At 58.6% G+C, this 57,671-nt stretch carries 44 protein-coding genes, 1 tRNA gene and 1 pseudogene (2 of these 46 cut by a window edge); 40 read left to right on the forward strand and 6 right to left on the reverse strand.

Features of this window, described 5'->3' with window-relative positions:
* From argS to clpB, 3 genes are all read left to right on the forward strand, one after another.
* On the forward strand, positions 1-1,278 hold the 3' portion of the coding sequence (gene argS, locus CLV65_RS03610) for an arginine--tRNA ligase (protein WP_094690642.1). The gene continues 495 nt to the left of window position 1, outside the view; only the last 1,278 of its 1,773 coding nucleotides appear in the window; its start codon lies beyond the left edge, outside the window; its stop codon occupies positions 1,276-1,278.
* A 142-nt stretch (positions 1,279-1,420) separates the two neighbouring features.
* A complete protein-coding gene (locus CLV65_RS03615; protein ID WP_094690663.1) occupies positions 1,421-2,923 on the forward strand; it encodes a diaminopimelate decarboxylase family protein in 1,503 nt (500 codons plus the stop codon).
* 684 nt (positions 2,924-3,607) lie between these two features.
* Positions 3,608-6,289, forward strand: a complete 2,682-nt coding sequence (gene clpB, locus CLV65_RS03620) for an ATP-dependent chaperone ClpB (protein ID WP_094690641.1) — start codon at positions 3,608-3,610, stop codon at positions 6,287-6,289.
* 275 nt (positions 6,290-6,564) lie between these two features.
* Here the strand turns inward: clpB and CLV65_RS03625 are convergent, their stop codons facing one another.
* Both CLV65_RS03625 and CLV65_RS03630 read right to left on the reverse strand, forming a co-directional pair.
* Positions 6,565-7,008, reverse strand: coding sequence for a helix-turn-helix domain-containing protein (locus CLV65_RS03625; protein ID WP_244902346.1), 444 nt, complete (start codon positions 7,006-7,008; stop codon positions 6,565-6,567).
* 303 nt (positions 7,009-7,311) lie between these two features.
* Complete coding sequence (locus CLV65_RS03630; RefSeq protein WP_094690640.1) at positions 7,312-9,957, reverse strand: HAD-IC family P-type ATPase; 2,646 nt, start codon at positions 9,955-9,957, stop codon at positions 7,312-7,314.
* A 359-nt stretch (positions 9,958-10,316) separates the two neighbouring features.
* Here CLV65_RS03630 and CLV65_RS03635 point away from each other — a divergent pair, with 359 nt between their 5' ends.
* The 11 genes and pseudogenes from CLV65_RS03635 to CLV65_RS03685 all read left to right on the forward strand — a co-directional run bounded on the left by CLV65_RS03635 (position 10,317) and on the right by CLV65_RS03685 (position 21,024).
* Complete coding sequence (locus CLV65_RS03635; protein WP_094690639.1) at positions 10,317-11,663, forward strand: DNA recombination protein RmuC; 1,347 nt, start codon at positions 10,317-10,319, stop codon at positions 11,661-11,663.
* A gap of 55 nt (positions 11,664-11,718) precedes the next feature.
* Positions 11,719-12,354, forward strand: a pseudogene (locus tag CLV65_RS03640) (type I phosphoribosyltransferase); the annotation flags it as partial.
* A 105-nt stretch (positions 12,355-12,459) separates the two neighbouring features.
* Entirely contained in the window at positions 12,460-13,167 is a 708-nt protein-coding gene (locus tag CLV65_RS03645; protein WP_094690638.1) for a TrmH family RNA methyltransferase, read from the forward strand.
* A 213-nt stretch (positions 13,168-13,380) separates the two neighbouring features.
* Positions 13,381-13,674, forward strand: a complete 294-nt coding sequence (gatC, locus tag CLV65_RS03650) for an Asp-tRNA(Asn)/Glu-tRNA(Gln) amidotransferase subunit GatC (RefSeq protein WP_094690637.1) — start codon at positions 13,381-13,383, stop codon at positions 13,672-13,674.
* Between the two features lie 16 nt (positions 13,675-13,690).
* On the forward strand, positions 13,691-15,235 hold the full coding sequence (gatA, locus tag CLV65_RS03655; RefSeq protein WP_094690661.1) for an Asp-tRNA(Asn)/Glu-tRNA(Gln) amidotransferase subunit GatA: 1,545 nt from the start codon (positions 13,691-13,693) through the stop codon (positions 15,233-15,235).
* A 21-nt stretch (positions 15,236-15,256) separates the two neighbouring features.
* Positions 15,257-16,756 carry an Asp-tRNA(Asn)/Glu-tRNA(Gln) amidotransferase subunit GatB gene (gene gatB, locus CLV65_RS03660; protein WP_094690636.1) on the forward strand — a complete coding sequence of 500 codons (1,500 nt, stop codon included), beginning with the start codon at positions 15,257-15,259 and terminating at the stop codon, positions 16,754-16,756.
* A 310-nt stretch (positions 16,757-17,066) separates the two neighbouring features.
* Positions 17,067-18,251: a GNAT family N-acetyltransferase gene (locus tag CLV65_RS03665; RefSeq protein WP_094690635.1), complete on the forward strand. Its 1,185-nt coding sequence runs from the start codon at positions 17,067-17,069 to the stop codon at positions 18,249-18,251.
* Positions 18,248-18,565: a DUF2469 domain-containing protein gene (locus tag CLV65_RS03670; RefSeq protein ID WP_094690634.1), complete on the forward strand. Its 318-nt coding sequence runs from the start codon at positions 18,248-18,250 to the stop codon at positions 18,563-18,565. Before CLV65_RS03665 ends, CLV65_RS03670 begins: the two co-directional genes overlap by 4 nt.
* Before the next feature lie 244 nt (positions 18,566-18,809).
* Positions 18,810-19,172, forward strand: a complete 363-nt coding sequence (gene rplS, locus CLV65_RS03675) for a 50S ribosomal protein L19 (RefSeq protein WP_094690660.1) — start codon at positions 18,810-18,812, stop codon at positions 19,170-19,172.
* A 202-nt stretch (positions 19,173-19,374) separates the two neighbouring features.
* Entirely contained in the window at positions 19,375-20,118 is a 744-nt protein-coding gene (gene lepB, locus CLV65_RS03680) for a signal peptidase I (protein ID WP_244569082.1), read from the forward strand.
* Between the two features lie 63 nt (positions 20,119-20,181).
* Entirely contained in the window at positions 20,182-21,024 is an 843-nt protein-coding gene (locus CLV65_RS03685) for a ribonuclease HII (protein ID WP_244569081.1), read from the forward strand.
* Between the two features lie 134 nt (positions 21,025-21,158).
* Here CLV65_RS03685 and CLV65_RS03690 read toward each other — a convergent pair.
* Positions 21,159-21,232 (reverse strand) — tRNA-Gly (locus CLV65_RS03690).
* A gap of 251 nt (positions 21,233-21,483) precedes the next feature.
* Between CLV65_RS03690 and CLV65_RS03695 the strand changes: the two genes are divergently transcribed.
* From CLV65_RS03695 to CLV65_RS03810, 24 genes are all read left to right on the forward strand, one after another.
* Positions 21,484-22,257: a hypothetical protein gene (locus CLV65_RS03695; protein ID WP_094690633.1), complete on the forward strand. Its 774-nt coding sequence runs from the start codon at positions 21,484-21,486 to the stop codon at positions 22,255-22,257.
* Between the two features lie 238 nt (positions 22,258-22,495).
* Positions 22,496-23,155 carry a hypothetical protein gene (locus CLV65_RS03700; protein ID WP_144441838.1) on the forward strand — a complete coding sequence of 220 codons (660 nt, stop codon included), beginning with the start codon at positions 22,496-22,498 and terminating at the stop codon, positions 23,153-23,155.
* A 241-nt stretch (positions 23,156-23,396) separates the two neighbouring features.
* Positions 23,397-23,846, forward strand: a complete 450-nt coding sequence (gene mscL / locus CLV65_RS03705; protein WP_094690631.1) for a large conductance mechanosensitive channel protein MscL — start codon at positions 23,397-23,399, stop codon at positions 23,844-23,846.
* Positions 23,847-23,976: 130 nt separating this feature from the next.
* Positions 23,977-24,246: a 30S ribosomal protein S15 gene (gene rpsO / locus CLV65_RS03710; RefSeq protein WP_094690630.1), complete on the forward strand. Its 270-nt coding sequence runs from the start codon at positions 23,977-23,979 to the stop codon at positions 24,244-24,246.
* 204 nt (positions 24,247-24,450) lie between these two features.
* Positions 24,451-27,171 carry a polyribonucleotide nucleotidyltransferase gene (locus tag CLV65_RS03715; protein WP_094690629.1) on the forward strand — a complete coding sequence of 907 codons (2,721 nt, stop codon included), beginning with the start codon at positions 24,451-24,453 and terminating at the stop codon, positions 27,169-27,171.
* A 202-nt stretch (positions 27,172-27,373) separates the two neighbouring features.
* Positions 27,374-27,925 carry a DUF2726 domain-containing protein gene (locus CLV65_RS03720; RefSeq protein ID WP_157847212.1) on the forward strand — a complete coding sequence of 184 codons (552 nt, stop codon included), beginning with the start codon at positions 27,374-27,376 and terminating at the stop codon, positions 27,923-27,925.
* Positions 27,926-27,927: 2 nt separating this feature from the next.
* Complete coding sequence (locus CLV65_RS03725; protein WP_094690627.1) at positions 27,928-29,106, forward strand: glycosyltransferase family protein; 1,179 nt, start codon at positions 27,928-27,930, stop codon at positions 29,104-29,106.
* 58 nt (positions 29,107-29,164) lie between these two features.
* Positions 29,165-30,031: an aldo/keto reductase gene (locus CLV65_RS03730; protein ID WP_094690626.1), complete on the forward strand. Its 867-nt coding sequence runs from the start codon at positions 29,165-29,167 to the stop codon at positions 30,029-30,031.
* On the forward strand, positions 30,006-30,914 hold the full coding sequence (locus CLV65_RS03735; RefSeq protein ID WP_094690625.1) for a purine nucleoside phosphorylase YfiH/LACC1 family protein: 909 nt from the start codon (positions 30,006-30,008) through the stop codon (positions 30,912-30,914). The genes CLV65_RS03730 and CLV65_RS03735 overlap by 26 nt, the downstream gene beginning before the upstream one ends.
* A 10-nt stretch (positions 30,915-30,924) precedes the next feature.
* Positions 30,925-31,737, forward strand: coding sequence for an IspD/TarI family cytidylyltransferase (locus CLV65_RS03740; protein ID WP_244569087.1), 813 nt, complete (start codon positions 30,925-30,927; stop codon positions 31,735-31,737).
* Positions 31,738-31,823: 86 nt separating this feature from the next.
* Positions 31,824-32,483 (forward strand): pyroglutamyl-peptidase I, encoded by a 660-nt coding sequence (locus tag CLV65_RS03745; protein WP_094690623.1) that lies wholly within the window; start codon positions 31,824-31,826, stop codon positions 32,481-32,483.
* Between the two features lie 254 nt (positions 32,484-32,737).
* Positions 32,738-36,733, forward strand: coding sequence for a starch-binding protein (locus CLV65_RS03750; protein ID WP_094690622.1), 3,996 nt, complete (start codon positions 32,738-32,740; stop codon positions 36,731-36,733).
* A gap of 25 nt (positions 36,734-36,758) precedes the next feature.
* Entirely contained in the window at positions 36,759-37,436 is a 678-nt protein-coding gene (locus tag CLV65_RS03755; protein WP_144441837.1) for a hypothetical protein, read from the forward strand.
* Positions 37,437-37,522: 86 nt separating this feature from the next.
* Complete coding sequence (locus tag CLV65_RS03760; RefSeq protein ID WP_094690620.1) at positions 37,523-38,569, forward strand: hypothetical protein; 1,047 nt, start codon at positions 37,523-37,525, stop codon at positions 38,567-38,569.
* A gap of 209 nt (positions 38,570-38,778) precedes the next feature.
* Positions 38,779-40,161: a DivIVA domain-containing protein gene (locus CLV65_RS03765; protein ID WP_144441836.1), complete on the forward strand. Its 1,383-nt coding sequence runs from the start codon at positions 38,779-38,781 to the stop codon at positions 40,159-40,161.
* A gap of 29 nt (positions 40,162-40,190) precedes the next feature.
* Positions 40,191-41,576 (forward strand): C1 family peptidase, encoded by a 1,386-nt coding sequence (locus CLV65_RS03770; RefSeq protein WP_094690657.1) that lies wholly within the window; start codon positions 40,191-40,193, stop codon positions 41,574-41,576.
* Positions 41,577-41,921: 345 nt separating this feature from the next.
* Positions 41,922-43,097 carry a 3-deoxy-7-phosphoheptulonate synthase gene (locus tag CLV65_RS03775; RefSeq protein WP_094690618.1) on the forward strand — a complete coding sequence of 392 codons (1,176 nt, stop codon included), beginning with the start codon at positions 41,922-41,924 and terminating at the stop codon, positions 43,095-43,097.
* Positions 43,090-44,535, forward strand: a complete 1,446-nt coding sequence (locus CLV65_RS03780; RefSeq protein ID WP_094690617.1) for a 3-deoxy-7-phosphoheptulonate synthase — start codon at positions 43,090-43,092, stop codon at positions 44,533-44,535. The genes CLV65_RS03775 and CLV65_RS03780 overlap by 8 nt, the downstream gene beginning before the upstream one ends.
* A gap of 164 nt (positions 44,536-44,699) precedes the next feature.
* Positions 44,700-45,389 (forward strand): 5'-methylthioadenosine/S-adenosylhomocysteine nucleosidase, encoded by a 690-nt coding sequence (mtnN, locus tag CLV65_RS03785; protein WP_094690616.1) that lies wholly within the window; start codon positions 44,700-44,702, stop codon positions 45,387-45,389.
* A 407-nt stretch (positions 45,390-45,796) separates the two neighbouring features.
* The gene (rplJ, locus tag CLV65_RS03790; RefSeq protein ID WP_094690615.1) at positions 45,797-46,318 is read left to right on the forward strand and encodes a 50S ribosomal protein L10; all 522 of its coding nucleotides are present in this window, start codon (positions 45,797-45,799) and stop codon (positions 46,316-46,318) included.
* Between the two features lie 139 nt (positions 46,319-46,457).
* On the forward strand, positions 46,458-46,841 hold the full coding sequence (rplL, locus tag CLV65_RS03795) for a 50S ribosomal protein L7/L12 (RefSeq protein WP_094690614.1): 384 nt from the start codon (positions 46,458-46,460) through the stop codon (positions 46,839-46,841).
* Between the two features lie 424 nt (positions 46,842-47,265).
* Positions 47,266-49,377, forward strand: coding sequence for an FHA domain-containing protein (locus CLV65_RS03800; protein ID WP_094690613.1), 2,112 nt, complete (start codon positions 47,266-47,268; stop codon positions 49,375-49,377).
* Between the two features lies 1 nt (position 49,378).
* Complete coding sequence (locus CLV65_RS03805) at positions 49,379-53,179, forward strand: helicase (RefSeq protein ID WP_483407199.1); 3,801 nt, start codon at positions 49,379-49,381, stop codon at positions 53,177-53,179.
* Positions 53,176-53,400, forward strand: a complete 225-nt coding sequence (locus CLV65_RS03810) for a hypothetical protein (protein ID WP_094690612.1) — start codon at positions 53,176-53,178, stop codon at positions 53,398-53,400. Before CLV65_RS03805 ends, CLV65_RS03810 begins: the two co-directional genes overlap by 4 nt.
* Positions 53,401-53,450: 50 nt before the next feature.
* On the opposite strand, the gene CLV65_RS03815 is transcribed toward CLV65_RS03810, so the two are convergent.
* From CLV65_RS03815 to CLV65_RS03825, 3 genes are all read right to left on the reverse strand, one after another.
* On the reverse strand, positions 53,451-54,302 hold the full coding sequence (locus CLV65_RS03815; protein WP_094690611.1) for a CpaB family protein: 852 nt from the start codon (positions 54,300-54,302) through the stop codon (positions 53,451-53,453).
* A 447-nt stretch (positions 54,303-54,749) separates the two neighbouring features.
* Positions 54,750-54,935: an FmdB family zinc ribbon protein gene (locus CLV65_RS03820; protein WP_094690655.1), complete on the reverse strand. Its 186-nt coding sequence runs from the start codon at positions 54,933-54,935 to the stop codon at positions 54,750-54,752.
* Positions 54,936-55,095: 160 nt separating this feature from the next.
* Entirely contained in the window at positions 55,096-55,929 is an 834-nt protein-coding gene (locus CLV65_RS03825) for a 5-formyltetrahydrofolate cyclo-ligase (protein ID WP_094690610.1), read from the reverse strand.
* Between the two features lie 185 nt (positions 55,930-56,114).
* Between CLV65_RS03825 and CLV65_RS03830 the strand changes: the two genes are divergently transcribed.
* Together CLV65_RS03830 and CLV65_RS03835 are read left to right on the forward strand one after the other, a co-directional pair.
* Positions 56,115-56,786, forward strand: a complete 672-nt coding sequence (locus CLV65_RS03830) for a GNAT family N-acetyltransferase (RefSeq protein ID WP_094690609.1) — start codon at positions 56,115-56,117, stop codon at positions 56,784-56,786.
* Between the two features lie 208 nt (positions 56,787-56,994).
* On the forward strand, positions 56,995-57,671 hold the 5' portion of the coding sequence (locus CLV65_RS03835) for a hypothetical protein (protein WP_144441835.1). The gene runs 385 nt beyond the window's last position; 677 of the gene's 1,062 nt are visible here — the first part of the coding sequence; its start codon is at positions 56,995-56,997; the stop codon falls past the right edge of the window.

A 57,671-nucleotide genomic window follows, 5' to 3' on the forward strand; every position in this document is an offset into this window, starting at 1 on the left:
CGCGAATACTACTTCAACGACCACGGCACGCAGATTGACCGTTTCGCCAAGTCCCTCGTCGCTGCCGCTCACAAAGAGCCGACCCCTGAAGATGGCTACAAGGGCGCCTACATCGACGAGATTGCACAGCGCGTCATCGACGAAGCGAAGGCTGAGGGAGTGGACGTGCTCGCGCTTCCCCGCGTCACCGGCGAGGACGGTGCGGAGGGCGATTCGCAGCAGCGTGAGGAATTCCGCCGTCGTGCAGTGCCGATGATGTTCGCCGAAATCCAGCAGTCGATGAAGGACTTCCGCGTCAACTTCGACGTGTGGTTCCATGAGAACAGCTTGTACAACAACGGTTCCGTGGACCGCGCCATCGAACTGCTGCGCGGCAAAGGCGACATTTACGAGAAGGACGGCGCCACCTGGTTCGCCTCCACGAAGTACGGTGATGACAAGGACCGTGTCATCATCAAATCCGATGGCAACTACGCGTATTTCGCTGCTGACATCGCCTACTACTACGACAAGCGTCACCGCGCCACCGACCCGGCGGACGTCGCGATTTACATGCTCGGAGCCGACCACCACGGTTACATCGGCCGCATGATGGCCATGTGCGCGGCATTCGGCGACAAGCCCGGCGTCAACATGCAGATTCTCATCGGTCAGCTCGTCAACGTCGTCAAGGACGGCAAGCCCGTGCGCATGTCTAAGCGCGCCGGCAACGTCGTCACCATCGATGACCTCGTGGAAGCCATCGGCGTGGACGCATCGCGTTACTCGCTGGCGCGCACGAGCTACGACCAGTCCGTCGACATCGACCTGGATCTGCTCGCCAGCCATTCCAACGACAACCCCGTCTACTACGTGCAATATGCGCACGCGCGTTCCAAGAACGTCGACCGCAATGCCGCTGCGGCGGGCATCACTCGCGATGGCGCCGACATGTCGCTGCTGAGCACCGAAGCGGATGGCGAAGTGCTGGCGCAGCTGGCGCTGTATCCGTCGATGCTGGAGCAGGCGGGCGACGAACGCACCCCGCACCGCGTGGCTCACTACCTGGAGGAGCTTGCCGGACGTTACCATAAGTGGTATGCGGCAGAGCGCGTGGTGCCGATGGAACTGACCGATGCCGAGGCGCGCGGCGATGCCAAGGACGTGGAAGCCCTACGCATCGCAAAAGACCCGGAGCCGGCCCGCGCCGCAGCGCGTCTGGCGCTCAACGACGCTGTGCAGCAGGTCATCGCCAATGGTCTGGATCTGCTGGGGGTGTCGGCGCCCGACGCCATGTGACTGACGGTCGGTGCCGCGCCGGATGGCATGGCACCGGTGGCAGTGCTTGGGGCGCCAGGCACTGCCTGATTCGAGAAGGAAGACGTGAATCATGAATGCAACGAATCCTCCCAGCGGGGCGGGCGTGGCAGGCGCCACGAAAATGAGCGCGGTATGGCCTGCCGCCACGCGACGCGATGCCCAAGGCAACATCTCGTTCCACGGTTATGACGCGCTCGATCTCGTGCAGCGCTACGGCAGCCCGCTGTATGTGATGGACACGGATGAGGTGCGCCGCCGCGCCAAGTATTTCGTGGAGGCGGCGCGCAATGCGTTCCCCAACACGACCACCCACGTGAGTTTCGCGGCAAAGGCCTTCATCAGCAAGGAAATCTGCCGCATTGTCGCCGAAGAAGGCATGACGATCGACACGTGCACCTTGGGCGAGATGCGCATTGCGCTCGCCGCCGGAGTGCCCGGACGTCGCCTTGTGCTGCACGGCAACAACAAGACGGATGAGGAAATTGCGCTCGCCATCGACAACGATTTCGCCAAGATCGTGCTGGATTCCCCGGACGAGGCGGCGCGTGTCGAACGCATCGCCCGTGCTCACGACAAGCGCGCCAAGGTGATGCTGCGCGTGACCGTGGGCGTGCATGCCGGCGGTCACGAATACATCTCTACTGCCCATGAGGACCAGAAGTTCGGCGTGCCGCTGCTGGCCCCCGGTGCTTCGGCATCCGTGCTCACCGGAGAATACGATCGCCCCGATGAGGTGGAGCACGCTTCGGAGGCGGAGCCTGACGATGCACCGCGCATCAACTCGTTGTATGCCATTCCGCCCAGCAAGAAGGACCGCAACCCCAAGCTCGAGGCGGCACTCAACGCATTGGCGGATGGCCCGGCGATCGCCGCTCTCAAGGACATCCGCAAGCGTGATGATTACCTGGAGCTCGTGGGCGTGCACTCGCACATCGGTTCGCAGATCCATGACGCGGATGCTTTCATCGAAGCGGTGGGACGCGTGCTGTTGCTGCGCAAGACTTTCTATGCGACGGACGGCTACGTGCTGCCTGAAATCGACCTTGGCGGCGGCTACTCCGTGCCGTATCTTGATTCCGATTCGTCGATGGATGTGGCGGCCACGCTCAGGCGCATCGCCAAGGCGTTCACCGCGGAGATCATGAAGGGGCTGCCTGCCCCTGTCGTGAGCTTCGAGCCGGGCCGTTTTATTGTGGGGCCTGCGGGCGTGACGCTGTATCGCGTGGGCACGGTCAAGCCGGTGGTGTTGTCCGACGGCACCACGCGCACTTATGTCTCGGTGGACGGCGGTATGTCCGATAACATTCGCCCGGCGCTGTATGGCGCCGATTATGAGGTGGAGCTTGCCAATCGTGTGGGTTCTGGCACCAAGATGCTGGCGCGCGTGGTCGGCAAGCACTGCGAATCCGGCGATATCGTGGTCAAGGATTGCCACCTGCCCGCCGACATCAAGCGTGGTGACATCCTCGCTGTGCCGGTGACCGGTGCGTATGGCCGCACGATGGCGAGCAACTACAACCAGGCGCTTCGCCCAGCCGTTGTAGCGGTGAGCCATGATGGCTCGCACGTGATGATTCGACGCGAGACGATTGACGACCTGCTGGGGCTTGATGTGTCGCAGTGAGTTGTGACGCGGTGGGTTGTGTCACGGTGGTTGTGACATAGTGCGTTGTGCCATAGTGGGGCATGACACGGTGGGTCGTGACTCCAGACTCTAGTGCAGGGCCGGCGTTGTGTGGTGGTTGCCGATAGTGGCAACCGGCGCGCAACGCCGCTTTTGTTTTGGGTGTTGGTGAAGTTGGCGTGTTGGTGAAGTTGGCGCGTTGGTGAGGTCTGGGTGGGCGTGGTCTGGGTGTGGGGTTTGCGGTACGCGGGATGGAGCCGGAGTGTGGGTGCGTGAAATGCGGGTGCGGGTGCGTGAAGTGTGGGGTGACGGGTCGCCGACCTCATGACCGACAGCCGATGCCGCGAGCGTGGGGTGTGGGTGCGTGAAGTGCGGGGTGGCGGTATGTGGAATGGAGCTGGTGTATGTGGTGTGGAGTATGGGCTGTGGCGGGGTCATGCCGACAGCGTAATTCTCTGATTTTCAAAAGTTGAGTCTTTACAACTCAAGTTTTGGTTGTATGATTGTTTCAGAACTTCTGAGGGACGGGTTCTGGACGAGCGGCGCTGGCTTGCTGCACAATCGCAACATTCTCAGGCGTGGCAATCGGAACACACATCCTCAGACCATGACAACAACCGAACACAGAACTTCGTAGGCCGTTGGCTTTCAGGCACGGCCTACTAGGTAAAGGAAAGAAGAGATATGAGCATCCAGTTCACTTCGATGGCGCAGGAGGCCATCAGCGACGCTGTGCAGAGCGCCGCGGCAGCGGGCAATCCGCAAATCGAAACACTGCACTTGGCCGACGCATTGCTTCGTCAGGAGAACGGTACGGGGCGTGCCCTCGTCAAAGACGCCGGCGGCGATCCTCAGGCGGTGGGAGCCGATGTGCGCCGTGCGCTCGTGGACCTGCCGTCTGCCACTGGCAGCACCACAACACAGCCTGAACCCAGCCGTCAATTGCAGGCGACACTCGTCAAGGCGCAGGAAGAAATGCAGCGTCTGGGCGACACGTATGTGTCCGGTGAAACGCTGATGATCGCCCTTGCGCAAGACGGCGGTCATATGCAAGACATCCTGACGCGTCACAACCTGACGGCGGATACGCTGCGCAAGGCCATTCCGAAGATGCGCGGTGGCGACAAGAAAGTCACGACCGACAGTGGCGACGGTAACTACAAGGCGCTTGAGAAATACTCCACTGACCTGACGCAGCGCGCGAAGGAAGGCAAGCTCGATCCGGTCATTGGCCGCGACAACGAGATTCGTCGTGTCATTCAGATCTTGTCTCGCCGCACGAAGAACAACCCTGTGCTGATCGGCGAGCCTGGCGTGGGCAAGACCGCAGTCGTCGAAGGCTTGGCGCAGCGTATCGTAGCCGGCGATGTGCCGTCCACATTGCGCGACAAGAAGCTCATTTCGCTTGACTTGGGCTCGATGGTCGCTGGATCCAAGTACCGCGGCGATTTCGAGGAACGCCTGAAGTCCGTGCTTGACGAAATCAAGAATTCGAACGGTCAGGTCATCACGTTCATCGATGAGATTCATACGATCGTGGGTGCTGGCTCCGCCGAAGGCTCGATGGATGCCGGCAACATGATCAAGCCGATGCTTGCGCGCGGCGAACTGCATCTGATCGGTGCCACCACGTTGGACGAATACCGCGAAAACATCGAAAAGGATCCCGCCCTTGAGCGTCGTTTCCAGCAGGTGTTCGTGGGCGAGCCGAGTGTGGAGGATACCGTTGCGATTCTGCGTGGCATCGCGCCCAAGTATGAGGCACACCATAAGGTCACGATTTCGGATGACGCGCTGGTGGCGGCCGCGAAGCTGTCAAACCGCTACATCACCGGACGTCAGCTGCCCGACAAGGCCATTGATTTGGTCGATGAAGCCGCTGCACGTCTGCGCATGGAGCTTGATTCCTCGCCTGAGGAAATCGATGAGCTCAGCCGTCGCGTCGACCGTCTGAAGATGGAGAAGGCATATCTTCTCGGCAATCCGAAGGATAACAAGGCAGCCGGCAAAGCGGAAGCGCAGCTGGATGACAAGTCCCGCGAACGTCTCGCCGACCTCAACAAGGACATCGCCGACCTGAGCGAAAAGCTCGCCGGACTCAACGCCCGTTGGAACAGTGAAAAGGCTGGCCGCAACAAGGTGGGCGACTTGCGCAAGAAGCTCGATGAGCTGATGACGCAAGCCGATCTCGCTGAACGCTCCGGTGACTACGCCAAGTCGTCGCAGATCCGCTACGGTGAGATTCCCAACGTGCAAAAGCAGATTGCCGCAGCGGAGAAGGCTGAGAAGGACTCGAAGGACGCTAGTGCAGCTGGTGCCGATGGTACCGCGGCAAGTGAGCCGATGGTTCCTGATCGCGTGGATGCCGACTCCGTGGCGCAGATTGTCTCGGAGTGGACGGGAATCCCCGTGGGCCGCTTGATGCAGGGCGAGAACGAGAAGCTGCTGCACATGGAGGACTATCTGGGCAAGCGTGTGATCGGGCAGAAGAAGGCGATCGCAGCGGTGTCGGATGCAGTGCGCCGTTCGCGTGCGGGCATCTCCGACCCGAACCGTCCGACAGGCTCGTTCATGTTCCTGGGACCCACCGGCGTGGGCAAGACCGAGCTGGCCAAGGCGCTCGCGGACTTCTTGTTTGATGATGAGAAGGCCATGGTGCGCATCGACATGAGCGAATACATGGAGAAGGAGAGCGTCTCGCGTCTTATCGGTGCAGCGCCCGGTTACATCGGTTACGAGGAGGGCGGCCAACTCACGGAGGCCGTTCGCCGTCGCCCGTACTCCGTCGTGCTGTTCGATGAGGTCGAGAAGGCGCATCCTGAGGTGTTTGACATCCTCTTGCAGGTGCTTGATGATGGACGCTTGACCGATGGCCAGGGTAGGACCGTGGACTTCAAGAACACGATTCTCATCATGACGTCGAACTTGGGTTCGCAGTTCCTGACCAACGAGTCGCTCAACGACGATGAGAAGCATACGGCTGTTATGGACGCGGTGCGCGCTCACTTCAAGCCTGAGTTCCTCAACCGTCTTGACGAGATCATCATGTTTGATCCGCTGACTCGTGACGAGCTCGGTGGCATTGTGGATCTGCAAATCGCACAGGTTGCGGACCGCTTGAAGGACCGCCGTGTGAAGCTCGATGTGACCGATGCCGCACGCGAATGGCTCGCCGACATGGGTTATGATCCCGCCTACGGTGCTCGTCCGCTCCGCCGCCTGGTGCAGACGGAGGTCGGCGATCAGCTTGCGCGCATGATCCTTTCTGGCAGTGTGCATGACGGCGATACCGTGGTGGTGGACCAAACCGGTGGCCAGCATCTGGAGCTCACTGACAAGACCAGCGAGCATCCTCAGACAGCCTGAGGTCTCCTGCCTGAGGATTGCTGAGATCTCAGCAGATCTCTAGGCGTGCGCTCGCTGGACGTTGTGGCATATGACATACGCGATATGGCATGTGTTGCACCGTCCAGCGAGCGTTTTGCGTTTGAGCGTCAGGGCGGATGGAGCGAGTGCGAACTTCGGGTGGATAGGTTCGGTCGTTAACTTTTGTTTACGGCCACTTTTGTTTATGGCAATTCTCAAGCGTCTGCTTGCAACGCTCGTTGTCTGTTTTCAAGATCAGTTTTTGATGTTCATCCTTAAACATCCGTGCCGAGGTCGATGCCGTGAAATCCTTCCCTCTCATCTTGTTCGCGCTCGCGTTCCATTGCGTCAATCTCGAGGCTGATCGCGAATAGGCGAGAAGGGTCTGTGTCCAGGGCGTCCGCAACATGCCAGATCTTGTCAATGCTGAGTGCCTGCTCCCCTCGCTCAATGCGACCCATGTAGGATCTATCCATTCCTGACTTGTGGGCGAGTTCCTCCTGCGATAACCCTCGTGCGAGACGAGTGCGGCGGATGGCGTCACCAAACAGCTTGCGATGTGTGGCGTCTTCCTTGGTTACGCGACCGGTGGAGTGATCGTCGGTATGGGCAGAGTGGTTGTCGACATGGGTGCCTTTTTGAGGGGTGGGGTGTTGTGTGCTGCCTGCTTTCGTCGTTGCCATGTCCACAGCGTGAGCGGAAACAGACAATAAAGCCACGGACTATAATCCGCATTTTTATAATCCGTGGCTTTATTGCGAAAATGTGCTCTGCGAAACTCATGGCAGCGCATCCTGAAATGGGTTGTCTGTCAGTAGCGCATCCATCGGCAGAGCGTCCTGTCACAGAGCGTCCTGTCACAGAGCGTACGCCGACAGCGCATCCGCCGTCGGACAGGTGCCGGTCAGGTATCGGAGCGTCAGGTGACAGCGAGTCAGCTGGCAGCGAGTCAGGCGGCGGTCAGGCGATTGAACGTCCTGCGGTGGTCAGGCGGGGTCGGGCGACAGAATGTCCTGCGGCGGTCAGGCGTTGAGGAACTTCGCTGGGTCCTTCTTGAAGGAGTCGAGGCAATGGGGGCTGCAGAAGTGATACGTCGTGCCCTTGTATTCCCAAGAGGAGGAATCGGCTCCGACGCTCATGCCGCATACCGGATCGGTGAATGTTGCTGTGGATTCTTCTTTCTTCTTGCCAAAATGGAACATGTCGTTACCTTTCTGCGATGTGTTGGTATGCGAGGGTGTGTTGGTGTGTGAGTCCACAATGACCGTGGGCTCGGAGTCCTGGGGCATCGTGGTGGTTGTGTCCGCCGCCACTTTTGCTGAGCGTAGCCTGTTGGCTTTGAGGACGAGGCATATGGAGGACATTGCCATCGCAGCCCCAGCAATCATCGGACTGAGTAGCCATCCGGTGAAGGGATACAGCACACCGGCAGCCAAAGGGATGCCGATGATGTTGTAAGCGAAGGCGAACACAAGGTTCTCTCGAATATTGTGCATTGCTGCCTTCGACAGATTCATCGCGGTAATGACGCCTGTGAGGCTGCCATCCATGATGGTGATGTCTGCGGATTGCATGGCGACGTCTGTGCCTGTGCCCATGGCGATGCCGATATCGGCGGTCGCCAGTGCCGGGGCGTCATTGATGCCGTCGCCCACCATTGCCACGAGTCCATGTTGCCCGGCGTTTTCGGCTTCGCTCTGGATGCGTTCAATCCACTGCGCCTTGCCATCAGGCAATACATTGCAGATCACAGTGTCGATGCCCACCTGGCTCGCTACCGCTTTGGCGGTGGATTCCGTGTCCCCACTGAGCATGATTGTGCGCACGCCACGTGCCTTGAGGGCTGCAATGGCTTTGGGAGAATCCGGTTTGATGGGGTCGTTTGCGTAGCTGATTGCCGGCATGCCTGCAGGTGTGGATGCTGCAGCCGCCTGCCCTTTGTCAGCAAGATGCGCGATGCCTTGGGTGATGGTGCCGGTTTTATCGAATACAACAATGGCAATGTCTTTTGCGCGTTGCAATGCGCTTGCGGATGTGACGAGTACGCCATTGCGAGCTCCCAGACCCAAACCAGCGGTCACTGATAGCGGCGTGGCAAGTCCGAGGGCGCAGGGGCACGCGATGATGAGCACGCACACTCCGGTTACGAGGGCATGGGCGAGGCGTGGCTGCGGTCCCACGGTGAGCCAGATGGCGAATGTCCACAGTGATATGAGAATCACCACGGGTACGAACACCGCAGCGATTTTATCGGCGAGCTGCTGCACCGGTGCCTTTGTCGCCTGCGCTTTCGCCACCATATCGACTATTCCGGCGAGAACGGTGTCGTCGCCGACTTTCGTCGCCTTGACCGCGAGAGGTGCGTCCATCGCCATGGTGGAACCAGTGACGGATTCACCGACCGTGCGCGAGACGGGTCGGGATTCGCCAGTGATCATCGATTCGTCGACGTGGGCGGTTCCTGCCATGATGACACCATCGGTGGGGATGCGATCACCTGCTTTTGCAAGGAAGAATTGGCCGGGTTCCAGCGAATCTATGGAGACGGTGTGGCCAACCCCAGGATTGCGCCAAGCGCCGGATTGCACATCGTTCGGATCCAACACCGTTGCGGTGTTGGGCCTCAGTCCAATAAGGGCGTTCACAGCATTGCCGGTACCTTCGCGCGCTTTGGCTTCCAGAAGCCTGCCTAGCAACACCAATGTGATGACGACGCCCACTGATTCGAAATATGGCTCTCGCGAGCCTTCTGGGAATGCATTCGGAATGATTATCACGGCGGTGCTGTAAAGGTAGGCGGCGAACGTACCCAGGGTGACGAGCGAATTCATCTCGGGGGAGCGATGTGCCATTGCGAGCCAGCCCACACGGTGAATCGGCCAGCCGCACACGAACATCACTGGTGTGATGAGAAGGAACTGCCACAGAGGGTTTGTTAGCCATGCCGGCCACGCGGACGTGTTGACGGACATCGTGACCATTGCGTAGGCAAAAACCGGAATGGTGAGCAACGCGCTTAGCGTGACTCGGCGCTTGAGATCGGCGCTTTCCGCTGATTTTTCACTGGTCGTCTCGGTGCTATCTGTGGCATGAGCGGCGCAAGCAGCGTGGTCTGTGTTGGCATTCGTCAGGGTTGTGCAGTTTTGTGGGGTTGTTTGGTCCGTTGGCGCGGTGTGGTTCATCGGCTCGGCTTCGTCCGTCGGCGCTGCGGGGCGTGTTGATGCTGCCTGGTCTGTTGAAGTTGCGGAATCTGTTGGAGTTGCAGGGGCTGTGTGAATTGCGCGGCTGGACGCGGTGGATTCTCGTGGCGCGACATGCAGCGAACCGTGGACCATGTTCATGCCGCAGGCGAATGGGTAATCCCCGGCTTTAAGGGCGGGAAGTTCCACCACTGTGCGTTGGTTGCCGGGCAGACGTGCGTCAATGCCCAGATCCGAGAAGACGACATGCGATGTGCATTCGCCTGTTTCCTTGCGGTCGAATGTGATGGATGTGGGGAGGCCTTCCTGCAATTCGATGACGGCAGGGGAGTAGCCGCCTTGCACGGTGACATCGATGCTTTGATGACCGTCCTGCACATGGGCGACGCTTCCAGATCGCTTCCCGAAGAAATACCAAATGACAACGATGCTGAGCATTATCGCTGCCGTGATGATGATGGCACCCATCTGGCCTCCGTTCCTGTTTCTCTCGTTCCTTGCAGATTGGGCAGTCCCGGTGTGTCCTGCTGCGGGATGTGTCGCGAAGGAAGAGAATGCGAAAGCCTCGATGTATGACAGACATGCGCTTGGGTCGCGCGCCTGCTTGAAACTTTCGTAATCAACCTACTTGCATATCCATGGGAATGGAACCGTCATGGCAGATGTTCGTTATGCGCGAAATCGCCATGGTGGTGCCGACCATGAGTGTGCTCGAATCGTGCCCGCTGCAGCAGTGGGACTGCTGTTGCTGTGGTTGCCTGCCGTAAGGTTTCAGGCGGGGACGCGCCGTGCGTATCGTCCGATGCGTTTAGTGTACAATCGAACATATGTTCGGTCAAGTCGGAGAGGTCGTCATCCTCATAATCATGACGCTTATCGGCGCGGCGCTGGGCTTCCTGCTCGGTCGTGCCACTGCTTCGCGGTCCTTGCCGTCCGAGGGGCAGTTCCCGGATGCTTCGGATCCGTCCGCTCAGGCGCAAATCGTCCGTCTGCAGGTGCAGCTGTCTGAAGCGCAGTCGCAGGCCGCTGCAGCCAATGGCAGTGCTGCGCAGATGCAGCAGCAGATTGCGTATTTGCAATCCCTTATTTCTCAGTTGCAGCAGCAGGAGGAGGCCAGGGCAAACGCCCAGAAGGATCGCGACGCTGCCCAGCAACGGGAGAAACTGAACGAGCAGGCCCAGCAGAAGGACGCGCAAGCCGTATTGCTGTCGGCTTTCGCTCCGGTGCAGAAGAATCTTGATGAACTTGGCCGTCGCGTGGCGATGATGGAGGAAGCGCGCAAGCAGTCGCAAGGTGCATTAGATGCCAATCTCAAGACCCTGAGCGAACGGCAATTGGAACTCAATCGCGCCACTGCGTCATTGTCGGCGACGTTGAGCAATAACAAGCTGCGTGGCGCTTTGGGCGAAGTGCAGCTGAAGAACATCGTGGAATCCGCCGGTTTGCTTGAGCACGTGGATTTCGAAACGCAGTTCGTGATTGATGGTGGTTCCAAGCGTCCCGATATGGTCATCAAATTGCCCGGTGGAAAGTCCATCCCGGTGGATGCCAAAACACCGTACAGCGATTACAACAAGGCGTGCCAGATTCCGGACTCCGCTACCGGAATCGAGCGCAAGGAAAAATCCGAGCTGCTTGCGAATCATGCAAAGGCCGTGCGTGCACATGTGGATGAACTGGCCAAGAGGGATTACCAAAATTCCCTGCCGGATGCGCCTGATTTCACAATCGCATTCATCCCCAGCGATGCCGTGCTCCAAGCGGCATTGGAAGCGGATCCAAGGCTGCTTGACTACGCCTTTTCGCATAATGTGGCGCTATGCTCTCCGGTCACACTGTGGGCTGTGCTCAAGTCCGTTGCCCACGCGTGGCAGCAGCAGGGGCTCACCAATGAGGCGAAGGAGCTGTTCGATGACGTCAAGGAGCTTTACAAGCGTCTTACGACAATGGGCAGCAACATTGAGAAACTCGGCAAGAGCGTGACGGGCGTAGTCCGGGATTACAACGCTTTCGTCGGTTCTCTCGAAGGGCGCGTATTGCCGCAGGTGCGCAGGATTCAACGAATCGACATCAGCAAGGTGGCGGATCCCGCGATTCAGCTTGATCCGGAGAAGACGAATGTGCGTGAACTGACCGCCGCGGAATTTTCCACGAAAGACGAACAGAACCAATAACCAATAAACCAATAGCCATCGAGTCGTCGTGCATGGCAGTGAGTAGGGTGAAAGCATGAGTTCCGAATTCAAACCGACTGGGGCGCCGGAAGTGCGTGACGCTGTGAGCTACGACATGCGTGAGCCGAAGGACCGCCTGCGCGATATGGTCGCCGCAGAGGTGCGAGATAAGCCGTTCAGTGAGTTGATGAACGTCAGTCTCGACCATGAAGGCGCCCAGCTGGCCGGTCATGTGCTGCTCGACACGCTGGAAGAGCAAGGCTATGGCTTGGATGACTTCGATGCAGTCGGTGCGTTGACAGCAGCCGCGGTGCCGCTTGCATGCGCGATGGTTCATGCCGCCGCATCGCGCGGGCAAGATCTTGATGCTTTCGTCATGGATTTCGTCTATCCATCCATCAAGGGGCCCTCGATCGAAGGCAAGCGTGTGATCCTGCTGGATTCGTGGCTTTCCGAGAAGTCCTATGTGCAAACGTCATCATTAGTGACGCTGCGCCATGGCAACGAACTTGGTCTTGATTTCTCCATCGTCACATCACGCGGCGCCCAAGTCGTGGCAATCGCTTCGCTCGTCGGCGGTGTGCATTCCCCGTCCGGCGAGCCCGTGGCATCCATTGATGTGGTCGACCCCGTCACTGATACGCACACTCAACTGCCTTTCGTCGGAGTGTTCGACGAATACGCTTTGCGTGGCGCAGCTGATGCCTCGGATTCCTCGACTGACGATTCCCGCACTGGTGATTCTTCCACCGCTGATTCCGCTCCGGCGGATTCCGGTCAGTGAGGTGGCGCCACAGTGCATGAACCTTCTGAATTTACCAAGCAGGTGGCGGCGTCTGGAGAACCACAATTGCGCGAAGTGGGAGTAGGTCCCTGGAGCTCAGAACATCCAGGTGAGCCCGTGCCTCGGGACCCGCGCTTCGATCCTGACCTGCTCCGTGAAGGCGACCGACGCAATGTGATGGACCGATATCGCTATTGGACGGTCGAAGCCATCAAGGCGGATCTGGACGCTCAAGGCCGCCATCCGTTCGAAGTGGCGATAGAGAACTGGACGCATGATTTCAATATCGGTTCCATCGTGCGCACAGCCAACGCATTCACCGCCAACCGCGTGCATATCGTCGGGCCGCACAAGTGGAATCGCAAAGGCGCTCTCATGACGGAGCTCTACCAACACGTAGAGCATCACCCCAGCATTGAAGCGCTCGTCGACGATGTGCGGCGTGAATCCGAGGATGCGGGACTTCCCATGCCTCGAATCATCGCTCTCGACATCGTGCCCGGCGCGGTGCCGATAGAAACATATGACTTCCCTGAGCGCTGTCTCATGCTTTTCGGGGCGGAAGGCCCTGGTCTGTCGCGCAAGGCGCTCGACCTCGCCGATGACGTGGTATATATCTCGCAATTCGGGTCTGTGCGCTCCCTCAATGCTGGCGCTGCGGCGGCAGTGGCCATGCATGCCTGGATCGCACAGCACGCATGCCCCGGAGCGTCCAACTGATTCCTCAAGGTGCTCAACAACTGATCCCCCAATGACCACTTGGACCACTTGCTGATTCGGCGTCTGATTCCGTGACCAGCCCTCCGACCGATCTTGCGGCCAATCTCCAGTTGATTCCCCAGCCGATTCCCCAACTGATCGTCCGGCCAATTCCCAACTGATTCCTTGGAATTGCAATTAGGCGTGTCACACTGAACTCATATAGTTGGGGCTATGCCAACATTCACACGCAAAGAGATGGAGCACCTGGCAGACCTGTCCAGGATCGCTCTGACTGATGAAGAAATCACCCGAATGCAGGGCGAGCTCAACGTCATCGCCGACGCCATTGATGAGGTCCAGAAGGTCGCGACCGACGACGTGCAGCCGACTGCGAACCCGATTCCGCTCGAGGCGTATCTGCGCCCGGATGTGCCGGAGAAGCCGCTGACGCAGGAAGAAGCCCTTGCAGGCGGCCCTGTGACCGATCAAGGCATGTTCGTCGCCCCGCAGATCTTGGGCGAGTGAGGTGAAAGACGCAACCATGAGCACTACGAACAACGAATTGGTGAAGCTTTCCGCCTCGCAGATGGCGGAGAAAATCCGCAACAAAGAAGTCTCCAGCCGCGAGCTGACACAGGCTGAGCTCGACGTCATCGACGCCGCGGAACCGCAGCTCCACGCATTCCTCCATGTTTCCGCTGACGAGGCTCTTGCTCAGGCGGACGCTTTTGACGAGAAGCTTGCCGCTGGCGAGACCGAAGGCCTTCCTGAACTGGCGGGCGTGCCGATTGCCATCAAGGACATGATTGTCACGAAGGGCATCCCCACCACCGCCGCTTCGAAGATTCTCGAAGGCTGGGTGCCGCCGTATGACGCCACGGTCATTGAGAAGATCAAGGCTGCTGGAATGCCGATCCTGGGCAAGACGAATCTTGATGAATTCGCCCAGGGTTCCTCCACCGAGCACTCCGCTTTCGGCAATACGTACAATCCGTGGGACAAGCAGCGCGTGCCTGGCGGTTCCGGCGGCGGTTCCGCAGCCGCGGTGAGCTCCTATGAGGCGCCTCTTGCGCTCGGCACCGATACCGGCGGCTCCATTCGCCAGCCCGCTTCCTTCACCGGCAGCGTTGGCGTCAAGCCCACGTATGGTGGCGTGAGCCGTTACGGCGCCATCGCCATGGCATCCTCGCTCGACCAGATTGGTCCCTGCGCTCGCACCGTGCTCGATGCGGCCCTGCTTCACGAAGTCATCGGTGGCAACGACCGTCGTGACTCCACGTCCATCCCCGAGCCCATGCCTCATGTCGTCGACGCTGCCCGTGAGGGCCTCAAGCGCGACCTCACGGGTGTGCGCGTCGGTCTCATCAAGGAGATCAGCGGCAATGGCGAAGGCTTCCAGCCCGGCGTCGCCAAGCGTTTCGACGAAGCCGTCAAGCTTCTCGAATCCATGGGCGCCACGGTGACCGAGGTGAGCCTGCCTCACCTGTCGTACTCCTTGGGCGCTTACTACATCATCATGCCGTCCGAGGTCAGCTCCAACCTGGCCCGTTACGATGGCATGCGTTACGGACTGCGTGTCATGCCTCCCACCGGTGTGCCGCAGACCGCCGCCAACATGATGGCTTACACTCGTGAAGCCGGATTCGGCGACGAAGTCAAGCGCCGTATCGTCCTGGGCACCTACGCGCTGTCCGCTGGCTATTACGACGCTTGGTACGGCTCCGCCCAGAAGGTGCGCACACTCGTCATCGAAGACTTCGCCAAGGCGTTCGAGCAGGTGGATGTGCTTGCGTCCCCCACCGCTCCGACGACTGCGTTCAAGTTCGGCGAGAAGACCGACGACCCGCTGGCCATGTATTTGGGCGATGTCACCACGATCCCGGCCAACCTCGCCGGTGTACCCGCCATCTCCGTGCCGTGCGGCGTGGACGATGAGACGAACATGCCCGTGGGCTTCCAGTTCTTCGCTCCCCAGAAGCGCGACGACGTCATGTACAAGCCGGCAGCGGCTCTCGAAGCCGCGCTGGAAGAGACGTGGGGCGGCAACATCCTCACCAAGATGGCCACACCGTGGCTTGCTGACTGACGGAGAGGCAAAGGTTTCAAAATGGCAGAAAAATTGATGAAGTTCTCCGAGGCCGTCAAGAAGTACGATCCGGTCATCGGTTTGGAAACGCACGTCGAGCTGTGCACGAACACGAAGCTGTTTTGCCCGGCGCATGTGGAATTCGGCGGCGAGCCGAACACCCAGCTGACGCCTGTCTCGCTCGGCTTGCCCGGCAGCCTGCCGGTTGTGAACGCCACAGCCGTTGACTTCGCGATTAAGCTCGGCCTCGCCCTGCATTGCAAGATCAACGAGTGGAGCCAGTTCGCCCGTAAGAACTACTTCTACCCGGATATGCCGCGCGATTACCAGATCTCGCAGTATGACAAGCCGACGAACGGCGAGGGTTACCTCGACGTCGAGCTTGACGACGGCAGCATCTTCCGCGTGCCGATCGAACGTGCACACATCGAAGATGACGCTGGTAAAAACACGCACGTTGGTGGCGCTGACGGCCGTATCGAAGGTGCCGACCACTCGTTGTGCGATTACAACCGCGCAGGCGTGCCGCTTATCGAGATCGTGACGAAGCCGATCACCGGCGTGGGTGCGCGTGCCTCCGAAATCGCAGGCGCTTACATGCGCACGCTGCGCGACATCGTCAAGGCTTTGGGAATTTCTCACGCGCGCATGGAGCAAGGCAATATGCGCGCCGACGTGAACGTGTCACTGCGTCCCACGCCTGACGACCCGCTGGGCACCCGTTCCGAGACAAAGAACGTCAACTCGTTCCGCGGCATTGAAAAGACCGTGACGTACGAGATTCGTCGCCAGGCGGCGATTCTTGACGACGGTGGCGAAATCCTGCAGGAGACTCGCCATTGGGATGAAGCCACGCAGTCCACTGCTGGTGGCCGCCTCAAGACCGATGCTGACGATTACCGTTACTTCCCCGATCCTGACCTCGTGATGCTGCACATCACGCCTGAGCACATCGAACGCATCAAGGCCCAGATGCCTGAGATGCCGCGCGAACGGCGCAACCGTCTGCAGTCCGAGTGGGGTCTGACCGATGACGCGATGCGTGACATCGTCAATGCCGGGGCTCTTGACCTCATCGAAGACACGGTGAAGGCCGGTGCTTCCGCACAGGGCGCTCGCAAATGGTGGCTGGGCGAGATTTCTCGTGCGGCGAACGAGCAGGAGAAGTCCCTCGACGACATGCCGATCACCCCTGCGGATGTGGCACAGGTCGAGAAGCTCATCGCAGACGGCAAGCTCAACGACAAGCTCGCCAAGAAGACGGTGCTTGGCGTGCTCGCCGGCGAAGGCACTCCGGCCGAGGTTGTCAAGAAGCATGGCTATGAGGTCGTGCAGGACACGGGTGCGCTTGAGGCTGAGGTTGACAAGGCTCTCGCCGCGAACCCCGACATTGTCGAGAAGCTCAAGTCCGGCAACATGAAGCCGATGGGCGCCATCATCGGTGCCGTGATGAAGGCGACGCGCGGCCAGGCAGACGCCAAGGCCGTCAGCGGCTTGGTCATGAAGAAGATCAAGGGCTGACCTCTCATCCGCTGAATCTGCACAATCTGCTGCATTTTCAGTATTCGCAGGGCATCGAACGGTTCGCTGTTCGATGCCCTGTTTGCATTCCTCCCCAATGTGCAAAAGACAGGCAGAAGAAGTACAAAAGAGGGGCGGAAGACGGTTGGGGGAAGGGCAATGCCCCGAGTTTGGCAGCCCTGCGAATGAAAAGAAAATGGAGAAGTGTTCGCGCCGGGCTAACACAAGACGGTCAACTGGGCTACGATAGTCGAGGCACAGAGTCCAAGCAGACACAGCATGCATTATGCAGAAAGGGAAACGTCAGCACATGTCCACCTCAGCCGATGAAGCCGATGAACGGGAACGCACGCTTCCAGAAGTCATCACCATCCCTGATATTCGAGGGGAGATGTGTCGGTTGCGTCCCGCGACATGGGCGGATTGCCAGCGCATGGATGACATTCATGCGTTCGACGATGCCGAAACGATCACCGGAAAGTCGTCGCGTGCGGAACGTGCCGTGGTGAGGGCGTGGGTGTCGCGTTCTGTGGCATGGTCCGGTGGCGTCGGTAACGCTGCCGATGCATCGTCCATGCCGGGGTGGTCCGATCCCGAATCCCGTGGTGTCATGGCGTGGTCGATGTACACCGATGCACAGCACACAGATTCCCATGATTCCCATGATTCCGCTGAACCGGGCGCTGAGCCCGATTCCACGCTCATTGGCATGATTTTCTTGGTCGACATCGACTGGTGGAACAAGTCCGCCCGTCTGCAGGTGGTGCTGGGCGTGGATTATCGCGGCCGTGGTTATTCGCGTGATGCGATGCCGCGAGTCATGACCTTCGCTTTCGCCCGCCGCCCTGTGGGCTTGGGGCTCGAACGCATCTGGCTGAGTCTGCCCGATGCTAATACCCGCAACTCCAGTGTGTATGAATCCTTGGGATTCGACCTCACCGGGCATTCGCGCAATGCCATGTGGGACAGCCGTGATGGCGAATACCACGATGTGCTGATCTACGACGAAATCGCGGAAGAATACGATCCGATTCGTTCTCTTGCAGCGTTCGGTCTTCACAACATCATCGACAATCCTGGTGTGAAGGAAGCTCTGGCGGCTCGTGCCGAGGCAAATGAAAGTGACGCTGCTGATTCCGAAGCCTCGGATGGTAGCGCCTCCTCCGAGACGGCAGCGCCAGCTTCCCATGCTGACAGCTCTGCACCGTCGGATTCCGTTGGCGTGGAGTCTGCGGTATTGCAAGGGGATGGGTCTGCGTCCGCCCATGCTGATAGTGCTGCGCATACCTCGACGGCCGATGAGGAATCACCGAAGAAGTCATCTGATGATGCGCTTGATGATGCTTTGAGTGAGCTGAGCGGCGAGTATGGTGGTTCGTCAAGCGTCCATACCGATTGGGCGTATGGTGACGATGCCATCAGGCAGCCTGGCAAGAAGCGCGCTTGGTGGCGCAACTTGGGGCGGAACCGCAACCGTAAAGGAGATGAGTCGTGAGCGCTGAAGACCTTGACAATTATGAAACCGATGCCGAGCTGGCGCTGTATCGCGAATACCGCGATGTCATCAAGCTGTTCACGTATGTGGTGGAGACGGAACGGCGCTTCTACTTGGCGAATCGTGTCGATTTCAATGTGCGCTCCGCCGGTCAGGACGTGTATTTCGACGTGCAGCTGACCGATGCGTGGGTGTGGGATGTCTACCGTCCCTCGCGTTTTGTCAAGAAGGTGCGGATTGTAACCTTCAAGGACGTCAACATCGAGGAAGTGCAGAAATCCGATATAGAGATACCGGATGATTTTGCCGGTTAGCGCACAGGCAATATTGTGACGTGGTGCCGCCGGCGTCGTTTTCAGCGTCACGTGGTATAATCCTGTGTGTTTGTGCCGGGTTATGCATCGCCGCGCAGATGCACAGCCTTGATAGGTCCAGCCGCACGAAACTGTGGCGGATTGGCACGCCCCCGATGGCAAACCGGAGGGGATGGAAACGGATGTGTCCGCGATTTCGCGGCGCATCCCCGACAACGCTGATGCGCGGCGGCGTCGGAGGAACATTATGAACGCCGTTGAGGCATTTGAAGCTAAGCAGCTCGAAAACGCACCCGAGGTCCCGGCTTTCCGCCCGGGCGACACCGTCAAGGTGAACGTGAAGATCCAGGAAGGCGCCAACACCCGTCTCCAGGCTTTCCAGGGTGTGGTCATCGCTCGTCAGGGATCTGGTCTGCGTGAGACCTTCGTGGTCCGCAAGATCAGCTTCGGCACTGGTGTGGAGCGTCGCTTCCCTGTGCATTCCCCGATCATCGATTCCATCGAACTCGTGCGCAAGGGCCGTGTGCGCCGCGCCAAGCTGTACTACCTGCGCAAGCTGCGCGGCAAGGCAGCTCGTATCGTCGAGCGCCGCGACAACGCTGTCTGAGTGCTTCCGCCGCTTCCTATGCGTTGCGGCGTGATGGCATGAAGGCCGTCGTTCGTATGCAAGGGTCCAAGGCTGCCAAGCCCTGGGCCCTTGTGCTTTTTTACAGGCGTTTTACTCATCTTATTATCAGAAGCATCGATTACATTGGAAACATCCTGTGCACGGTGGATTGACAGTATCGACAATGGGGATGGCAGCGGATATGGCATACACACACGATGGCAAGTATTCAGCCAACACCGGTAGCGACCGCGCCGGTGCGTATGCCTCGCGCTCAGCCAACGGCGGCGCTTCTGGTGGGAACTCTTCATCCAATCTGGGCATCACCCTGCGCGAGGTGCTCCATTGGCTTGTGGTGCCGGTGCTCATCGTCGTGGTGCTGCGATGCTTCTTCTTCGGCATGTATGTGATTCCCTCCGCGTCGATGGAAAACACGCTAGGCATCGGCGATCGTGTGGTGACGAGCCGCATCGCCGCCAGCCGCGGCGACATCAAGCGGGGGGACATCATCGTGTTCAAGGATCCCGCTGGCTGGCTCAGCGTCAGCACTACAGAGACAGGGTCGGACTATCTCATCAAACGCGTCATCGGCGTGGCGGGTGACCGCGTGGCATGCGAAGGCAATGGCGCACCGGTGACCGTCAACGGCGTGGAAATTGACGAAACATCATACCTGCGCCCCGGCGCTGATCCTTCCGAATTTGCCTTTTCTATCACAGTGACCGATGGCAACCTGTTCGTGCTGGGTGACAACCGCGCCAATTCCGCGGATTCGCGGTATCACACGGGGGACGGCAACAATGGGCTCGTGCCTGTCTCTGACGTGGTGGGCGTGGCTCTCGCCGTGTATTGGCCGATTTCTGACATGAAAGCGTTGAAAAACCACGAAGGTGTGTTCGCCAAGGTGCCCGATGCGAATGCCGCGTCTGGTTCCGGCGCACAGTGAAGATGGACGCAGTGAAGTTGAACGCAGTGAAGTTGAACGCAGCGAAGTTGGACGTGATCTCTCGTGGTTTCTAAGAAAGACAAGACAGGAAGTCGCTCTGCCATCCCTACGCTCGAATGGGAACGTGAGCTTGCTGCAGATGCCGACTATGTGCTGGGCATTGATGAAGTGGGTCGCGGTTGCCTGGCCGGCCCGGTTGCATTGGGCGTGTCGGCGGTGTCAGCGCAGCGCTTGACAGCGGGTGTTGATGCCGTTGAAGGAGTGCGGGATTCCAAGAAACTCACGCCGCATCGCCGTGAAGTGTTGCTGCCGCAATTGCAGCAATGGTGCGATGCATGGGCCGTGGGCTGGGCGAGCAGCGAAGAGATCGACCAATGGGGCATTTCGCACTGCTTGGGATTGGCGGCGTTGCGGGGAATTGCAGCGGTGCAGCATGCGTTGCAGGCTGGTGCCACGGTGCCGGTGCAGTGCGCGGTTTGTGGAACAGGTGCGTGCCGCGCCGCAGGCGATGCGATGGGTGCGGTGGATGCAGCAGGCGTGGAAGGTGCTGCAATTGGCGCGCCGGTCGCGCCGAATGAACGGTGTGCGCGTTTTCATGCGATTTTGGATGGACCGAACGATTACATCACTCCCGCGGCGCAAACTTTTGATGCGCCTGCATTGATTGCTCCATGCCGCGTGTCTACACGGGTCAAGGCTGACATGACCTGCGCCTTGGTTTCCACGGCATCGGTGATTGCAAAAGTGACGCGAGATCGCTACATGACGGAGCTTGCCGAGGAGAACCCCCAATGGGCTGCCTACGATTGGGCGGACAACAAGGGTTATGGCACTGCAGCGCATCGTGCCGCGATTGCGAACCTTGGCCCGACGCCATACCATCGTCGCACATGGCATTTGGTCTAGTCGTGGTCTAGTTGCGTTGAGGGAACGATTGCGCAGAAGAAACTGAAAACAGAGGAGACCCAAAACAGAGGAAGCCAAAAATCCAAGAAAACACGTGAAAAACAGGGAAGCACGTGCTTACAGCAGCGGTGCGATGGAGCGGGCGACGGGAATCGAACCCGCGTAATCAGTTTGGAAGACTGAGGCTCTACCATTGAGCTACGCCCGCGTGGAATCGGCGAATCAAGCTGAGACAACGTCTGTGAAGCTGATTGCTCGACAACCGAGGCACCATTATACATAACCCTTCGAAATCTTCAACTCATGGGGCGTCCGAGATTGAGGTGGACTCTCAAGCGGTGAACCGGGGCTGTGCCGCGCATATGCCATGAGGCGTTCCCGGCTGGTAGGGTGGTGGGGTAATGGTCCGCAAAGTGCCACGTCCACGGACGCGGCGTACTGAGGAATCGAGTAACGCTCATGGCAGATGGACAGCACATCCCGTCAGCTGAAAGCACGACCGGTGAGGCAAAGGCGGTGGGTGAGACCCAAATGTTAAGTCAAACCGCGATTCATCCGCACATCGAGCTCTCTTCTGATTCCCTTGCTTCTGATTCTGCCGATTCTCAGTCGGCCGGCGCCCCTGTTCAACCGCTCACGGACGAGCAGATCGAGGCGAAGCTCTCATATGCAGATATCCAGCGTCGCAAATCGCGTCCTCGTTTTTGGCTGCTGTTTCTCCTTAGCTTGCTTGTGGTGCTCATTGCACCGTATGGCGTAGGCCGCTGGCTTGCGTTCAACCGCACCGGTCGGTTGATCACCATGCTCTCGTCCATTGATCCGCGAGGCATAGCGCTGCTGTCGTGGAGCGTCACCGTGTTTTGCTTCGTGTCGCTGCTCATGGCATTCCTTGACAGCATGCGCGTTAAGTGGACTGCTGCATTTTTGATTTTTCTAGCCTGCGTGCAGTTCATTTCAGGATTTTGCTTGTTGAAAGCCCAGTTCTGGTTCTCCACCTACGTGGTGTATGGTTCCGCCGCAGGAGTCGCGAATGCTGCGAACGTGGGAATTCTCGCGGCGGCAGTTGGACTCGCGGTCTTTGCTGTGCTATATGTGGTGATTCTCGTGGTTGTCAAGAAGAGCTCGCCACTCAATGTGCTCACCGAGGATTGGGCCGCCCTCATCATGTTTTGGGCTGTTGAAATCATCGCTTTCGTTATCAGCGTCTTCAGCGTGCTTCGCATGTTCGTGTGAAGCACGGATGCATCGTCCCGGCTGATTTTCGGCAGGGGCATCGCGAGTGAGGCATCGCGCGTGGGGTATCGCACTTTTATGTGTTAAGAACGCCATCGCCATCGTGCATGGACGATGGCGAAATTTTGCAGCACCTTCACAATTTTCTTGATTATTCCCTGCGAAAAAACATTAAAATTGCATTACTTCTTCAGCGTGATTGCTGAGGGGTGGGGAGTTTTGATGTAAGGAAGTAACGATGAGTAGCGGTATGAATAACGATGAGAAAAACAGGGGATTGTTCGCGAATTCGCATCATCGTCAGGCGTGGCGTAAGGTCGCGGGATTGGCTGCGGTCGCGGCATTGACAATGGGCGGTGCCGCCGCATGCGGTACAACGAACACCGCTGGTGGTTCGCTGTCCGGCAGTGAATCCAGCTCCACTGGATCCATTTCGCGCGCCACATTGTATAGCAGCATTGCGGATCTGGCATCTGCCAGTGATGCGGTGGTGGTCGGCAGTGTCGCTTCCCAAAAGGTCGCTGCCGACGTTGATGGCACGACGGAATTCACTCTGTCTATCATTGATGTGTCATCCGTGCTCAAGGGAGACGTACAAGATCAATCACAAATCGTGGTGCGCCAGACGGGTTCCACAAATCAGCCTTCGGGCGAGACTTTCATGACGGAAGGCACGACGTACCTGCTGTATTTGGTCAAATCCGGCTTGGACGGCGATCTTGCGAAGCAGTATTACGTGACTGGTGCTACGGCGGGTCTGTATGCAGCGCAGCAATCCTCGGCGGCCAAATCCGCGACAGGTTCCAATGCGGGCTCGGAGCAGACCTTTAGCCGGGTGAACGTGGACTCGGGCGATACGTTGCCGGCGACGGTGACGGCGGCGGATGCATTGAAATAGACGGCTGCATATTCCCTCGTCCACCGTCTTGTATCGTTTTCGGTTGATTGCCGGTGCAATCGCAGCACGGTCGCAGCGTGCATGAACGGGGTGGATCGACGAGCGGAGGCCTCGTCAAGCACCCTCGTGTAGGCTGGGTGTCGAGGACGGTTTCTTGTGGACGCGACCGCGGCCTGCCTGCCTCCGTGCGGCGCTTTGCGCCGTCGATTGCCGATGTTTCGGTACTTATTAAGGAGCCATTATGCTCAAGGGATTCAGGGAATTCATTTCGCGCGGCAATGTCGTGGATATGGCCGTCGGCGTTGTGATGGGCGCTGCGGTCACGTCGATCGTCAACTCCATTGTCGACAACCTCATCAATCCGCTCATCGCCATGATCTTCGGGCACCCGGATATGTCAAGCATGCTGTGCATTCGCTTCAACGGGGCGGTCATCAGCTTCGGTGCCATCCTCAACTCCGTCATCAACTTCCTGCTCATTGCCATCGCGGTGTATTTCTTCATCGTCGTTCCCATGAACAAGTTCCGTGAGGCGGGTTCCAGCGCGTTGAAGAAGGTCATGCGCAAGGATACGGATGACGCGGCAGCCGATGCCGAGGAAGACACGCGCACGCCTGACGAGATGCAGCTCGAACTGCTGGGCGAAATTCGCGACCTGCTCAAGGAACAGAAGGACTCGCAACTCAAGTAGCGGCTTGACGCGGCGTGGCGCGACCATGCTTTGCTGTATAGTGAGCTTTTGGCGTGTTCCGCCCGCGGATACAGAGCGCTACGGCAGAGGGCCGTGGCACCGCGCAGCCAAAGTTTCTTAAGGAGGACTTGTGGCACTGAGCACTGACGAAAAGCAGGCTATCATCAACGAATATGCAACCCACCCGGGCGACACCGGTTCTCCTGAGGTTCAGGTTGCGCTGCTGAGCAAGCGCATCAACGATCTGACCGAGCACCTGAAGAGCCACAAGCACGATCATCATTCGCGCCGCGGTCTCCTGCTCATGGTTGGTCAGCGTCGTCGTCTGCTTGGCTACCTCGAGAAGGTGGACATCAACCGTTACCGCTCTCTGATTGAGCGCCTCGGTCTGCGCCACTAGGAGTCTTCCGCCCGAGTCGTTTACGGCTCGGGCGCTTTTGCATATCGGAGGAATTGCATTCGGAGGAACGACACGTGAGGAATTGGTCCCGCGCAGGTGCGCAGGACAGTGAAGCATGAGGAAAGCCCCCGGCGCGTAAGGTATCGCGCCCGGTATGCCGAGGATGAATGAAGTAAGTAATAACCACAACAGAAGGAGGAACCCTTGGAGGGTCCCGAAATCAAGGCAGTAGAAGCAGTCATTGATAATGGCGCGCGTGGAAAGCGCGTCCTGCGCTTCGAGACGGGTCGTCTTGCGCAGCAGGCGGATGGTGCCGTTGCAGCATATCTGGACGACGACACGATGGTGCTGTCCACCACCACGGCAGGCTCCAGCCCGAAGGAGAACTACGATTTCTTCCCGCTGACCGTCGATGTTGAAGAGAAGATGTACGCGGCCGGCAAGATTCCCGGCTCGTTCTTCCGTCGTGAAGGCCGCCCATCGTCTGAGGCGATTCTGGCGTGCCGTATCATCGATCGCCCGCTGCGCCCCTTGTTCCCGCACACGCTGCGCAACGAGGTGCAGGTCGTTGAGACGATCCTGTCCATCAACCCTGACGATGCATACGATGTCGTGGCTCTCAACGCCGCATCCGCATCCACGATGATCTCCGGCCTGCCGTTCGAAGGTCCGGTTTCCGGCGTGCGCCTGGCGCTCGTCGACGGCCAGTGGGTCGCGTTCCCGCGTTGGAGCGAACGCGAACGTGCAGTGTTCGAAATCGTCGTCGCCGGTCGCGTTGTCGAGAACGGTGATGTCGCAATCGCCATGATCGAGGCAGGCGCCGGCAAGAACGCCTGGAACCTCATCTACGACGAGGGCCAGACCAAGCCGGACGAGGAAGTCGTCGCCGGTGGCATCGAGGCAGCAAAGCCGTTCATCAAGGTCATTTGCGAAGCCCAGAACGAGCTCAAGCGCATCGCCGCCAAGGAAACCAAGGAATTCCAACTCTTCCCGGAGTACACGGACGACCTGTATCGTCGCATTGACGAGATCGCTCACGCCGACCTCGACGAGGCTCTCTCCATCGCGGAGAAGCTGCCCCGCCAGGAGCGCATTGCACAGATCAAGGAAGGTGTGCGTCAGCAGCTCGCCGGTGAGTTCACCGACATGGACGATGCCGAGAAAGAAAAGGAACTGGGTAACGCATTCAAGGAGCTGCAGCGCCAGATTGTGCGTCGCCGCATCCTGACCCAGGATTACCGCATCGACGGTCGTGGCCTGCGTGAGATCCGCACGCTGTCCGCCGAAGTCGACATTGTGCCGCGTGCCCATGGCTCCGCACTGTTCCAGCGCGGCGAAACCCAGATCCTGGGCGTCACCACGCTCAACACGCTCAAGATGGAACAGCAGATTGATGCGCTGAGCGGTCCGACCACGAAGCGCTACATGCACAATTACGAGATGCCGCCGTATTCGACCGGCGAAACCGGCCGCGTGGGCTCTCCCAAGCGTCGCGAAATCGGCCATGGTGCCCTCGCTGAGAAGGCTCTCGTGCCGGTGCTGCCCAGCCGTGAAGAGTTCCCCTACGCCATCCGTCAGGTCTCCGAAGCCATTGGTTCCAACGGCTCGACCTCCATGGGCTCCGTGTGCGCATCCACGCTGTCGCTGCTCAACGCTGGCGTGCCGCTGAAGGCCCCGGTCGCAGGCATCGCCATGGGCTTGGTCTCCGGCGAAGTCGATGGCCAGATGGTCTACAAGACCCTCACCGATATCCTGGGCGCCGAGGATGCTTTCGGCGACATGGACTTCAAGGTCGCCGGCACCTCCGACTTCATCACTGCACTGCAGCTTGACACCAAGCTTGACGGCATCCCGGCCGATATCCTCGCCGGCGCTCTGCAGCAGGCTCATGAAGCACGCCAGACGATTCTTGACGTCATCAACGAGTGCATCTCCGAGCCCGATGAGATGAGCCCGTACGCACCGCGCATCATCACGATGAGCGTGCCGGTCGAGAAGATCGGTGAGGTCATTGGCCCCAAGGGCAAGATGATCAACCAGATCCAGGAAGACACTGGCGCTGAGATCACGATCGAAGATGACGGCACCGTGTACATCTCCTCCGAAGGTGGCGAAGCAGCGCAGAAGGCTCGCGAAATCATCGACTCGATTGCGAACCCGCATGTGCCGCAGGTCGGCGAGCACTTCAACGGCAAGGTTGTGAAGACCACGAGCTTCGGCGCGTTCGTCAACCTCACGCCTGGCACCGATGGCCTGCTTCACATTTCGCAGATCCGCAACCTCACCGACGGACAGCGCATCGACGCAGTCGAGGACGTGCTCAAGGAAGGCGACGAGGTTGAGGTCGTCGTGCAGTCCGTGGATGACCGCGGCAAGATCTCCTTGGCAATCCCCGGTTTCGAAAACCAGGAGTCCAGCCGTCCTGAGCGTAGCGATCGTGACGACCGCGGCGATCGTGGCGGCCGCTTCGAGCGCTTCGGCCGCGGCCGTCGTTACGATGACCGTGATGAGCGTGACGACCGTCGTTCCGATCGTGATGACCGCCGTGGTGGCCGTGGCCGCCGTTACGACGATCGTGACGATTTCGACCGTGATGACCGTGATGAGCGTGACGACCGTCGTGAGCGCCGTTCCAACCGTTACGACGATCGTGACGATTTCGATCGTGATGACCGCCGTGGTGGCCGTTCCGACCGCTATGCCGATCGTGATGATCGTGACGACCGCCGTTCCGATCGTGATGACCGCCGCGGTGGCCATGGCCGTCGCTCCGATCGTGATGACCGCCGTGGTGGCCGCCGCAACGATCGCAACCCGCGTTACGCCGTGGACGACCAGTACGACGAATACCGTGCCGAGCGTCAGGAGCGCACGGAGCGTCCGCGCCGTCGCGTGCGTCGCGACTTCGATCCGTTCGAGGACTGATCGCGCTATCGGCCGGTGACCGCTGATTGAACCTCGCGGTTCATTCCACTGCCGAGCCGTTTCAGCCGAGCCGTTTCAACAGAGCCGGGAACACGTCATGGTGGCGTTGTTCCCGGCTCTGTGCATTCTCCCCATTGGCAGGGGTGCCCTTTACCATGTCGGTGTGCAAGAATCTACCCTGATCAAAGGAATAGCAAACGCAATGTTCGCCGAATCGGACTCCAAGGGCACTGCAGCATGGATTCATCCCGATGGTCAAGTGCCAGTGATGGTGCTTGTCGTAGTGATTGTGCTCCTCGTACTGCTGGGGCAACTCTTTGGCTCGCGATCTTCCAAAGGCGCGAAACCCGAATACCGGTATCGTGCGCGCACATCCGTGATGTCGGCGAGAGAAGAGGAGTTTTATCATCGCCTCACCGCGATTTTGGGACCCCGGTATCTCGTGTTCCCGCAGATGCATCTGTCGGCATTGCTTGACTGGCACATCAAAGGGCAGAATTGGAATGCGGCGCGCTCCAGCATCAACGGCAAGTCAGTGGACTACGCAGTGGTGGAAGCCGATACGCTGCAGCTGCTGTGCGCTATCGAACTGGATGACCACACACACGACCGTCCTGACCGCGTTGAACGCGACCGGCTGGTTGAAAGAATCTTCAGTTCCGCGGGATTGCCCTTGGTGCGCTTCCGCGACGTCGAACGGATGTCGGATTCCCAAGTAAGAGACGCCGTTTTCTCGCACATGCGTAGAATGTAGCCATGAGTTCTTTGACGAATCCCTTCGGCCATCCCACGGATGATGACGTCCGCATTCTGGCATCGCGCATCGCGCTCATTGTCGTTTCGCCCAGCTGGGGCAGCGATGCCGTGCAGTCGCAAGGAAAGCCATCAACGCTGCCACAGGAATTCGCCGATGATGAGGCGCAGGCTTACGGGGACCTGGTGCAATCCATACGCACGCTGCCCATCCCTCCTGCACTCGTCATTGTGGTTGACGGTATGGGCAGCGACTGCATGCGCGCACTGGTAGAAGCGGATGATTCCCAGCGTCGCACGGCGCCAGAACGACCTGCAGCGCATGATGCACCGGCAGCCGACACCAGCGGCGACATGCAAGATCGTCCTCGGTTTGTTTATGTGAAGGGCGATGCGAAGCAAGGCCCCTCCCAATGGCTGAGCCTTGGCATGAAGGAAGCCTATGACCGTGGCGCCCAATGGTTTTGGTTGCTTGACACGGCCGTGACGGTGAACGCCGACGCATTGCATCGTTTCGCTGCATGGACGTCGTCGCATGCACTGATTCAAGGCGGTTTCGATGAGACTCATACCGGGGCATACGCTGCACACGGTTCATACACGCAGTTCCGCCCGGCGCTTGGTATCAGCGAATATGTGCGCGCCCCGCGTTTCGGCCGCGCCGGATACTTGGTGATTTCTTCAGCGTCGGCGCGTGGCATGCTTGTCTCGCGCGCGGTCGTGGATGCCATCGGATTGCCTGATCCTCGTTTTGCGTTGCATGGCGCAGATACGATGTACACGTACGCGGCGAGTGCCTACACGAATCCCATTGCGATTCCCGATGCGGTGGTCACATGGAATTCTTCCGCGCACAGCGTGCAGAAGGAAGCGGTGAATATCTGCTCAAGCCCCGCCCATGCCAATATCACAACCGCGGATTGCTACGTCACGATGCGCAACCGGGGATACGTGGCTCGATATCTCATGGAACGCGGTGACTTCCATCCGCTGGCCTTTGCCATCGGCACGGCAGTGACATGCGGCTCACAATTCAGCGCTTTGATACGTGCCCGGCATGATGCCGCGGTGCCAGGCATCGTGGAATTGTTCAAAGGGTGGGTCGCCGCGCGGCGCATCATGCATGATCCCGATTGGAGACCGGCCCAGTCGCCGTCCGCGCTCGCCGTTCATAGTAGTTAACCATCCACAGTATTAACCGCGCAGTTGCACAGCAGTTGCATAGCTTGAAGGAGCGAACATGGCAATTCCCATGAGAAAACTTGGACCTTTCATCACCACCGCCATCGGCCAGGGCGAAATGCCTCTGACCATCGAAAACAACCGTGGTCACGATGTCGGCATCCAGACCATCCATGCGGCTCTTGACGCTGGCTGCCGCCACCTTGACACCGCGTGGGCGTACTACACGCCAGGCGAAGAGGAGCAGACCGGCGAGAAGCTGGTGCGCGAAGCTCTTGACACGTGGGATGGTCCGCGCGATGAAGTGCTTGTTGCCACGAAGGTTGGTCTGCGCCGGGCATGGGACGGCGACAAGCCGATCTGGCCGCGTGACGGCAAGCCCGAGCACATCGTCGAATACGGCAAGCAGTCCGCGCGGGCGCTGGGTGTTGACACCATCGACCTGTTGTATTTGCACCGCCACGATCCGCAAGTGCCCTATGAGGAATCCTGCGCAGGCATCAAGCAGTTGCTTGATGAGGGTGTGGCCGCGTGGGCTGGCGTTTCCAACGTGACGATCGAACAGCTCGACATCGCCCGTCGAGTGCTGGGCGACAAGCTCGTGGCTGTGCAGAACCAATATTCCCCGGTGCATCTCGAGACGCAGGACACCATGGATTATTGCGCAAAGCTGGGGCTGGCGTTCGTGTGCTGGAGCCCGCTGGGAGGCTACCGCCATCCGTATGACGATTCGAAGTTCGACCCGTTCCGCAAGGTCGCCGCAGATCATGGAGTCAGCTACCAGCAGATTGTGCTGGCATGGGAGCTTGCCAAGGGCGATCATGTGTTCGTGATTCCTGGCGCCCATCGCCCCGAAACGATCGTGGATTCGCTTCATTCCGGTGACGTGACGCTGAGCGATGAGGAGCTGGCGTATCTTGGCTGAGCAGATGATGCCTGTCACGATTCCTCTTGTGCTCGCCCCCGGCGTGGAGGTGCGCTTCGCTACGCGTCTGGGCGGGGCGTCGCAAGGGGATTGGGCGTTTTGCAATCTCGGTTCCAAGGTCGGCGACGATCCGGCACATGTGGCTGCCAACATGGAGGGGCTCGCTCACGTGATGGGCGCGCCGCTGCGGCTTATCCACCAAGTGCATTCCGCGATTGCCGTCGATGCCGATGAATTGGCCGATAATGCGGTGGATTCCTACCACGTGGATGCCGACGCGCAGGTGAGCGCGCGCACAGGCATGCCGCTGGGCATCTTTGGTGCGGATTGCCTGCCGGTGCTCTATGCGGATCCCGACTCTGGCGTGATTGCTGCGTCGCATTGCGGCAGACGCGGCCTGCAGCGTGGCGTGGTGCATTCCTGCGTGGAGAAAATGATTGAGAAAGGCGCCGACCGCACGCGCATCAGCGCCATGCTCGGTCCGTGCATTTGCGGCACATGCTACGAGGTGGGAGACGAGATAGCGCAGGAATTCAACGCGCAATTCCCCGGAACCGCCACCGTGACACGCTTCGGGGGAGCGGGCATTGACATCGCCGCTGCTGCGCGCCAAGCGCTTGCAGCCGAGGGTATCGAAGGTGAGCGCATCGTAAGCGCCGTGCCGCGTGTGGCGGCTGCGACGTCGTATCTCAAGGACGACGCGGAGCTGCAGCAACTGTGCATGCAAGACAACGAGGGCGATCCGGTGCTCGCGGAGCGTCTTGGCGCGATGGACCGCTGCCTGTGCACGGTTGAGAATCCGTTGTGGTACTCCCACCGCAGGGCGTTTCTGTCCCACAAGGAGCATGAAGGGCGTTTCCTCGCGGTCATTGTGCGACGCTAGCATGGTCACCATGTCGGAAAGCACTACGTCATCATCGCCTACAGTCCCTGTCGTCGCTATAGTCCTTGCCGCTGGTTTCGGCACGCGCTTCGATCCGAAGAACCCCAAGCAGCTGGTTTCCGTGGACGACCGTCCGGTGATTGCATGGTCCCTTGAGGCATTTGAGGACGCCCCTGAGGTGACCGACATCGTTGTGGTCGTCAATCCCACGGTCTATGAGGCGGTGGAAGGCGTCATCGATGAACGTGGCTTCGCCAAGGTGCGAGCACTCGTGCCTGGCGGTGAGACGCGTGCCGACAGCACCGTTGCTGCACTCGATTTTTTGGCTCAATCCGGGATTCCCCACGATGCCAAGGTGCTCATCCACGACGGTGTGCGCCCCTTCGTCTCGCCCAAGATAATCGGGGAATGCGTGGCAGTGCTGGATTCGGTGAATGCGGCCACGGTCGCAGTTCCCAGCACCGACACCATTCTGCTGGCTACTCCCGATGAAGGCGATGACAAGACGCCGAAGGTGCGGGCGGTGCCTGATCGTGCGGCGACATTCCGGGCACAGACTCCCCAGTGCTTCCGTTTCGGTACGATTCGCGACGCATACAACCGCGCCGCTGACGACGAAGGCTTCCGTCCGACGGATGACACGCGCGTCATCATCGATTATCTTCCCGACGAGCCCGTAGCGATCGTGCAAGGTTCGGACGACAATATGAAGATTACCGTTCAAGGCGATATCGACGTCGCCGAAACCATTGCCCCCCGCGCTCGCCGTGTGCGCAATCTTGCGCGCAAGCGCATCGCGCAGCAGATGCTCGCCGACATGTGAGTTGACGACATGTGAGCCGACATGTGAGTAGACATGTGAGTGGCGCGTCGATTCGGTTCGGTTCTGTCTGGGCTACAGTGGGTGGTATGGAACGGTTCGATGTGGTGATTTCAGGATTCGACGCCTATAAGGGTGTCGATGTGAATCCGTCGCGTGAAGTGGCACAGGCTTTGGCTCGTGATGGCGTGCCAGATCCGCCCACCGGCGCATCGATCCATGTGACCAGCGTCTTGCTGCCCATGAGCTTTGCCAAGGCCTGGCCATTGTTGCTGGGCACCATTGACGAAGTTCGTCCCCGCATCGTCATCGCCACGGGTCTTAAACGCGCCAGCCGAAGCATTGCCTTGGAACGGTGCGCCACAAATATCATGGATGCCGACAAGCCTGACGCCGACAACGCGCAACCCCGCAGGGTTCCCATCGAGCCAGGAGCGCCAGCGGCGTATTGGACGCAGCTGCCGTTGCGTGGGATTCTCAATGTCTTCGCCGAGCAGGGGATTCCCGCTACGCTCAGTTCCGACGCAGGCACGTATGTGTGCAATTCGCTGTTTTACCGGTTGCTTAATTGGAGCGCCGGTCGTGGCGATGCTTTGGCGGGGTTCGTCAGTTTCCCCACGGTGAATGAAAGCGGCGACTACCGCATCGGCATTCCCCTGGGGCAGATGATCACCGCCACCCAGGATGTGGTGCGTTCAGCCGTTGAATATTGTCAGAAGGCTCCGAAGGACGCATTGGAAAGAGCCTGACGCATCACAGACGTCTGATGCATCAGGCTGAGGATTGCCGATGCGCAGCTCATTGCGGGCAGGACGCGCGCAAATCGCTGGCCGATTCGCCCAATGCGGTTTGCGTGCCGTCCTGACGCTATCTGATAGACTTCCCTTAGGGATTTGTGAATCGCAGTGACGCGATTTGCGCATGCAGGAGACATGTGCGAAATACGCGTTCGGAAGACGCGCGGAAGATCCCTCCAGATGAACAAAGCAAGGGGAGTGACCTCATGGGACCATCGCATCGAACGCAGGCTGTGGCAGCATCGTTTTCTTCGGGCTTCAGCAGACTAGTCATTGTATTGCTATGTGAGATTGTCGTTGTTGGGTTGACGGTCTCCTTGGGCATCTCGCCTGCCCTGGCAATGGATTCTCCGACCGGGGACGATCAAACAGAAACATCACAAACTTGTGATGGTGATCCGGATATCGGCGTTGTCCCTACGAACGAGTGCACCTCTGTTTGGTTTTATGATTCTTATGGATGGGATTCGCCACATGTGTATTGGTATTTCGATGACAATACCAATGGAGGCAATTGGCCGGGCACTCAAATGGTAAGCGATTCCGCGGGCTGGTGGCGTTTGATGGTGCCCGCAGGCTCTCATGTGCTGTTTTCAGACGGCAACGGGAACCAGATACCTGCTAAAGATCAGGCTGGGTTCGAGATTTCTGCAGAGTCGTGGTATGCCGAAGGCCATTGGTTCACGCAACGTCCTAATGGAATCACTGTTCATTTCTACGATTCATATGGATGGGCGAAGCACTATGTGTATTGGCATTCAAACAATTCGTCTGAAGGTGATTCATGGCCTGGAAGTCTCATGCATAGCGAGGGGTACGGTTGGTACTCCTACACGATTTTTGGTTCCGCAACCCCTCAGGTCCTTTTTTCGGATGGAGGAGCAAATCAGATTCCCCATCGTATGGAGCCTGGGCATCTGATTACCGCAGACGCGTGGTACCGTGACGGGGTATGGTCGGGAACCGAACCGGCCGGTGTGAAAATCGCTTTCAAAGTACCTGACGGATGGAGTGGTAAATCGCGTTTGTACTGGTATGTTGATACCGGCTCCGGAGCTCAGGCAGATAATCCTTGGCCTGGCATCACCATGGAAGATGCTGTCAATGGATGGACCTTCTGGTGGATTGGCGGACATGACCGCGCGCGAGTGTTGTTCTCCGATGAAGCGGGTCACCAGGACCCGGGAGCAAATGTGCCAGGATATGACGTTTCCGGAGAAGTCTGCATTGCTGATACTCGGGTATGGAATGCGTCGGATGATACCGATGAGGATGGGCTCCAAAATTGTGCTGAGCTGATGATAGGAGCTAACCCCGAACAAGCCGATTCCGATGGTGATGCCCTTCCTGATGGTTGGGAGAATGACCATGGTTACAACCCGACCAACAGGGATACGGATGCTGATGGGGTAGATGATCCAGATTCTGATGATGATGACGATGATCTGACTGCACTCCAGGAATACAATCACGGAACTGATCCCCAAGCTTCCGATACCGATAGTGACTTGCTGACTGATGGTGTTGAAGTGAATACGACGCATACGGATCCTCTCAAACCCGATACAGACGGTGACGGTGCACCAGATGGGTGGGAATATGACCATGGGTATGCTCCTTTGCAAAATAACGCGGAATTCGATGCGCAGGTAGCATCGCAGGAATCGCCCTATGGAGTCCAGTTGTCGGTTGACCTGCTTCACGAATCAGGGAATACTGTTTCGAATACCGTTGTGTCCCTTGCAGACACGGACAAGCATCCGCAATTGTCTGAGCAAACTCCTGGTTTCATGGAAGCTTGGGAGATTGAATCTTCGAATACTCCTCAACATGGAGCGACGTTGTCTATGACATGGGACGCCAGTAAGTGGGGTGAGGAATCCGATAGTTTTGCACCTCGAATCTACCGTTTGGATGATGAGACTGGTTGGCTTGAAAAACTACCTGATCAGATTGTGACAGGGCATACGGTTTCAGCGCATACAGATCACTTCAGCGTCTATGTGCTCCTGGATTCCAAGACCATCGATGCTGTTTGGGATGAGACCATTCATCCTATCGTTGGAAACGATAACAAAATTCCGCCTGCTTTTGCATTTGTTGTTGATTCCTCAGGAAGCATGTACGACAGCGACCGAGACAATATTCGGTCTGCCGCGATTTCGGGATTTTCCGAGCGCATTCAGGAAGTCGGCGGCGGTGCTGGAATAGTGGAATTCTCAACTGATGCATCTGTCCGAGTCCCCTACACAACCGATATGTCTCTTATTCGTGCTGCGACATTCCACTCATATGGTGGCACGAATATCGCATCCGGTATCAGCTCAGGCCTTGACATGGTGCAAAACGTTCCTGAAGGCACGCCCCGCTACCTCGTGGTTCTCACTGATGGCATCGATGTGCCGCCATTGGACTGGGACACTGCATATGCTCCGCTGGTGGACCGGGCGAATGTACTGAACGCGCGAATTTACACCATCGGCTTGGGCGAGTCGACAGATAAGGGTCTTCTGTCGAAGATTGCATCGTTGACGCATGGCTCGTATTTCCATGCAAGTAATCAAGGCGAGCTTCTTGATGCGTATTCGGATGTGGCAGATGATACCACAGATAAAACCACCGACTCCAATGGTGACGGCATCACGGATTATCAGACGAAGCTCATCAAGGAAGGTAGGTTGCGTCCCGCCAGTGGAATGGATTGGACTGGCCTTGATCTGACATGCACATACAAGAACAACATCGAGAGCCATGAGCATCCAGAAGTGTGCGCAGCCAATCCATCCGATGACTGGGATGGCGATGGAATCAAAAACGGCGACGAAATGCGTGTGGTCATGTCATCAACCGGCGTTGCATACATCGAACAAACCAGCTATTTCTTCGCGGCGGATAGTAATTTCGACGGTATCAACGACAAGGAAGCGATGGACAAGTTTGGCAATGTATGGGAGCGTCCTGTCGGGAGTACAAAAACTCTTAACAAGTTGATGCAGGATGCCTCCTGGTCATATATGGATGAGCAACACGAGAAGCAGTGGCGTTCTTCGGCTGTTTCGACACTCTATGGCACGAAGCCGTACGATACCTATTTCGCTACGCTGGTCGATTTCTTCACCGCATATTCATATGGTAGCGATTTCAGCTCCAACGGAACTTCTTCACAAGACGCGGATGCCAATGGCGAGATGGCGGAACTCGTAACGAAAGCGGTGGTGACTTTTGCGGATGCAGGAGGAGGAATGGCAGAGGTGTATTCCGATATCATTTCCGCTTTGGTGGCACCAACTGGTTACACAGCTTCCGAAAGAAGGACGCTCCTTATTGAAAAGCTCAATGCTCTGATATCCAAATACATCAGTGAGAAGAACGCGGAGAAGGTTCAGCAGTTTCTTCAAAGGGCATTGATGAGCAAAACCTACAAGAGCCCAGTTCTCAACAAGTCTCTTAATGTTGCATCATACTTTCAGCGAGTAGCGAGCGCCGTCGATGTGGTAAACGATGGGGCGGAGGCGTTTCGTTTGATATTCCAAGTCACTTCCGGTGCAATAGCTGTAGAAGACAATATGGATGTGCTTGATGAATTGATTAAGCAATCAGGTTCGGATAGCATGACCAGCGCTGCCCGCACCTTGCAACAGCAGATTTCTTCTGACCTTAATGAGAACCTATTGGGCTACAGTACTCAAATCCGAGAAAAAGTAAGCAATCACGCCATCAATGCCGCCATTGCCTTGGCAACGCGCATCCCGGTTGTCGCAATCGTGCAGGCGGTAGGGGACGTAGCCGACCTGACGGCTGGTTTGCGTGATACTGCGGTTGCAAGTCTCCGTGTGGGGGCCTTGCGCGACATCACCCAGGCGATTCATTCAGTGCAGAATCCGTATATGAAAGAAAACAACGGTTACTACACGACGTATCTATCAGGCTATCGCACTGTGATAAGGCTGACATACGATCTTTACTCCGCGCGACTGGCTGGTGACCATGCGCTCTTCACCTTCGAAACAAGAAAAGGAGTGATTGATAGAGCCATACATGGGTTCTGTGCCCCTGATGTGGATGAAGCCAATAGAAAACTTCAAGTCGACCGAAAATATCTTGCACCGGCGGCAGATGAAATGAATCGGTATGCAAACTATGTATACGATGAATTCTCGCCCGATCGCGATGCGGAGGCACTATATGTGGAAGTCGTGTGATTCTGTACTTCATATGATGACTCAGATGAGCATCGTGATGAGTCGATTTCATCACAGTCCTCACTGGTATCGCAATCACCATTCCGATGACGTATACTTCCCCATTCATGGAACGATGTGGTGTATTTTCTGCATCGTGTGGGCCTTTGCTCTGTTCGCACTCCTGAAAGGCATTTGGCGACTTGTATGCCTTACCATTGCTCGTCGGCGAGAAGCCGTTGAAGCAACGGTAGTGGAGTGCAATTCGAAGCGTGATCTTGGGTCGGAAGTTTACTTCTTCACCGTTGAGTTGAAGAGGCACGGAATCCCTTGGTCTCTGGACGACAAAGTGCGCCTGTGGGGGCGTTCACGACGTTTGAAAGTCGGCGATACCCTCCGGGTGTATGTCAATGATTTGTCGCCGTGGGGCATTCTTGGCACAGGACGGGATTTTTTCGAGATTCGCCAAGCAGGGTATATCGGATGGAGCGTTTTCCAGATTCTTTTGGGAATACTGCTCATTGCCTCGGTGCCGTTGGATAGTGCCTTTTGGGGACAGACTTCGTTGCCGGGCAAATTGATTCAGGGCTTTCCCACGTCTGGCAGCAATCCCCAGTATTGGAATTTGCTGATGGACGTATGGTGCGCCGATCCGTTATGGGAGTTGGATTTTGCTCCCTTCTTCCTCTCCTTGATTCCCTATGGGCTGAGAGGACGGTGGTAAAGGGTGATCAAACTGGGTGGTGCAGTTTCGGGTTTCAGAGGGCAGAGCAGCTTATGGCGCAATCAAGGCGCTGACGGGAGGCAGCGATGATCGGTGCGAATGATCAATCCTCGGACATGCCGTCACCGGATATCCAACCCGGGGACTACTTGCCGGGCGGCTACGTCTTTCAAGAGAACTATCTTTCGAAGATCGAAAGCGAAACCAAGGCATTTGCTTCCGAAAGTCCTGATTCGGGAGACCAGGTTGGCGGAATCGGCCCTTCTGTTGCTCTCGATGTGGGAGTGGATCCCATGAAGATGGCCGCGCGGATTGTTTCCGCGCCTGCTTTGAAAAAAAGTACGTTGGTGATTGTCCTCATCATTGGGACGATACTGGGGTGCGCGGGACGCTGCGTTATCGAGATTATGCTGGCCAATCAGCATTCTTCCTCTCTCACCTTCTGGCGGTTTGGATGGATTTGGGAGATTCTGTTCCCCGCGTTCATCGGATTGTTCCCTCTCGTTCGCGGCACACGGATGCTGGCATGCATGGCCTCCTCGTCGTCACATCCCGTGGAGGGGAAGCTGCGCAAGATGGCGGGTCCCGAGACTCTCTTCTTGCCGTGGTGCGAATACAGGCATCCGGGCGAGGCCGAGATACGCAGGATTCCTGTGCGCGCGCACGGCTTCGATGGCTGGCATCCGTGGATCTCGACCGAGGACTTCATGCCTCAGATGTCTGATGGCGATACCATGACGGTCTATGTGTGCCCGTGGGCGCATGGCATGGATTTCGTGGATTGGAACAAGAAAACCCAGAAGGGGCTTGCAATGCGCAACATCGTGGCGGGGCTGGCGGTGTGCTCGATTTCTGCGTGTGCGCTGGCAGGCATCATCTCTTCGGGGGCTTTGCAGCAATACGGTCCTTTCGCATGGTGGATTGACTTGTTTCCCTTCCTGTGGTTCTTGCCGTATTCCTTCATTGCAATGTGGCAATGCTCCCAATGGGATATAGGATGGGGCGCTGACTGGCCATGGGAGTATTGGAGGTGGTTCTTCCGCTGGAACCATGATGAAGTGTGGATGGAGGACGGCTCCTTGGATTCGCAGTCCGATTCCAGCAGGGGGGAAGCTGGTATCTCGGTGCCATGATGTGTTCGACACTCTCGACACGCCGATGCGCCGCGAAAGGTGTGGAAATCGTGTGAGAGCTTCGTAAAGTGATGACACACGGGGCAAGAAAAGGGTATCGTTAAGCATGGTGAGCGGCGCCATGCCGCAAATTGTATCCGGTCGTTTCCTAGGTTTGTCATTCCCTAGGTTCCAGGAAGAGGACGTTGTTCCAGGAAGAGGACATCCAAATGGCTGATGACATGTTTCCCACGGTTCTGCGCGGCTATGACAAGGAGAAGGTCGACGAGTACGTCGCCAGCAGCAGGGAGAGCGTGAACAGGCTGCGCGAGCAAATCCGCGTCTACGACAGCCGCATTCTTCAGCTGGAGGCGGACCTTCAGGAGGAGAAGGCGAAGAAGACCCCGCAGAAGAGCACCTACAGCAATCTGGGCGCCAACGCCCAGCAATTGCTCGCCTCTGCTGAGCAGACAAGCAAGCAGCTGCTTGCCCGTGCAAAGAAGGATGCCGAGAACATCCGCAAGAATGCACAGGACAACGCCACCACCACCATCAACAACGCCAAGTTGGATGCAGAGCGCATGCGTTCGCAAGCCAAGCAGAATTCCGACGTTACGATCAAGAACGCGCAGGAGAAGGCGCAGTCCATTCTGAGCAGCGCGCAAGCCTCCGCACAGCAGATCACGTCCACCGCCACCAAGGAGATGAACGATCAGCGCCAGTCGCTGCAGATTGAGCTGAAAAACAAGCGCGCCGAGCACGACAAGCAGCTCGAAGCTGAGAAATCCAAGGTGGAGACTCAGCTCGCTGACCAGAAGGCGCAGAGCACCCAGGCCATCGCAGCTCAGCGCAAGGCCGCTGATGATGAACTCGCGGCACGTCGTTCCGAAGCGAATGATCAGATTCAGAAGGCGATTGATGATGCAAACGAGCGAGTGAACGCCGCTCGTGATCAGGTTGCCAAGATGATGACCGAGGCTCAGCGCAAGGCAAACGAGATTACTGACCAGGCGAAGGCTTCCGCCCGCCAGATTAATGACGATGCCCAGGTGCAGCGCACCCAGACCTTGAAGAAGGTGTCGCAGGAGGCTGAGCAGTCTCGTCAGAAGATTTCCGACGAGCAAGCGGATGCTACGAAGAAGGTCGACGAGATGCTCGCTAACCTTGAGGCCAAGCGCAAGGAGACCGAGGCGAGCGCCAAGAAGACGCTCGACGAGGCGCAGGCCAAGCGCGACGAGGCCGACGAGTACGCGACAAACCGCCGCAAGGCAGCTGACGCCGAGCGCCAGGAAATTCTCGATAAGGCAAACAAGGAAGCTGCGGAAGCCATTGAAAAGCGCCGCGCCGCCGCGCAAGACGAGATCGATGGTCTTGACAAGCGCATCGAGGAGCTGCAGAACCGCGAGACGGCGATCACCCGTCGCGTGGACGAGCTCAAGTCCATTTTTAGCAACGCGTTCGGTTCCATGGGCAGTGTGTTGCAGGACATCCAGCAGGAGAAGGCGGCCGACGCCAAAGTCGCCGAACAGGCTCAGCAGGAAGCGCAAGGCGAGGATGACGCTGCAAAGGCCGACGGTCAGACCGCTGGTGATGGCGCCACCGAGAATAAGTGAGGCGTGCCGTCGTAATGGCTTCGACTTCCATGAACTCTGCTTTTGACCCTGCATCGCCCGCTGCGAGTTTGACCGAGGGCACGCTCGATGAGCTCACCGCTGCGTTCGATGCACGCGAAGCGAACCGCATCGCAATGAACGCTGTGGTGAACGCTGGCATCGATGATGTGGCGCGCAACTATGACCGCGCACGCCGTCTGCAGCGGCGGTTCTCCGTCACTGTCGATAACGGTGATGTGACGAACCAGCGCCGTTCCGGCCGCTGCTGGCTGTTCAGCTCACTTAACGTGGCGCGGTTCATTGCCAAGAAGAACCTTGGCATCAAGTCCTTCGAGTTTTCGCAGAACTATGCGATGTTCTTCGACAAGCTTGAGCGCGCCAATTACTTCCTGCAAGACATGCGCGCCCTCGCACTCGCCGGCGAACCCAATGATTCACGCCTCGTGCAAGCGTTGCTCCATGACGTGATGGGCGACGGCGGCCAATGGACAATGGCATTGAACATCTACAAGAAGTATGGTGCCGTGCCCAAGGATTTCTACCCGGAGACCGCGTCGTCGCAGAATACCTCGCAGATGAACACCATGCTGCGCTCCCTGTTGCGTCAGGCGGTGTGCCGCATGTTTGAGACAGTGGACGCCACTTCCGGGGCTGATGAAGCCGCTCAGCGCACGGCGGACATTGCCAAGGATGCTCTCGCTGCTGCGCACCGCGTGCTGACGATCCACTTGGGTGAGCCGCCGCGCAGCTTCGAGTGGGAGTGGACCGACGATGACGGGCAGTTCCATCGCGCTGGCACCATGACTCCGCAGCAGTTCTGGCACACCTATGTGGATGCTGGCCTTGAGGATTATGTGTGTCTCGTCGACGATCCTCGCGAGGAGCATCCCAAGGGCGTCAAGATCGGCATCGAACACTTGGGCAACGTGGTGGGCGGCGACCCCACCGAATACCTCAATGTGCCGGTGCAGTTCATGAAGGACTGCGTGCGTCGTATCCTTTCCGAGCAGGGGATTCCCGTGTGGTTCGGCGCGGACTGCCATCCGATGATGGACCGCAAGAACGGTGCGTGGGCGACCGACCTATTCGAGTATGGTCGCGTCTACGACACGACGTTCGACATGGACAAGCAGGAACGCGTGCGTTTCGCGGACTCTGCGATGAACCATGCGATGGCGTTCGTGGGAGTGGATGTGGCGGATGATGGCATGTCCACGAATAGGTGGCGTGTCGAGAATTCGTGGGGTGCCGATATCGCCGACAAGGGCTACTTCACGATGGACGATCCGTGGTTCGACCAATACGTGTATGAAGTGGCGGTGCCGCGCACCATGCTGCCAGCCGAATACCAGGCGGCTCTTGCCAAGCCGGCAATCATGCTGCCCGAATGGGATCCGATGGGGGCGCTTGCCTGATTCGGATGCCGGCAAACCGACCGATAGAACGCGGCCGTCTTCGATGACACTCATGCAGCGGGCTTTCAGCACGCCATGGATGGTCACCGAGGCGGCCGCGCGTCATATCGGTTGACGCGACATCGTATAGTAGTGGTCTTGGTGGCCGCGCCGCACCGCAAGTGCACAGCGAGGGCGGCGCGGCCAGCGTTTTGTCTGCCAGACGAATCGGCGTGGCAGGTGAGCTGGGCATCATGCCCGGCGAATAAGGCTTTGCAAGGCGCGATGCATCGCTGTGGCGATGGCTAGGCGCAGCGCGGATAGCGTGTCGCACACGTCACGCACTGAGGAAGGATGAGTGTCTCGATGGTGCAGTTCAAGGGTCCCGACAGCTCGGAGGATACGGCGCAGCTGGGCGCGAAGGCCGTGCTTCCTGAAACTGTGGACGTGAACATCCGCCAGCTCGACCCCATTCCGGCGCCACGCGCTTTTATCAACGAGCTGCCCCTATCGCGCGACATCATCAAGCTGGTGCGTGACTCTCGCCGCCAGATCAGTGACGTGCTCCATGGCCGGGATGATCGGTTGCTTGTCATCGTGGGGCCATGCTCCATTCACGATGCAAAAGCCGCCAAGGATTACGCGAACCGCTTGGGAGAGCTCAAATCCCAGCTGTCAGACGACCTGCTCATCGTCATGCGCGTGTATTTCGAGAAACCGCGCACCACGATCGGCTGGAAGGGCCTCATCAATGACCCTGATCTGGATGGCACTTTCAACATTCGCAAGGGTATGTGGCTTGCACGCCGCATACTGCTGGACGTGGCCCACCAAGGCCTGCCCGCGGCAACGGAATGGTTGGACCCCATCACGCCGCAATATCTGTGTGACTTGGTCAGCTGGGGAGCGATCGGCGCTCGCAACACCGAAAGCCAAGTGCATCGCGAACTTGCCTCCGGTATGTCGATGCCCATTGGATTCAAGAATTCAACGGATGGCAATGTGAAGGCTGCGGCAGACTCGTGTTTCGCCTCTGCCAACGAACACCATTTCCTTTCCATCAACCTCGACGGGCATGTGATTGCGGCGGAGACCAAGGGAAACCCCGACTGCCATATCATTCTGCGAGGTTCTACGCACGGGCCGAATTATTCCAAGAAGGACGTGGCTGAGGCACTTACCGCACTGCGGGCATCCCGTGTGGGCGAGGCCGCTTCGCATGGAGTTATCATCGATGCCGCTCACGGAAATTCCGGCAAGAACGAAGTGCGCGAAGCCGAGGTCGTGGAAGATTTGGCAGCCCGCATAGCTGATGGCGAGAATGGAATTTCCGGCGTCATGATGGAAAGCTTCATCGAAGGCGGGCATCAGGATCCCGGTCCGTTGAACACGCTTGTGTATGGCAAATCCGTGACGGATCGATGCATCGCATGGCCGCGCACTGAGGAACTGCTGCGCAAACTTGCCAGCGCTGTGCGGATGAGGCGTGCACGCGCGGCACAGGACAGCCAGAGCGGCGGGGAGGCGCAAACCCATGAGTGAAATAACGCAGGCTGGCAATACGCAGGATGGGAAAAACCAAGGTGAAGTGACCCAAGGTAAAGTGTCCCAGGATGAAATCGCGCAGCGCGAAATCACACAGCGCGAAATCACGCAGGGTGAAGTCTCACGCACTGAAGCCGCTCATAACGCCAACGGTAGCATCCAGCGCTCGCAGGATTCGGAACAGCGGATTTTCGAATCTCGCGATTCGGCATCGCAGACAGGCACCACGCGGACTGCGTCCGTGCTCGCGGACTCCGCCTACACCCATGAGGCCAAGCGCGTGCGCCGCATCATTGCACAAGGCGGCAACCCCAACGAATACCTCAAAGAGAACGCGTGGGAGCACAAAGTCGGGATCGACCCCATCATCAACCGTCGCGTGTTCGAGCTCGACCCATTGCCCAGCCCCGCACAGGTGCTGGGCGAACTGCCGCTCACGCCTGCTGACAGGGAACTCGTTATCGAATCGCGCGACGAGTTGCGCGACGTGCTCCACGGGCGTGATGACCGGCTGCTTGTCATAGTGGGTCCCTGCTCTGTGCATGATCCTGCCGCGGCGCTTGACTATGCGCAACGGCTGTCGAAAGTGCGCGCAGAACTTGAAGACGACCTGCTCATCATCATGCGCGTGTACTTCGAGAAACCGCGCACCACAATCGGTTGGAAGGGTCTCATCAACGACCCTGACCTTGACGGTACCAACAACGTGAAGAAAGGCCTGCTGCTGGCGCGCAAGACACTTCTTGATGTGCTTGGCACGGGCGTGGCGGCGGCGACGGAATTCCTGGAGCCCACAAGCCCCCAATACATTTCGGACGCCATCACCTGGGGAGCCATCGGTGCCCGCAACACCGAAAGCCAAGTGCACCGCCAGCTGGCATCCGGCATGTCGATGCCCATCGGTTTCAAGAACGCGACGGACGGCAGCGTCAAGGCTGCGCTCGACGGATGCATCACCGCAGCACAGCGGCACACGTTCTTCGGCATCAACCATGAGGGGCGTGCCGCCGCGGTGGAAACACTCGGCAACGAAAACTGCCATGTCGTGCTCCGCGGCTCGAGCCATGGCCCCAATTATTCCGCTCAGGACGTGGCGGCAGCCATGATGCAGATTCGCTCCGTCATGCCGCCTGACAGCGCATGCGCGCATGGGCTCATCATCGACTGCTCACATGGCAATTCCGGCAAGGATGAAATCCGCCAAGCGCAGGTCGTGCGCGATGTGGCGGCGCGCCTTGCGCAAGGCGAGAGCGGAATCACCGGCGTCATGATGGAAAGCTTCATCGAAGGCGGCAACCAAAAGCCCGCACCGCTGAACCAGTTGATCTACGGCAAGTCGGTCACGGACCGGTGCATTGCCTGGCCGGAGACGGACGTGCTGCTGCATGAGCTCGCCGCTGCTGTGCGGGCGAGGCGCGCTCGCGACCGACGTTAGTCGCGGCTGACCTCCGGCGCCTACAGCGCGTGGAGCGTGGCGTGTCCGTCGCTTCCTTGACTTCGTTCCCCGGCAGTTCCCCCGCAGTTCCCCGGCAGTTCCCCGAACCGTTCCCTGCATATCAGTAATCGACCACCATATCGACCAAAAATGAGGAGACCATCATGACCACGATCGCCATCATCGGAGCGATGGACGAAGAAGTCGCGCATATCGCTGAATCCCTGTCGTCCGTCACCACCGCGCACCACGCGGGGCTCAACCTGACGGAAGGAACCTTTGAAGGCGCCGCCGGCACCTTGCGCGTCGCCGCCACCGTGAGCGGCATGGGTACGGTAAACGCCGCCAGCGCCACGCAGTATCTCATCGACACGTATGCGCCGGACGCCATCATCTTCTCGGGTATCGCCGGCAATCTCAATCGTGAACTGCGCATCAACGATGTCGTGCTCGGCAAAACGCTGCGCTACCTTGATTCCGACATGCGCCTGATTGGGCAGTCAGCGCCGGGCACGGATGAATTCCATTCCGACCCGCATTTGCTGGATGTTGCGGATGCTGCGCTCGACTCCATGGGAATCCACCACATTCGCGGCGTGATCGCCACGGGCAATTATTTCGTGGCGGGCGATGAGCTCGTGGCGAAGGTCAAGGAGCAGACTGGCGCTGATGCCGTCGAGATGGAAGGAGCCGCAGTGGCGCACGTGGCGGCGCGCAATGACGTGCCTGCCTTGGTGATTCGTGCGTTGAGCGACGAGGCTGATGTGGAATATGAAGAGTTCCGCACCTTCGACATCACCGATTACGCGAACGTGGCTGCTAGGCTGGTGCTCAACATCTTGGGCAGGTTGTGAGCAGCATTCGGCGCCATTCTGAGTGCCAATGATGGCCAAGGAGGCCTAAGGGTGCCTTGGGCTGAGGCGCCCGAGGGATGTGGTGTCCGGGGCCGGGCAGGTTCGGATTGGCCTTCGCCCACCACCTGGGACTGGGTGCCCGGGGCTGATTTGGGTTGATGCCAGCGGTTTCCTATGCAACACGCCGTATTGCAAAAATCGGGATCCGCTGGTATCTTACCCTCTGTAAACCACAGACCGTTGGTTGGACGAGTCGTCCATGAAATTCCGCAAGGAAGCCACCGCAGGTTGAGAATCATGAAGTCGCAGCTTTGCTGTGCGTTGTTTGGTGCTCTGCCTGTGTGGCAGGGCTTTTTGTTGAATCTGGGCAATGCGTTCGGTCAATGGTTGATTTAGGAAGGAACGCCATGAAGAGGCCCGAAAAGGCAGAGGTGATTGCCCAGCTTACGGATCAGTTCCGTAATGCCGACGCGGTCTATCTCACCGAATATCGCGGCCTGAGCGTCCCGCAGATCTCTGACCTGCGCGAGAAGCTGGGCACCGATACAACCTACACTGTGGCGAAGAACACGCTGGCACGCATTGCCGCCAAGGAAGCGGGCGTGGAAGGTCTCGACGAGTATCTCGCCGGTCCGACCGCAATCACTTTCGTCAAGGGCGACTACGTCGAGGCCGCCAAGGTCCTGCGTGACTTCACCAAGGCAAACAAGCAGCTCGTCGTCAAGGGCGGTTTCGCAGATGGAACCGTGTACGACGCCGAGGGTGTGAAGAAGCTCGCCGATCTCGAATCCCGCGAGGTTCTCCTCTCCAAGATGGCTGGCGCTCTCAAGGGCACGATGGCCAAGGCTGCGTACGCGTTCACCGCTCTGCCGACCAAGCTGGTTCGCACCGTCGATGCGCTGCGCGAAAAGCAGGAGAAGGCTGCCTGATTCTTGCGGCGTAGCCGCGAATCATCCAGCACACATCACAACGGCGCCGCTCACGCGGAAGCCGCAAAAACAAACAAGAAACTTCGGCATCGGTAACCGATAGAAAACAGCCGATGCCAATGATTGAAAGGAAGCCATAATGGCTAAGCTTTCCACTGAAGAGCTCCTCGATGCTTTCAAGGAAATGACCCTCGTTGAGCTGTCCGATTTCGTCAAGGCTTTCGAAGACGAGTTCGACGTTGAGGCTGCTGCTCCGGTTGCTGCTGTCGCTGCTGCTCCGGCTGCTGGCGCTGCTCCGGCTGAGGACGAGAAGACTGAGTTCGACGTCGTGCTGACCGCTGTCGGCGACAAGAAGATCGCTGTCATCAAGGCTGTGCGTGCTCTCACCAACCTCGGCCTGGCCGACGCCAAGGGTCTCGTGGACTCCGCTCCGAAGGCTGTCCTCGAGAAGGCCTCCAAGGAAGACGCTGAGAAGGCCAAGGCTGATCTCGAAGCCGCTGGCGCCACCGTCGAACTCAAGTAGTTCCTTTTACATTCTGGTTTACAAGACCCCGAGCCGTGCATGCGGTTCGGGGTTTCTGCATTTGCGGCTGTCGGTGTGCGAATGCGGATGATCCCACACGCAAGGTCAAGGTCATTTGAAGGTCACTTGAGCGTCGCTTGAGCGTCACGTGAAGGTCACGTGGGGCGTCCTGTAGGACGCTCATAGGTCGATGGGAGGTTCCAGCGACTGCATTGCTGAATGGGATCGTGATTGTCGGTGTCGTTGTATGCCGCAGGCATTGATTCGCGGTACGCTGTTGGGTGAATGTCAGACGGCTTACAGTTCGAAGTGGAATCGTGATATGTTGAGATTCCTCGAGAATTTTCTGGATTTCGCGTTTTCTTCAAAGTCGGCATGACACAATAGCAAACAGTAGGTGCATGCCGCAATCAAGGAGGTAGTCGTGGACGAGGATGCGAGCGATGTGCTCTGGGCAATCGAAGTCGATGGCGTGGAGCTCACCCGTGTCAAGCCAGGTGAATCCGTCGTTGTGGGTCGCAAACCCATCCGGCCGATGGTCGAGGCGGATGCCGACCGGCGTGTTGATGTGGCCGATTCCGAAAAATCGATGAGCAAACGGCATGCCAAGCTCACCGTGGATGCCTATGGACGCGCGATGCTGGAGGATCTGGGTTCGACGAACGGCACCTTCGTGGTGCGTGATGATGGCGGGCTGATGAGGGTTCCGCTAGGCACTCAAATTACGTTCCAGCGTTCCCCCATGCATTTGCAATTCGGCGACAAGGCTGTTGATTTCCGCGAGGTTTCCTCGGATGATACCGGTGAGCATCCGGTGCAGAGTCTGTTCGAGAACCTCACTCCTGATCAGATCGCCAATGCGGCGAATGGTGCGATGAGCGTGGATCAGATTCTTGATGTGCGCGCCGGCGAGCCCACCACAGCTTTTGATGCGAACGCGGTGCGCGGAAGGGTGCATGAGCTCAATACCGCGCATTTGGTGCAATCATATGTGACGACAAGCCCTGCGCCAGAGGAGTGGGATGGCACGCACGGTCCCACGAATGGTGCCCAGAGCAACGCACAGGGGTCGGTCCTTGTGCACAACGGTGCGTACTCCCACGCTGATGGAATCGTCGCGGAGAGCGTTGTTGCCGAGAACGTCGTGGCGCAAGCCGCGGCACACGATGATTCGGATGAGGCGAACGCAGGAATCATGGGCGCTGATGGTCCATCGGCTGCTCAATCCGCGTCGGCAGCGCAGAGTGCGTCGGTAGCAAACGGTGAGTCAGAAGCAAACGGTGCGTCGGAAACAAACGGTGAGTCGCAAACTGGTGGCAATCCCGCCCCGGACGCATCGGCTGGTGTAACGACACCGGTTGTTGCAGAGGCGACGACTGTTGCTGCTGCGGAGTCTGTGACAGACACAGCATCCGTCGAGTCAGCATCCCAGCCGTTTGAGAACGAAACCGAAGTACCGGCTTCTGAAGTCCCTGATGCTGCGGATGCCGTCATGACTCCCGGTAACACTGTGGAGGGGGCGACACAATCGCAACAGAGTGAAGGCGTCGTCGCTGATGCTGCAGCTGTCGATACTGCTCAATCCGCTAATACCGCTGAATCCGCTGGTGCTGCTGAATCCCGTGATGTTGCAGATTCGCTCGTTACTGATGCATCCGTCGGTACCGTTGAATCTACCGGTACCGTTGCCTCCACCAATGTTTCTGAATCCGAGGGTAGCCAGACAGCTGGGAACGCCCCGACGACGGAAGAAGAGACACAATCCCAGAGTGATTCGCAATCGCCCGAGGCCTCTTCGCGCCAGTCGCAGATCCAGTCGCAGGCCCAGTCCCAGGTTCAGGAGCGCTACCAGGCACAGAATGAGACGCCCGACCATGAGGCGTCCTATCCTGTCACGGCATCGTTCCCCATCCGTAGGACCTACAGCCAGGCGACGAATTATTCCGGTGATTATCAGACCACTGATTCCTCCACATGGCCTGCGACAGGGCAACATCATGGTTTCGACTCCGAGGCCGCGAATCTTTCCGCAGCTTCCGCAGCGGCTCAAACGTATCCTGCAACAGCCCAAGGCACGGCTGCAGCTGCCTCGGATGCGCGGTTCCGCCCGCAGCGGGAGGAGGACGAGCGGTTTGCTGTGCATCAGCAATCCCAACAGGGGATGCATGAATCGCGGGGCGGATCTGACAACACGTCGGCGTTTGCGAAGGCATCGTTCTCCACCCCGGTGACGAATCCGCGATATGACGCAGGCTCAGTGCTCGATCGGCTGTCGAACGGACAGTTCCCCGCGCAGCAGGCCGACTCTGAAGATGATCGTCTGATCGATGGGTTCTCGATACGACAGGCACGCACCACGGCGGATTATCAGCAGCAGTTCCGGATGGCGCAGCATCCGCAGCTCCTTCCGTTCTTGGCGATGAACCCGTCGCTGTACGGTGATTTATACGCATGGCTCGCAGCGCAGGGCAATGCCGACGTTGAATCCGCATTGAACGGCAATGCCGGTTATCTGGCTTGGAAACAAGGGAAATGACATGGTGAATGATTCGATGCACAATGACGCTGCACAGTCCGACTACGGAGACGACGCTACACAGAGCGAAGCCGCTGCAAGCGCGCAGGAAACCCAGTCCACGTCGGATGAATCCGCGGCAGTGAATTCCGCCGCTGAAATGAACGGTTCCGCTGCCGAAACCATCGAGACCGGGGCGCAGCCGGCTCAAGAGCAGCGCGAGGAATCGTCGATGGACAGGGTGCGCCGTTGGTATTCCGAATATCGCCGCCAGCATGGCGCGACTCCTATGGATGATATGTCGCGGCTTGTGGAAAGCCTTGACATCACTCACGCACACCCCACGGGCATCGCGCAGCTTTTTGCGTCGGGACGCGTGCAACTGAGCACACTGTTCCGTGATATCGGTTTTCTGAAGACGGCTGAACGCAATCTGGGCAAAGTGCTGCGCGATTTCCATGCCAAGGAACGCACGGATGGCACCGCCAGCCTGTCGCTTGCCGTCGGCATCGCGCAATGGCCGGAGCACTCCATGCCCGTGTTGCTCTACCCGGTCACGGTCGACGGCGTGGATAGCGAAGATGCCCGTATGTCGCAGGCCGTTATCCGTTTCACCGCTCCTGCGGCAATCAACAGCGCATTCATCGACGAGATGCGACGCCAGGATGTGTTCCTCGACGCAGACGAATTGATGGATCCTGCATACTACGGTGGCAAGCCGCCGCAGACCGCCGACCTGTTCGCTCTTATCCGCACCAGGACGGGTGCGAAAGTGCCGGATTTCACCATCAAATCCGACTTGATTCTGGGCAGTTTCGTCGAATCCTCCACAGTGCTGTTGGCTGATGCCGCCCGAGTGATTTCCGCAATGGACCAAGGCAATGCGGCGAATCTTCCGCTCGCAGTGCTCGCTGGCGATAAACGTGCCATGAAGGCGATGTACAACCGCCGGCTGCCCCAGTATTCGCCACAGGACGCTGATCCCCATGACGAGATGGAAGCCGGGGATGTGAGCAATGCGACTCGATATGCTGCACGGTTGGCAGCCGAAGGCGACAACGTGTTTGTCAACGTGTCGTCGGTGGAAGACACCGCTGCTCAGGCGCTCGCTGTCGCATCGCGCGTGGCGCTTGCCGGCAAGACGGCGTTGTATGTGCCGGGCGTGCCGGAGCAGAAGTTCCGTTTCGCCCATGAGGCACGGATCAATGGCATGACCGACCTGCTGGGGGACCTGTCGGACCCCGATTTCAACGCGAAGCTCGATTCGCGCCTTGTTTCCGCCGTTGCTTTCTCTGGTGGCGAGGCGACAACGCATTTCGACCAGCTCGCTGATGAGCTTGTTGGCGTGCGCGCGCGTCTGGGACGCTATCTCGGCGATCTGCATGCGGTCAACAAGGAATGGAACGTTTCGGCGTATCAGGTTATTGAGAATCTGGCGCGAATTTCCAGCAACCCGACGCATCCCGCAACGCATGTGAGGTTCGAGGCGAAGACTGTGCATGCGGTTGCCGACCACCTTGATGAGTGGGGCGCAAAACTCACCCGCGCCGCGCAATTGGGCGAGTTTGAGGATGGTGTGGAGAAAACCGCATGGTATCAGGCTTCGGTCTTCAACGAGGACGAGGCGGTTGACGCGTATCAACGTGTTGTGAGGCTTTTGACCGAAACGCTTCCCGCGGTTCGTGAACAGATTGCCGAGACGTCGAAGACCTGTGGTTTCGCGATTCCGGCCAATGCTTCCGAATGGTCGCGTCAGGTCACGGTATTGCGCAACCTGCGGCGCGTGATGGATACGTTCCAGCCCGTCATCTTCCAGCGTGACATTCCTGCGATGGTCGAAGCCACGAAATCCAAGCAGGAACGAAAGGAGAAGGGTACCACGTTGGGCATGCGCGAACGCCATCGCCTTGCCAAAGAAGCCAAGAGCATGCTGCGCGCTGGCTCGCATGTGGAAGATCTGCACGCCGCGCTGCAAGTGGCGGTGAAGCAAAACGAGGAATGGCGACGCTTCGTGCCGCATGGCCAGTGGCCGGTGTTGCCCAACAAGCTGGACGACATCATCTCGATGGACGAATCCCTGAGCGCCGACCTCACGGCTATGAACTCCGTGCTTGCCACCACGCCGCAGGGTTCCGGATTGGAATCCGTGGGCTTCCAGCAGTTGGAAGACAGGCTTCGTGCATTGTATGACGATCATTCGGCGCTGGACACGCTCCCGGAGCGCAGCTGCCTGGAACGCGACATTGACAAGGTTGGCTTGGGCGATTTGTCCGCTGACCTGCGTGTGCGGCGTGTGCCGGTGGAGGCTGTCGCGGATGAGTTCTTGCTCGCCTGGTGGGCGACTGTATTCAACCTTATTGTGCAGCAGTCTCCGATCATTGCGAGCCAGGATAGTTCTGTGCTCTCGCAGGCGGCGGATCGATTCGCGCAGGTGGACGTGGACCATGTGCGCTCCATTGGCCCCATGGCTCAGCAAGAGATGATGAAGAGACTTTCCGAGACGCTGTATGCCCATTCTCAGGAAGCCAATCAGCTGCATACATTGCTCGCCACCCCAACGGTGCTGCCATTCACACGGTTGCGTCGCGATTTCGCGTCGATTCTGGCGGTGGCCAAGCCGATTCTCGTTGGCACGCCTGCTTCGCTTGCCGTGGCAAGTGGACCGGAACACATCGCCGATGTGGCGATTGTGGACGCGGCATCCCATATGACACCCATTGAGATTCTCACCGTGTTGTCGCGCGTGGACAGCGTGGTGTTCTTCGGCCATCAGCAGACCTTGTCGTCCGCGGCCATCACGCAGCTCCTGCCGTATTTGGCGCAGGTCAACACACTGTCCACGCCGTCGCATCGCGATCCGCGCCTGGCATTGTTCCTTGCCGATCACGGCTATGGGGATGTGCGTTTCTCGCTGTCGACCGGCAAGGTGCGCGGAGACGTGCAGTATTCCCGCGTCGACGGGGTGGGGATTCCTGAAGAGACCAGCGGTCTGGTGGAGTCCACGAAGCAAGAAGTCAAGGCTGTCGCCGACACGGTTGAGGCGAGGGCGGCTGAATACCAAGACCTTCCCAAGCGCTACCGCATGTCCATCGTGTGCCTGACCGACACAAACAGGATTCGCATCGGCGCTGAGCTCAAGTCTCGTGCACAACGCACTTCCGGTCTGCGTGACTTCCTGCGCCATGTGCGCATCATCACCATTTCCGAAGTCGCTGGTGCGGCGGCCGATGATGTCATCCTTGCTTGCAGCTTTGCCAAAGGCCAACCCAAGCATCTGACTCAGCAGTTCGGAATCATGGAGCAGCCCGGAAGCGACGGCATGCTGCTCGATGCGCTCGCCTTGGCCACGTCTCGCACGAATATCATCAGCGCATTCGGCTCCGCCGACATGGATGACGATCGCCTCCGCACGCCGGGCACGCAATTGCTCAAAGAGATGCTGGCATGGTGCGAGCACCTTTCCGACAGCATGCCCATGCCGCGCGGGCACGCCTCCGACGATGTGATCGTCAATGACCTCGCCAATCGCATCAAGTCCCGCGGACTCACAGTTGAGACGAACTACGGTTTCGACGGCGGCGTGCAGGTGCCGCTTGTTGTGGGATTCCCCGGCCGACAATTCCGCTTGGCGGTGAAGGTGGATGACGCACGGTTCATGTCCGTCCGCTCCGAACGCCAGCGGTATCGCTTCAGCATCGAGAACCTCCGTGAACTGGGTTGGGCAGTCACGTTCATCTGGAGCGTGGCGGCGTTCGTGGACCCGGACAAGGAAGTCGATCGCGTCGTAAGCCAGCTTTCCCAGCTGGAGGGCGACGAACTGTGACGCAGGAATCCTCGCAACAGCCTGCGCCACAGCGCCGGCGTGGACGTCATCATCGTGTCGTAAGGCAGGGAACCGAATGGTTCGAGGCCGACGGCACGGTAATCGATCCACAGGACCAGCAAACGGAGGCGGCACGCGAACGGGATGATGATGCGCGCATCCTGACCGAGCTCCCGCCTCATTGGGGCGTATATTCCGAGCGACGTCAGGACGGAGCCTGATACTCACGGTTCGCCGGTTGCCGTTCGACGGCACATTTTTCGACGGCACATCAGTGGGTTGCTGCATCATGGTTGCGCTCCACTGCGATGATTGGTTCGCTCCCGGCAACCGTGAGCACAGTGAGTGCGTCGGCGGGGGCAAGGGCGAGCGCCACGGATGGTGATTGCGTCTGAGAGAACGCAGACGAGGAAGGCTGCGTGACTTTCAGCACCGTGGCTCCGCGTGCGAGTATGCAGGAGTCAGGCGGTCTTGCGGCGAGGTCCGACGCTTCGCCAGCCGGTGGTGTATTCGTCATATCGGCTGTGTCCGCTGCATCAGCTGTATCTTCCGGTTTTTCTGTTTCTTGTGAGGTTTCCGTTCCTTGCGATGCCGTATCGGTGCCGGAAGAAAGGGAATCATCGGCATTCGAGCAGGCGCGTGACGCGACAAGGTCCACAACATCTCCGGGCACCAGTCGGTCAGTGGTGCTGGCGAGCTGCAAATCCACGGAAGTGAGCCCTTCGGTGGCGAATGCGTCTGATGACAGCATGCCTTTGAATATGGGTTCCCCGCGGGCGATCGCCACTTGGGCGAAACCGCTCACCTTGTCATCCGTCACCGATTGCGCAGAGATGGCATGACGAGCGGCACTATCCTGGGGAACCCATGCGGTTCGCAACATTGATGACGTCACATGCTCGCCCACGGTTATGTCGCGCGCCGCTACATAAATCGCACAGGTCGCTTGCGACATCCCGATGGCACTGACAATCGACCATGCAAGCAATCCCGCGCACAAGGCGCACACCAGGCGACGCGCAAGCAGCCGTCGGTGCCGTGAGGCGAGAGCGGATGCGCCATTGTGACGCGCGGAGCGTCTCCACGGCGTTGAAAAGGTGTTCGCGTGATCGAAAATACTCATGGCGCAAGCCTTGCACACCGCAGCCGGATATCAGGGGCAATTCGACCAATGTGGACCGTCTGCACATGTATGAATCACCCCTGTGGATAAGTTGCACGCCGTCATGCGTCCCTGTGGATAACTTGTCGCATTGGTGTGAGGTGTGGCGGTCGGGCAACGACGGTTCCAGCTGCAGCTTTTTCAACAATGGTTACAGCAGCAACGATCCCAACTGCGGTTCCAGTTGCATCGGTTCGTCAGCAGTTCCAGCGTCGGTTCCAGTGTCAGTTCCAGCAGCCTCTCCAGCAGAGGCTCGATGCCTGCCGTTTCAATAAGCACTAAAAAAGCCGTGGCATCCCCATCTGGGAATACCACGGCGGGAATGTCACGGCTGAGGGGCGTGCGGCAGATTTCACAATGCCTGCCGCCCGCGCCCAGCTTGTGCCGGTATTTTCTTGTTGCCGGTGCTTACTTCTTGTCTTTGTCGGTGTGGTAGAAGCCACTTCCCTTGAAATTGATGGGGACCGCGGAATACACCTGATGGATTTCCTCGGCCTTGCACTGAGGGCACTGCGTCAACGGATCAGCGGTGATGGAACGCTGAATGGTGAAGTCATAACCGCAATTCTTGCAACGATAATGGTAGGTGGGCACTGTACGTCCTTTGCTGATGAGCACAACGATGGGGAGTGCGCCATGCACGCGCCGTTCATGCGGTCCCCTGCATGAACGGCAAGGGGAGCGCTGACGGGTGCGGGCGCCCTGTTCTCCTCTTCATCCTAGCGGTCGGGCAGACAGCCGGCGGGCATTTCGCTCAAAGGGCAGCGAAGCGTCGCACCCCTTGTGACGTGAGCACCGCATCCATGCGCACGTCATAATGGTCGTATGGCAAGCTGTCCGTGATTTCCCACGGCCACACGACGGCGATGAGCATGGCGTCCGCCGCTCGATGTATCAAAGCTCGGTCATACCATCCGGCGCCATGGCCAAGCCTCACGCCATGCCGATCCACTGCCACGGCTGGCACGAATATCACATCGGCCGTGCTCAGTTCCCCTGCGCCCATCGACGGAACCCTCTCATCGGTGCCAGTGCCGGCTCCGGTGCCAGTGTCTGCGACAATCGCGCTGTTGCGCAGAGGCCCGCTGCCCACTGCAAGCTGCTGCCAGCCGATGGTCAGCAGCTTGCCATTGCGCGTCGGAGCGGTGTCGTCTGGGATGCTGCCATCTGGCAAGGGTTGTGCATAATGCATGGCGGGGGTGATGATCCTCCAGCCGTGTGATGCCAGCCACGAGAGCAATCCTGTGGTGTCGGGTTCGTCCGGGGCGGAGACAAAAGCGGCTGCCGTGCGTTGGGTTGCTCCCTGGGGTATTCCCGGGGCGGTTCCCTGGATCATTTCGCTGTGCTGGCGTTGGGCCTGTGCCAGGTCTTTTACAGCCAGGTCTTCTGCAATCGGTTGGCATATGGACGCCCCATCCGATATGTTCAGGAATCGCCCCAGGTCCTCCAGCGCGAGCGGAGCATGGCGCTGCCCGGCCAATTCGCTGCCCGGATTCGTGCTGTCGCGTCGCAGTTGTCTGAATTTTGCGCGCAGCTCTTTTTTCAGTTCTGTGGTTGACGGGGTGGTTGATGGGCGTTCGTCATCCATGTGATTGGCTTTCAGTGAGTGTGCTTTAGGTTTGGGGGTGTGCTTTCAGGGAGGTGCTTTCTGACATGTGGCTGTTGAGAAGCATGGTGAAAGCTGGGTGGTTGTGCCGCTACGTCTCACCTTAGCGGCAGCATGGCATGCGCGCGGCAGCATGGTCGAGCGCCAAGGTGCACTAGCATGGCGGTATGGTCTTGCGATCTTTTTTGCACCATGATGAGGAAGGTTCGACCGCACTGCATCCCAGGGTGGGTGACGGTTTTGTGGTGCCGCAGCGGCTCAAGGCGCCGTTGGGATACCCTGCGCTGAGCCTGAGGCCCCTCACCTATGACGACGAGATGGAATGGAGCGATGTGCGCATCGCGAACCGAGATTGGCTTTCCCCGTGGGATTCGGGCGACCCCATGCATCGCAACGGCATCAACTTCCGCACATGGATTGACCAGCAGCGTTTCAGTGAACAGTCAGGATCCGCTCTTGTGCTCGCCATGGAGGAACAAGGCGGCATCGTCGGTCAGATTTCTTTGGGTGGCATCGGCTATGGTGCGGTGCGCAGCGGAATCATCGGCTATTGGGTGGCAGAGCAATACGCCGGCCGCGGTTTTGCGCCCCTTTCTGTGGCATTGCTGACTGATTGGGCGTTTTTCGCGGATTCCGGCCCGCATCTGCATCGCGTCGAGATCGACATACTTCCTGAGAATCGCCGCTCCTTGCGCGTTGTGCAGAAGCTGGGTTTTCATGATGAAGGCGTGCGTCGCGGCTATATGTTCGTGCGTGGGCAGTGGCGTGACCATCGCAGCTTCTCCCTTCTTTCCACCGATGTGTCTGCAAGCCTCGTCGAGAGGCTGCCACGCCTGTAAACACCGTGGCAATCGCAAGACACGCCGGTCGGAATATGTTGAATTTTCAGACGGGTCCTTTATCGTTGGCGCTATGACCTTTGAATCGTTCAGCGGAATCCTCGTATGTGTGGTTCTGGTGGCGTTCGTCTTGTGGTGGTTTCCGACGCACGCCAGCCAGAGCATGAAGAACGCTACGAGGCACAGCGGCGATCGTTTTTCAGAATCGATGCGTATCATTGACGTTGACGCTCATCATGATGAGACAGACGACACGCCTCGTTCTGGCGGCCTCGTGGAAGGCATATCGCAAGTGGGGGATGCCGTGGATGGTTCCCACAACACAAGCGAGGCGACGGTGATCGAAGATTCTCCTGCAACTCGGCAATCCGAGCAGCTTCCCGCAACGAAGCCTTCGACGTCTCAGGGGAAGCCGGGTAAATCCAAGGGCCATGCCTCTGCCGAGGCTTTCGACAATGACGCCGTCCGCGCAATTCGCCAAGCCAGACGCAAAGCATTCAAACGCCGTCGCATCGTTGTGGGTGTTTTGTGCGCGGCGACTGTCGTGACGCTCGCTGTGATGCTTGCGTTGCATTATTCTCCGGCGTGGGCGCTCATTCCGGTCGCGATGCTTGCAGTGGTGCTTGGCTGCGGTATCCACGCATCTTCAAAGGCGCGCGCGTGGGAACGCCGCTTGGCGCTGTACAGGGAGCAGCGACGTGCTGTCGATGGCGGTCAGGGGGCATCCGCGAAATCCCGCGAATTTGCACACTCCGGCACGTCCGGGGAAGTTGGCGGCGCAACACGGCCGTCGCAACCGTCACGCGAAGATCGACGGGCAGATGCCTCTGTGCGATCTCGTCATGATGAAGACATGGATAATCCAAACCTCGCGGATTCGACCCC

The organism is Pseudoscardovia suis, assembly GCF_002797875.1.
GTDB lineage: Bacteria > Actinomycetota > Actinomycetes > Actinomycetales > Bifidobacteriaceae > Pseudoscardovia > Pseudoscardovia suis.

What these genes read in the sequence shown, in the direction of transcription:
- CLV65_RS03615 (WP_094690663.1), top strand. Translation starts at nt 1,421, where the DNA reads ATGAGCGCGGTATGGCCTGCCGCCACGCGACGCGATGCCCAAGGCAAC.
- clpB (WP_094690641.1), top strand. Translation starts at nt 3,608, where the DNA reads ATGAGCATCCAGTTCACTTCGATGGCGCAGGAGGCCATCAGCGACGCT.
- CLV65_RS03630 (WP_094690640.1), bottom strand. Translation starts at nt 9,957, where the DNA reads ATGGGTGCCATCATCATCACGGCAGCGATAATGCTCAGCATCGTTGTC.
- CLV65_RS03635 (WP_094690639.1), top strand. Translation starts at nt 10,317, where the DNA reads ATGTTCGGTCAAGTCGGAGAGGTCGTCATCCTCATAATCATGACGCTT.
- gatC (WP_094690637.1), top strand. Translation starts at nt 13,381, where the DNA reads ATGCCAACATTCACACGCAAAGAGATGGAGCACCTGGCAGACCTGTCC.
- gatA (WP_094690661.1), top strand. Translation starts at nt 13,691, where the DNA reads ATGAGCACTACGAACAACGAATTGGTGAAGCTTTCCGCCTCGCAGATG.
- gatB (WP_094690636.1), top strand. Translation starts at nt 15,257, where the DNA reads ATGGCAGAAAAATTGATGAAGTTCTCCGAGGCCGTCAAGAAGTACGAT.
- CLV65_RS03665 (WP_094690635.1), top strand. Translation starts at nt 17,067, where the DNA reads ATGTCCACCTCAGCCGATGAAGCCGATGAACGGGAACGCACGCTTCCA.
- lepB (WP_244569082.1), top strand. Translation starts at nt 19,375, where the DNA reads ATGGCATACACACACGATGGCAAGTATTCAGCCAACACCGGTAGCGAC.
- CLV65_RS03695 (WP_094690633.1), top strand. Translation starts at nt 21,484, where the DNA reads ATGGCAGATGGACAGCACATCCCGTCAGCTGAAAGCACGACCGGTGAG.
- CLV65_RS03700 (WP_144441838.1), top strand. Translation starts at nt 22,496, where the DNA reads ATGAGTAGCGGTATGAATAACGATGAGAAAAACAGGGGATTGTTCGCG.
- mscL (WP_094690631.1), top strand. Translation starts at nt 23,397, where the DNA reads ATGCTCAAGGGATTCAGGGAATTCATTTCGCGCGGCAATGTCGTGGAT.
- CLV65_RS03720 (WP_157847212.1), top strand. Translation starts at nt 27,374, where the DNA reads ATGTTCGCCGAATCGGACTCCAAGGGCACTGCAGCATGGATTCATCCC.
- CLV65_RS03725 (WP_094690627.1), top strand. Translation starts at nt 27,928, where the DNA reads ATGAGTTCTTTGACGAATCCCTTCGGCCATCCCACGGATGATGACGTC.
- CLV65_RS03730 (WP_094690626.1), top strand. Translation starts at nt 29,165, where the DNA reads ATGGCAATTCCCATGAGAAAACTTGGACCTTTCATCACCACCGCCATC.
- CLV65_RS03735 (WP_094690625.1), top strand. Translation starts at nt 30,006, where the DNA reads ATGAGGAGCTGGCGTATCTTGGCTGAGCAGATGATGCCTGTCACGATT.
- CLV65_RS03740 (WP_244569087.1), top strand. Translation starts at nt 30,925, where the DNA reads ATGTCGGAAAGCACTACGTCATCATCGCCTACAGTCCCTGTCGTCGCT.
- CLV65_RS03745 (WP_094690623.1), top strand. Translation starts at nt 31,824, where the DNA reads ATGGAACGGTTCGATGTGGTGATTTCAGGATTCGACGCCTATAAGGGT.
- CLV65_RS03750 (WP_094690622.1), top strand. Translation starts at nt 32,738, where the DNA reads ATGGGACCATCGCATCGAACGCAGGCTGTGGCAGCATCGTTTTCTTCG.
- CLV65_RS03755 (WP_144441837.1), top strand. Translation starts at nt 36,759, where the DNA reads ATGAGCATCGTGATGAGTCGATTTCATCACAGTCCTCACTGGTATCGC.
- CLV65_RS03760 (WP_094690620.1), top strand. Translation starts at nt 37,523, where the DNA reads ATGATCGGTGCGAATGATCAATCCTCGGACATGCCGTCACCGGATATC.
- CLV65_RS03765 (WP_144441836.1), top strand. Translation starts at nt 38,779, where the DNA reads ATGGCTGATGACATGTTTCCCACGGTTCTGCGCGGCTATGACAAGGAG.
- CLV65_RS03770 (WP_094690657.1), top strand. Translation starts at nt 40,191, where the DNA reads ATGAACTCTGCTTTTGACCCTGCATCGCCCGCTGCGAGTTTGACCGAG.
- CLV65_RS03775 (WP_094690618.1), top strand. Translation starts at nt 41,922, where the DNA reads ATGGTGCAGTTCAAGGGTCCCGACAGCTCGGAGGATACGGCGCAGCTG.
- CLV65_RS03780 (WP_094690617.1), top strand. Translation starts at nt 43,090, where the DNA reads ATGAGTGAAATAACGCAGGCTGGCAATACGCAGGATGGGAAAAACCAA.
- mtnN (WP_094690616.1), top strand. Translation starts at nt 44,700, where the DNA reads ATGACCACGATCGCCATCATCGGAGCGATGGACGAAGAAGTCGCGCAT.
- rplJ (WP_094690615.1), top strand. Translation starts at nt 45,797, where the DNA reads ATGAAGAGGCCCGAAAAGGCAGAGGTGATTGCCCAGCTTACGGATCAG.
- rplL (WP_094690614.1), top strand. Translation starts at nt 46,458, where the DNA reads ATGGCTAAGCTTTCCACTGAAGAGCTCCTCGATGCTTTCAAGGAAATG.
- CLV65_RS03805 (WP_483407199.1), top strand. Translation starts at nt 49,379, where the DNA reads ATGGTGAATGATTCGATGCACAATGACGCTGCACAGTCCGACTACGGA.
- CLV65_RS03815 (WP_094690611.1), bottom strand. Translation starts at nt 54,302, where the DNA reads ATGAGTATTTTCGATCACGCGAACACCTTTTCAACGCCGTGGAGACGC.
- CLV65_RS03825 (WP_094690610.1), bottom strand. Translation starts at nt 55,929, where the DNA reads ATGGATGACGAACGCCCATCAACCACCCCGTCAACCACAGAACTGAAA.
- CLV65_RS03830 (WP_094690609.1), top strand. Translation starts at nt 56,115, where the DNA reads ATGGTCTTGCGATCTTTTTTGCACCATGATGAGGAAGGTTCGACCGCA.